This is a genomic window from Pseudomonas sp. NPDC090752 (assembly GCF_055584805.1).
Genome location: NZ_JBVJLI010000023.1, coordinates 1 through 56,632 on the forward strand (window position 1 = coordinate 1; position 56,632 = coordinate 56,632).

Annotated in this window: 48 protein-coding genes, 4 tRNA genes and 1 pseudogene (1 of these 53 cut by a window edge); 22 read left to right on the forward strand and 31 right to left on the reverse strand. The window is 62.8% G+C overall.

Annotated elements, in window-relative coordinates; all coding sequences use genetic code 11:
• Positions 1–108: 108 nt before the first annotated feature.
• On the reverse strand, positions 109–1,287 hold the full coding sequence (locus ACZ6YA_RS23340) for an MFS transporter (RefSeq protein ID WP_465899834.1): 1,179 nt from the start codon (positions 1,285–1,287) through the stop codon (positions 109–111).
• 148 nt (positions 1,288–1,435) lie between these two features.
• Between ACZ6YA_RS23340 and ACZ6YA_RS23345 the strand changes: the two genes are divergently transcribed.
• The 3 genes from ACZ6YA_RS23345 to ACZ6YA_RS23355 all read left to right on the forward strand — a co-directional run bounded on the left by ACZ6YA_RS23345 (position 1,436) and on the right by ACZ6YA_RS23355 (position 4,435).
• Positions 1,436–2,167, forward strand: coding sequence for a GntR family transcriptional regulator (locus tag ACZ6YA_RS23345; protein WP_465899836.1), 732 nt, complete (start codon positions 1,436–1,438; stop codon positions 2,165–2,167).
• A gap of 133 nt (positions 2,168–2,300) precedes the next feature.
• Positions 2,301–3,575 carry an MFS transporter gene (locus ACZ6YA_RS23350; RefSeq protein WP_465899838.1) on the forward strand — a complete coding sequence of 425 codons (1,275 nt, stop codon included), beginning with the start codon at positions 2,301–2,303 and terminating at the stop codon, positions 3,573–3,575.
• A gap of 26 nt (positions 3,576–3,601) precedes the next feature.
• Positions 3,602–4,435, forward strand: a complete 834-nt coding sequence (locus ACZ6YA_RS23355; protein WP_465899840.1) for an amidohydrolase family protein — start codon at positions 3,602–3,604, stop codon at positions 4,433–4,435.
• A 130-nt stretch (positions 4,436–4,565) separates the two neighbouring features.
• Here the strand turns inward: ACZ6YA_RS23355 and ACZ6YA_RS23360 are convergent, their stop codons facing one another.
• Positions 4,566–5,429 carry a methyl-accepting chemotaxis protein gene (locus tag ACZ6YA_RS23360; RefSeq protein ID WP_465899933.1) on the reverse strand — a complete coding sequence of 288 codons (864 nt, stop codon included), beginning with the start codon at positions 5,427–5,429 and terminating at the stop codon, positions 4,566–4,568.
• Positions 5,430–5,468: 39 nt separating this feature from the next.
• Positions 5,469–6,485, reverse strand: a pseudogene (locus ACZ6YA_RS23365) (methyl-accepting chemotaxis protein); the annotation flags it as partial.
• Between the two features lie 194 nt (positions 6,486–6,679).
• On the opposite strand from ACZ6YA_RS23365, the gene ACZ6YA_RS23370 reads away from it, so the two are divergent.
• Positions 6,680–8,557, forward strand: a complete 1,878-nt coding sequence (locus tag ACZ6YA_RS23370) for a 1-acyl-sn-glycerol-3-phosphate acyltransferase (protein ID WP_465899842.1) — start codon at positions 6,680–6,682, stop codon at positions 8,555–8,557.
• A 10-nt stretch (positions 8,558–8,567) separates the two neighbouring features.
• Here ACZ6YA_RS23370 and sugE read toward each other — a convergent pair whose 3' ends face one another.
• The 3 genes from sugE to rdgC all read right to left on the reverse strand — a co-directional run bounded on the left by sugE (position 8,568) and on the right by rdgC (position 11,162).
• Entirely contained in the window at positions 8,568–8,885 is a 318-nt protein-coding gene (sugE, locus tag ACZ6YA_RS23375) for a quaternary ammonium compound efflux SMR transporter SugE (RefSeq protein WP_465899844.1), read from the reverse strand.
• Between the two features lie 211 nt (positions 8,886–9,096).
• Positions 9,097–10,062 (reverse strand): bile acid:sodium symporter family protein, encoded by a 966-nt coding sequence (locus ACZ6YA_RS23380; protein WP_465899846.1) that lies wholly within the window; start codon positions 10,060–10,062, stop codon positions 9,097–9,099.
• Between the two features lie 179 nt (positions 10,063–10,241).
• Entirely contained in the window at positions 10,242–11,162 is a 921-nt protein-coding gene (rdgC, locus tag ACZ6YA_RS23385) for a recombination-associated protein RdgC (protein ID WP_465899848.1), read from the reverse strand.
• Positions 11,163–11,367: 205 nt separating this feature from the next.
• Here rdgC and ACZ6YA_RS23390 point away from each other — a divergent pair.
• From ACZ6YA_RS23390 to ACZ6YA_RS23405, 4 genes are all read left to right on the forward strand, one after another.
• Positions 11,368–11,443: transfer RNA gene (locus ACZ6YA_RS23390), tRNA-Val, on the forward strand.
• Positions 11,444–11,456: 13 nt separating this feature from the next.
• Positions 11,457–11,533: transfer RNA gene (locus ACZ6YA_RS23395), tRNA-Asp, on the forward strand.
• Between the two features lie 169 nt (positions 11,534–11,702).
• Positions 11,703–11,778: transfer RNA gene (locus ACZ6YA_RS23400), tRNA-Val, on the forward strand.
• A 14-nt stretch (positions 11,779–11,792) separates the two neighbouring features.
• A tRNA-Asp gene (locus ACZ6YA_RS23405) sits at positions 11,793–11,869 on the forward strand.
• Positions 11,870–11,949: 80 nt separating this feature from the next.
• On the opposite strand, the gene map is transcribed toward ACZ6YA_RS23405, so the two are convergent.
• Positions 11,950–12,726: a type I methionyl aminopeptidase gene (gene map, locus ACZ6YA_RS23410; protein ID WP_465899850.1), complete on the reverse strand. Its 777-nt coding sequence runs from the start codon at positions 12,724–12,726 to the stop codon at positions 11,950–11,952.
• Between the two features lie 336 nt (positions 12,727–13,062).
• On the opposite strand from map, the gene ACZ6YA_RS23415 reads away from it, so the two are divergent.
• From ACZ6YA_RS23415 to nirD, 3 genes are all read left to right on the forward strand, one after another.
• Positions 13,063–16,803 (forward strand): molybdopterin-dependent oxidoreductase, encoded by a 3,741-nt coding sequence (locus tag ACZ6YA_RS23415; RefSeq protein WP_465899852.1) that lies wholly within the window; start codon positions 13,063–13,065, stop codon positions 16,801–16,803.
• A gap of 302 nt (positions 16,804–17,105) precedes the next feature.
• Positions 17,106–19,658, forward strand: a complete 2,553-nt coding sequence (nirB, locus tag ACZ6YA_RS23420) for a nitrite reductase large subunit NirB (protein ID WP_465899853.1) — start codon at positions 17,106–17,108, stop codon at positions 19,656–19,658.
• On the forward strand, positions 19,658–20,020 hold the full coding sequence (nirD, locus tag ACZ6YA_RS23425) for a nitrite reductase small subunit NirD (RefSeq protein WP_465899855.1): 363 nt from the start codon (positions 19,658–19,660) through the stop codon (positions 20,018–20,020). Before nirB ends, nirD begins: the two co-directional genes overlap by 1 nt.
• A gap of 111 nt (positions 20,021–20,131) precedes the next feature.
• On the opposite strand, the gene ACZ6YA_RS23430 is transcribed toward nirD, so the two are convergent.
• The 6 genes from ACZ6YA_RS23430 to ACZ6YA_RS23455 form a co-directional block, all read right to left on the reverse strand.
• A complete protein-coding gene (locus ACZ6YA_RS23430) occupies positions 20,132–20,962 on the reverse strand; it encodes a DUF6708 domain-containing protein (RefSeq protein WP_465899857.1) in 831 nt (276 codons plus the stop codon).
• The gene (locus ACZ6YA_RS23435) at positions 20,959–24,234 is read right to left on the reverse strand and encodes a T6SS effector BTH_I2691 family protein (RefSeq protein WP_465899859.1); all 3,276 of its coding nucleotides are present in this window, start codon (positions 24,232–24,234) and stop codon (positions 20,959–20,961) included. The genes ACZ6YA_RS23430 and ACZ6YA_RS23435 overlap by 4 nt, the downstream gene beginning before the upstream one ends.
• Before the next feature lie 287 nt (positions 24,235–24,521).
• A complete protein-coding gene (locus tag ACZ6YA_RS23440; protein ID WP_465899861.1) occupies positions 24,522–25,472 on the reverse strand; it encodes a 2-hydroxyacid dehydrogenase in 951 nt (316 codons plus the stop codon).
• A 24-nt stretch (positions 25,473–25,496) separates the two neighbouring features.
• The gene (locus ACZ6YA_RS23445) at positions 25,497–26,255 is read right to left on the reverse strand and encodes an SDR family oxidoreductase (protein WP_465899863.1); all 759 of its coding nucleotides are present in this window, start codon (positions 26,253–26,255) and stop codon (positions 25,497–25,499) included.
• Between the two features lie 17 nt (positions 26,256–26,272).
• On the reverse strand, positions 26,273–26,983 hold the full coding sequence (locus ACZ6YA_RS23450) for a fumarylacetoacetate hydrolase family protein (protein WP_465899865.1): 711 nt from the start codon (positions 26,981–26,983) through the stop codon (positions 26,273–26,275).
• A 91-nt stretch (positions 26,984–27,074) separates the two neighbouring features.
• Positions 27,075–28,415 carry an MFS transporter gene (locus ACZ6YA_RS23455; protein WP_465899866.1) on the reverse strand — a complete coding sequence of 447 codons (1,341 nt, stop codon included), beginning with the start codon at positions 28,413–28,415 and terminating at the stop codon, positions 27,075–27,077.
• A gap of 293 nt (positions 28,416–28,708) precedes the next feature.
• On the opposite strand from ACZ6YA_RS23455, the gene ACZ6YA_RS23460 reads away from it, so the two are divergent.
• From ACZ6YA_RS23460 to ACZ6YA_RS23485, 6 genes are all read left to right on the forward strand, one after another.
• Complete coding sequence (locus ACZ6YA_RS23460) at positions 28,709–29,638, forward strand: helix-turn-helix transcriptional regulator (RefSeq protein ID WP_465899868.1); 930 nt, start codon at positions 28,709–28,711, stop codon at positions 29,636–29,638.
• Positions 29,639–29,648: 10 nt separating this feature from the next.
• Positions 29,649–30,581 (forward strand): pca operon transcription factor PcaQ, encoded by a 933-nt coding sequence (gene pcaQ, locus ACZ6YA_RS23465; RefSeq protein ID WP_465899870.1) that lies wholly within the window; start codon positions 29,649–29,651, stop codon positions 30,579–30,581.
• Positions 30,582–30,806: 225 nt separating this feature from the next.
• On the forward strand, positions 30,807–31,559 hold the full coding sequence (locus ACZ6YA_RS23470) for an FKBP-type peptidyl-prolyl cis-trans isomerase (RefSeq protein WP_465899872.1): 753 nt from the start codon (positions 30,807–30,809) through the stop codon (positions 31,557–31,559).
• 257 nt (positions 31,560–31,816) lie between these two features.
• Entirely contained in the window at positions 31,817–32,257 is a 441-nt protein-coding gene (locus ACZ6YA_RS23475) for a YkvA family protein (protein ID WP_465899874.1), read from the forward strand.
• Between the two features lie 100 nt (positions 32,258–32,357).
• Complete coding sequence (locus tag ACZ6YA_RS23480) at positions 32,358–32,696, forward strand: helix-turn-helix domain-containing protein (RefSeq protein WP_465899876.1); 339 nt, start codon at positions 32,358–32,360, stop codon at positions 32,694–32,696.
• On the forward strand, positions 32,693–33,061 hold the full coding sequence (locus ACZ6YA_RS23485) for a hypothetical protein (protein WP_400802476.1): 369 nt from the start codon (positions 32,693–32,695) through the stop codon (positions 33,059–33,061). The genes ACZ6YA_RS23480 and ACZ6YA_RS23485 overlap by 4 nt, the downstream gene beginning before the upstream one ends.
• Before the next feature lie 301 nt (positions 33,062–33,362).
• Here ACZ6YA_RS23485 and ACZ6YA_RS23490 read toward each other — a convergent pair whose 3' ends face one another.
• Both ACZ6YA_RS23490 and ACZ6YA_RS23495 read right to left on the reverse strand, forming a co-directional pair.
• A complete protein-coding gene (locus ACZ6YA_RS23490) occupies positions 33,363–34,148 on the reverse strand; it encodes a DUF6861 domain-containing protein (protein ID WP_465899878.1) in 786 nt (261 codons plus the stop codon).
• A 326-nt stretch (positions 34,149–34,474) separates the two neighbouring features.
• Positions 34,475–36,556: a carboxy terminal-processing peptidase gene (locus tag ACZ6YA_RS23495; RefSeq protein WP_465899880.1), complete on the reverse strand. Its 2,082-nt coding sequence runs from the start codon at positions 36,554–36,556 to the stop codon at positions 34,475–34,477.
• A gap of 142 nt (positions 36,557–36,698) precedes the next feature.
• Between ACZ6YA_RS23495 and ACZ6YA_RS23500 the strand changes: the two genes are divergently transcribed.
• On the forward strand, positions 36,699–37,661 hold the full coding sequence (locus ACZ6YA_RS23500) for an NAD(P)H-quinone oxidoreductase (protein WP_465899881.1): 963 nt from the start codon (positions 36,699–36,701) through the stop codon (positions 37,659–37,661).
• Between the two features lie 121 nt (positions 37,662–37,782).
• Here ACZ6YA_RS23500 and ACZ6YA_RS23505 read toward each other — a convergent pair whose 3' ends face one another.
• The 6 genes from ACZ6YA_RS23505 to ACZ6YA_RS23530 form a co-directional block, all read right to left on the reverse strand.
• On the reverse strand, positions 37,783–38,436 hold the full coding sequence (locus ACZ6YA_RS23505) for an HAD family hydrolase (protein ID WP_465899883.1): 654 nt from the start codon (positions 38,434–38,436) through the stop codon (positions 37,783–37,785).
• Between the two features lie 13 nt (positions 38,437–38,449).
• The gene (locus ACZ6YA_RS23510; protein ID WP_465899885.1) at positions 38,450–39,439 is read right to left on the reverse strand and encodes an ABC transporter ATP-binding protein; all 990 of its coding nucleotides are present in this window, start codon (positions 39,437–39,439) and stop codon (positions 38,450–38,452) included.
• Between the two features lies 1 nt (position 39,440).
• Positions 39,441–40,235, reverse strand: a complete 795-nt coding sequence (locus ACZ6YA_RS23515; RefSeq protein ID WP_465899887.1) for an ABC transporter permease — start codon at positions 40,233–40,235, stop codon at positions 39,441–39,443.
• Positions 40,225–41,031 carry an ABC transporter permease gene (locus ACZ6YA_RS23520; RefSeq protein WP_465899935.1) on the reverse strand — a complete coding sequence of 269 codons (807 nt, stop codon included), beginning with the start codon at positions 41,029–41,031 and terminating at the stop codon, positions 40,225–40,227. The genes ACZ6YA_RS23515 and ACZ6YA_RS23520 overlap by 11 nt, the downstream gene beginning before the upstream one ends.
• Before the next feature lie 23 nt (positions 41,032–41,054).
• A complete protein-coding gene (locus tag ACZ6YA_RS23525; RefSeq protein ID WP_465899889.1) occupies positions 41,055–41,861 on the reverse strand; it encodes an alkaline phosphatase family protein in 807 nt (268 codons plus the stop codon).
• 147 nt (positions 41,862–42,008) lie between these two features.
• The gene (locus ACZ6YA_RS23530) at positions 42,009–43,073 is read right to left on the reverse strand and encodes an ABC transporter substrate-binding protein (protein WP_465899890.1); all 1,065 of its coding nucleotides are present in this window, start codon (positions 43,071–43,073) and stop codon (positions 42,009–42,011) included.
• Between the two features lie 276 nt (positions 43,074–43,349).
• Between ACZ6YA_RS23530 and ACZ6YA_RS23535 the strand changes: the two genes are divergently transcribed.
• The gene (locus tag ACZ6YA_RS23535; RefSeq protein WP_465899893.1) at positions 43,350–44,063 is read left to right on the forward strand and encodes a UTRA domain-containing protein; all 714 of its coding nucleotides are present in this window, start codon (positions 43,350–43,352) and stop codon (positions 44,061–44,063) included.
• Positions 44,064–44,066: 3 nt separating this feature from the next.
• On the opposite strand, the gene ACZ6YA_RS23540 is transcribed toward ACZ6YA_RS23535, so the two are convergent.
• The 7 genes from ACZ6YA_RS23540 to minC form a co-directional block, all read right to left on the reverse strand.
• Complete coding sequence (locus ACZ6YA_RS23540; RefSeq protein WP_465899895.1) at positions 44,067–46,223, reverse strand: mechanosensitive ion channel family protein; 2,157 nt, start codon at positions 46,221–46,223, stop codon at positions 44,067–44,069.
• A gap of 44 nt (positions 46,224–46,267) precedes the next feature.
• On the reverse strand, positions 46,268–46,435 hold the full coding sequence (locus ACZ6YA_RS23545) for a hypothetical protein (RefSeq protein WP_011532728.1): 168 nt from the start codon (positions 46,433–46,435) through the stop codon (positions 46,268–46,270).
• A gap of 189 nt (positions 46,436–46,624) precedes the next feature.
• Positions 46,625–47,914 carry a M18 family aminopeptidase gene (locus tag ACZ6YA_RS23550; RefSeq protein ID WP_465899897.1) on the reverse strand — a complete coding sequence of 430 codons (1,290 nt, stop codon included), beginning with the start codon at positions 47,912–47,914 and terminating at the stop codon, positions 46,625–46,627.
• 106 nt (positions 47,915–48,020) lie between these two features.
• Positions 48,021–48,656, reverse strand: coding sequence for an RluA family pseudouridine synthase (locus ACZ6YA_RS23555; RefSeq protein WP_465899898.1), 636 nt, complete (start codon positions 48,654–48,656; stop codon positions 48,021–48,023).
• Positions 48,657–48,775: 119 nt separating this feature from the next.
• A complete protein-coding gene (gene minE / locus ACZ6YA_RS23560) occupies positions 48,776–49,030 on the reverse strand; it encodes a cell division topological specificity factor MinE (RefSeq protein ID WP_003252572.1) in 255 nt (84 codons plus the stop codon).
• A 3-nt stretch (positions 49,031–49,033) separates the two neighbouring features.
• A complete protein-coding gene (minD, locus tag ACZ6YA_RS23565; protein WP_465899900.1) occupies positions 49,034–49,846 on the reverse strand; it encodes a septum site-determining protein MinD in 813 nt (270 codons plus the stop codon).
• A 99-nt stretch (positions 49,847–49,945) separates the two neighbouring features.
• Entirely contained in the window at positions 49,946–50,701 is a 756-nt protein-coding gene (gene minC / locus ACZ6YA_RS23570; protein ID WP_465899902.1) for a septum site-determining protein MinC, read from the reverse strand.
• A gap of 111 nt (positions 50,702–50,812) precedes the next feature.
• On the opposite strand from minC, the gene ACZ6YA_RS23575 reads away from it, so the two are divergent.
• Together ACZ6YA_RS23575 and ACZ6YA_RS23580 are read left to right on the forward strand one after the other, a co-directional pair.
• The gene (locus tag ACZ6YA_RS23575; RefSeq protein WP_465899904.1) at positions 50,813–51,748 is read left to right on the forward strand and encodes a lipid A biosynthesis lauroyl acyltransferase; all 936 of its coding nucleotides are present in this window, start codon (positions 50,813–50,815) and stop codon (positions 51,746–51,748) included.
• A 147-nt stretch (positions 51,749–51,895) separates the two neighbouring features.
• The gene (locus ACZ6YA_RS23580; RefSeq protein ID WP_465899906.1) at positions 51,896–53,038 is read left to right on the forward strand and encodes a patatin-like phospholipase family protein; all 1,143 of its coding nucleotides are present in this window, start codon (positions 51,896–51,898) and stop codon (positions 53,036–53,038) included.
• Between the two features lie 7 nt (positions 53,039–53,045).
• On the opposite strand, the gene ACZ6YA_RS23585 is transcribed toward ACZ6YA_RS23580, so the two are convergent.
• Complete coding sequence (locus ACZ6YA_RS23585) at positions 53,046–53,873, reverse strand: MlaA family lipoprotein (protein ID WP_465899908.1); 828 nt, start codon at positions 53,871–53,873, stop codon at positions 53,046–53,048.
• The gene (locus ACZ6YA_RS23590) at positions 53,866–55,164 is read right to left on the reverse strand and encodes a serine/threonine protein kinase (RefSeq protein ID WP_465899909.1); all 1,299 of its coding nucleotides are present in this window, start codon (positions 55,162–55,164) and stop codon (positions 53,866–53,868) included. Before ACZ6YA_RS23590 ends, ACZ6YA_RS23585 begins: the two co-directional genes overlap by 8 nt.
• Positions 55,165–55,359: 195 nt before the next feature.
• On the opposite strand from ACZ6YA_RS23590, the gene ACZ6YA_RS23595 reads away from it, so the two are divergent.
• The gene (locus ACZ6YA_RS23595) at positions 55,360–55,740 is read left to right on the forward strand and encodes a hypothetical protein (RefSeq protein WP_465899911.1); all 381 of its coding nucleotides are present in this window, start codon (positions 55,360–55,362) and stop codon (positions 55,738–55,740) included.
• A gap of 87 nt (positions 55,741–55,827) precedes the next feature.
• On the opposite strand, the gene ACZ6YA_RS23600 is transcribed toward ACZ6YA_RS23595, so the two are convergent.
• Positions 55,828–56,632, reverse strand: partial view of a glycoside hydrolase family 17 protein gene (locus ACZ6YA_RS23600; protein ID WP_465899913.1) — the 3' portion only. The gene runs 761 nt beyond the window's last position; the window shows 805 of its 1,566 coding nt (coding positions 762–1,566); its start codon lies off the right edge, out of view; its stop codon occupies positions 55,828–55,830.

The following is a 56,632-nucleotide window of genomic DNA, read 5'->3' on the forward strand; positions in this document are numbered from 1 at the left end:
CGAGGCGAAAACCGCGTCCAAGCCTCAAATGTGTAAACCATGTCCCCGGTTTACTATGTAAACGATGTCTCCGGTCGTACACCCGCGAAGAGGCCATCACAACCACCATCAACCCTTACGGGTGCCCAACCCATAGAAAACCCCTGCCAGTATCACCGACAACACCAGCAGATAGAAGATTGCCCCCGGCCACCAATGCCCCAGGGCAAACCCCACCATCACCGGCCCCAGCGCCGCACCCAGGTTGGACAGGTTCTGCGCGCCGTAGTACACCCCGCGCAGATGCTCCGGCGCGATCAGGTCGATGAACATGTACTCGGCCGGGATCACGATGATCTCGCCCAGGGTGAACACCAACATGGCCAGACACCAGGCCAGCACCGTCCCGGCGAGCGAGAAGCCCAATAGCCCGGCGATGAACAGCGCCATGCCGGCCAGCAGCCAGGGCATCAACTGCTGACGGCTGATGCGTTTGCCGATCAGGTATTGCAGGGCGATCACCGTCACGGCGTTGGTGGTCACCAGGTAACCGACCAGGCGCGCGGCTTCGCTGGCGCTGGTGGTCACCACCAAGTACTGCGACAGGTAGGCGGTGAACTGGCCGAACACTACCGCGCTGAGTACGCCGCCGAGGGTGAAGCACACCAGCCGGCGGTCTCGTGCCAACCCCAGCGCCACCTGGGCGAAGCCTGCAGCCGATTGCACCGGTGCGCTGGCCTGCAGCCCACGGTCTCCCAGGCGCCAGTAGGCCAGGCACATACTCAGGCCGATCAGCGCGGAGCCGATGAAGGGCAGGCGCTCGTTCAGTTCCAGCAGGGCCACACCCAGCAGTGGTCCGGCAGCATAACCCACGTTGCTCAAGGTGTACTTGATAGCGAACACCTCTGCCCGTTGTTCCACCGGCAGCAGCGCGCAGAAACCGGCCTTGGCAGCAATATCGACCACGGCCAGGGCCAGGTTGATCAGCACCAGGCACAGGAAGAACAGCAGTGCCGAACGGCTGGCGATGGCGGCGACGAAGGCGAGGGCAAAGACCAGGGTGCTGGCGCTGACCAAGGTGTGGTTGCGCAGGGTATCGACCAGGTGGCCGCCGTACAGGCTCAGCAAGGAAGCGACGATCAGCGCGCCGCCGATCAGCAGGCCGATGTGGCTGATCGACAGCTGGAAGTTGTCGGCCAGGTAGACAACCAGGTAGGGCAGGGTCAGGGCACGGGCCACGGTCAGGGTGAAGGTGGTGGCCAGCAGCAGGCGTACCGCTGCGGGGTAGTGCTTGAGGGCGGCGAGCATTGCCACGTCCTTGTTGTGGGGAATTGCCGGGGCTTGAGCATAAGGCAGCCCGATACAAGCGACCAGCGGAGGATTGACACCCTGTCGCGCTCGGGGAATACTCTCGCCAAATTCATATATATGTTTACATAACAAGACGAGAGCGAACATGCCCCCACTGTCCGGTGATGCTCGACTGCCCCGCTACCAACAACTGCGCGATCACCTGATCGAGCAGATTGCCAACAACCGCTGGCGCCCCGGTGAAGCGATCCCCACCGAGGCGGCGCTGGCGACCGAGTTCGACATGTCGGTCGGCACCGTGCGCAAGGCCGTCGACGTACTGGTAGCCGAAGGCGTGCTGGAGCGCCAGCAAGGCCGCGGCACCTTCATCCGCCGCCCGCAGTTCCAATCTTCGCTGTTCCGCTTCTTCCGTTTCGAAACCGCCAACGGTGAACGGGTGATGCCGCAAAGCCGGATCCTCTCCATCGAGCCTGTGCCGGCCCCGTCAGCAGTGGCCCAGGCACTGGGCCTGTCAGCCGAGGCCGAGGTCATCCGCATCGTCCGTACTCGTCTTTTGGGCGCCCAGCCGGTGCTGGCCGAAGAGATCTGGCTGCCGCGCCAGACCTTCCAGCCCCTGCTGGACGTCGAGTTGCAGAGCAAAGGCCCACTGCTTTATCCAATCTACGAAGAACTGTGTGGCCAGGTGGTCGCCTACGCCGAAGAAACCCTGACCGCCGAAGCGGTCGATGCGGTACAGGGTCGCTTGTTGCAACTGCCGGCCGACAGCCCGGTGGTGGTGATCGAGCGTCTGGCCCGTGATTACGCCGGCAAACCCTTGGAATGGCGCCGCTCGCGCGGCCATGCGCAGCACTTCCGCTACCGCATCGACATTCGCTGACCCGGCTATTTCGCCCCGTTACCCGTCTGCGCCGTTCTGCCACGGCGCAGTGGCTTCGCCTGCCCGGTCGCCAGCGTGCCATGAGCTTCGGCACGCCCGGCCGTAATACACACGACTAAGAAGGATAACAATCATGTTCAGCTGGTACCGCCAGATCACCTCACGGGAACGCAAGACGTTCTGGGCCTGCTTCGGCGGCTGGTCGCTCGATGCGCTGGAAGTGCAGATGTTCGGTCTGGCCATCCCGGCGCTGATCGCCGCGTTCTCTCTGACCAAGGGCGACGCCGGCCTGATCAGCGGCCTGACCCTGGTCACCTCGGCCATCGGCGGCTGGCTCGGCGGTACTCTGTCGGACCGCTACGGCCGCGTGCGCACGCTGCAGTGGATGATCCTCTGGTTCTCCTTCTTCACCTTCCTGTCGGCATTCGTCACCGGCTTCTATCCGCTGCTGTTCGTCAAGGCCATGCAGGGCTTCGGCATCGGCGGCGAATGGGCGGCCGGCGCGGTACTGATGGCCGAGACCATCAACCCGAAATACCGCGGCAAGGTCATGGGCACGGTGCAGAGCGCCTGGGCGGTGGGCTGGGGCCTGGCAGTCGGGCTGTTCATGCTGATTTACTCGCTGGTACCGGCAGACTACGCCTGGCGCGTAATGTTCTTCGTCGGCCTGCTGCCATCGCTGCTGATCATCTGGGTGCGCCGCAATGTGCAAGAGCCCGACAGCTTCCAGCGCCTGCAGAAAGAAAAGGCCATCCCCGTCAGCTTCTTCAAGTCCATGGCCGGCATCTTCCGCCCCGAGCTGCTGCGCGTCACCCTGCTTGGCGGCTTGCTGGGCCTGGGCGCCCATGGCGGCTACCACGCGGTGATGACCTGGCTGCCGACCTTCCTCAAGACCGAGCGCAACCTCTCGGTGCTGAACTCCGGCGGCTACCTGGCGGTGATCATCTTCGCCTTCTGGTGCGGTTGCGTGATCAGCGGCCTGTTGATCGACCGCATCGGCCGGCGCAAGAACATCCTGCTGTTCGCCCTGTGCTGCGTGCTGACCGTGCAGGCCTATGTGTTCTTCCCGCTGACCAATACGCAGATGCTGTTCCTCGGCTTCCCCCTGGGCTTCTTCGCCGCCGGCATTCCGGCCAGCCTGGGCTCATTCTTCAATGAGCTGTACCCGGCCGATGTGCGCGGCGCTGGGGTCGGCTTCTGCTACAACTTCGGCCGTGTGCTGTCGGCGGTGTTCCCATTCCTGGTCGGCCACATGAGCGAGTCCATGTCGCTGGGCAGTGCAATCGGCATCGACGCCGGCATCGCCTATGGCGTGGCCATGATCGCCGCGTTGTGCCTGCCGGAAACCCGTGGCCGCAACCTTGAGGCCACGCCAGCGCCAGAAATGGCTGGCGCTGCAGCCAAGTAACCTGACACTGATCCCGATTGAAAATCATGCCCGACGTTCCTGCTTCATTGATCACCGCCATCGACAGCCATGCCCACGTCTTCAGCCGCGGGCTGAGCCTGGCCAGCGAGCGCCGCTACGCGCCAAGTTACGATGCGCCGCTGGGCGACTACCTGGCCCAGTTGCAGGGCCATGGCTTCAGCCATGGTGTACTGGTGCAGCCCAGCTTCCTGGGCACCGACAACCGCTACCTGCTCAGCGCCCTGCAGACCGTGCCGGGGCAGCTGCGCGGGGTGGTCATGCTGGAGCGGGACGTCGAGCGCGAGACCCTGGATGAAATGGCTCGCCTCGGGGTCAGGGGCGTGCGCCTGAATCTCATGGGGCGGGCGTTGCCTGATCTGCGCGAGGCTGAGTGGCGGCCGTTTCTGGAGCGCATTGCCGAGCAGGGCTGGCACTTGGAATTGCATCGCCATGTGGCGGATATTCCGTCGCTGGTGCGGGCATTGGAGCCCTACGGGCTGGATATTGTCGTCGATCACTTCGGCCGGCCCGATGCGCGCCTTGGGTTGGGGCAACCGGGGTTCGCCGAGCTGCTGACGCTGGGGGGCAAGGGTAGGGTCTGGGTGAAGGTGTCCGGGATCTATCGCCTGGAAGGTACGCCGGAGCAGAACGTCGCATTCGCACGCCAGGCCCTCGGGGCGCTGGAAGCGCACTATGGTGCCGAGCGGCTGATGTGGGGGAGTGACTGGCCGCATACTCAGCATGAGTCAACGGTGAGCTTTGCCACGGTGGTCGAGCAGTTCGAGGCGCTGGGGTGCTCGACTGAATTGCGGCGGGCGCTGTTGGTGGAGACTGCGCGGGATTTGTTCGGGTTCGAGTGAAGGGTGTCAGTCCCGGCCTCTTCGCGGGGCAAGCCCGCTCCCACAGGTTCTCCACTGCCCTTGGATTCACCGGGATACCTGTGGGAGCGGGCTTGCCCCGCGAAGAGGCCAGGACTGACTGCCTAGAAAATCAGATTCGGAACCGGCTGATCATTGCCTGCAACTGTCCACCCAACCGCGCCAGCTCAACACTGGAAGCGGACGTCTGCTGGCTGGCCTCCGCCGTCTGCTCGGAGATATCCCTCACCGTCACCACGCTACGGCTGATCTCCTCGGCCACCGCACTCTGCTGCTCCGAAGCCGCTGCAATCTGCTGGTTCATCAGCTGGATACCCGACACCCGCTGGGTTATCCCCTCCAACGCCACACCCGCCTCACGCACCAGTGCCACACTGCTTGCGGTGAGGCTCTGGCTTTCTTCCATCAGCTCGCTCACCGAGCGGGTGCCTTGTTCCAGGCTGCCGATCGCCGACTCGATCTCCAGGGTCGAGGCCTGGGTGCGCTGGGCCAGGCTGCGCACTTCATCCGCCACCACGGCAAAGCCACGGCCGGCCTCGCCAGCACGGGCCGCTTCGATCGCGGCGTTAAGCGCGAGCAGGTTGGTCTGCTCGGCGACCGCCTTGATCACGTCCATGACCTTGCCAATGCGCTGGCTCTCATTGCGCAGCGCGCCCATGGCCTCGCCAGTGGCGTCCACCTGGCTGGCCAGGCGGCCGATCTGCGCGACGGCGCGGTTGACCACGCTGTCCCCTTCGCGTGCGTCTTCGTCGGTGGCACTGGCAGCCAGGGATGCTTCGCCGGCATTGCGCGCCACCTCGTGCACGGTGGCGGCCATTTCCTGCATTGCGGTGGCGACCTGGTCGGTTTCGATTTTCTGATTGTTGGCACCCGCGCTGGTCTGCTCGGTAATCGCCGACAGCTCCTCGGTGGCGCTGGCGATCTGCGAAATACCGTCGCGCACTTGGGCAATCAGTTCGCGCAGGTTGCGGGTCATGCCCTGCAGGGCATTCTGCAACTGGCCAACTTCATCACGGCGATGGCTGGCCGGTTGCTCGCTGAGGTCGCCAGTCGCCACCTGCTGCATGGCGCGCAGGGCCTGCTGCAAGGGAGCGCTGATCTGGCGGGCAATGACCACGGCGGCGAGGATACCGATCAGCAGCGCCAACAGCGTGGTTACCACCTGCAGGTTCTTGGCAAACTGGCTGTCGCTGACAACAGACACCGCCTGGGCGTCCAGCAACTGGCCGATCAGGCCATTGAGGCTGTCGATGTCGGCAGCCATGGCGCTGCGGTACTGGACTAGCTTGCTGACCTCACCCCGGAACGCCTCGACTGCCTCGGCATAGGTGCGAATTTGTTGCTGCAGCGTGGTGAACTGCTCGGCAAAGCTGCCATTGAAGCGCGCCACCAAGCCTGGCAGGTCATCGACTGTGGTAGCGATCTGCGCGTTCATCAGTTGTTCGGTATCGGCGTTGGTGTTCCCGGTGTAGCCGCGTACGTGGTAGCGCAGCAGGATGAGATTCTCGCGGATCTGGTTGGCCGCCTCGCTGCGCACGAAGCGCTGCTCGGCGTCGGGCAGGGCGCGGACCTGCTTGCGAATCGCTTCGATGCTGGCGAATGCGTTCGTGGCGAGGGCGCCCATTTCCTTCTGTGCCGCGCGCATTTTCTGATAGGACTGGAAGCTCTGCGCCTGGTTGGCGGCATAGCCGTTCAAGGTTTTCTCGGCGTTGTCGACCAGGGCCAGGCTCTGGGGTTTGACCAGGCTTCCGCGCAGCTTCGTCAGCGGTGCCTGAAAGGCCTGCAGCGCCGCTTGCAACGCATTGCCTTCGTTTTCCCCGCCATTGGCCATGGCATGGCGCAGGCGCGCTTCGCGCAAATCGCCGAGGGCATCGTTGAGGCGTGACACGTCGCTGACCACCTCGCTGCGCCGTACCAGGCTGCCAAGGCCGTCCCAGCTGATCAGCGACTGGACCAGGGTCAGGCACAGCACCAGGCCGAAACCGACGAAAAGCTTGTGGGCGATTTTCAGATCGCCGAACCAGGTAAACATAAACTGCTGAGCTCCTTTTCTTATGCGTTGGAGGAGACCGGGGGTCTATCCCTTCTGTCAGATATAGTCATCTATATGAATTATCGGCGGCTGCAACAAAATCTGAACGACGATTTCCATTAAATTCGGCAGACTTGTGGCTTCGCGCGCCCAGTGCGCCTCCAATGACTAAAGCCCCTCAGGGAACAAGGACGATGAGTCATTCCTCGCAATTCACTTTGCTCGGCAAGCGGCGGTTCCTGCCGTTTTTCATCACCCAGTCGCTGGGTGCCTTCAACGACAACCTGTTCAAGCAGTCGCTGATCCTGGCGATTCTGTTCAAGCTCAGCCTTGGCGATGGCGACCGCTCGATCTGGGTCAACCTCTGCGCGCTGTTGTTCATCCTGCCGTTTTTCCTGTTTTCGGCGCTGGGCGGGCAGTTCGGCGAAAAATTTGCCAAGGATGCGTTGATCCGCGCGATCAAGCTGGCGGAAATCGCCATCATGGCCATCGGCGGGCTCGGTTTCGTCACCGATCACCTGACGCTGATGTTGGTGGCACTGTTCGGCATGGGCACCCATTCGGCGCTGTTCGGCCCGGTGAAATACTCGATCCTGCCCCAGGCTCTGCGTGAAGAAGAGCTGGTCGGCGGCAACGGCCTGGTGGAAATGGGCACCTTCCTGGCCATCCTCGCCGGCACCATCGGCGCCGGGGTGATGATGACCAGCGACAGCTACGCCATGGTGGTCGCCGGTGGGGTGGTGGGGACCGCGGTGCTGGGCTACCTGGCCAGCCGCTGGATCCCGCGCGCTGCGGCCGTCTCGCCGCAGATGAAGCTGGACTGGAACATCTTCAAGCAGTCGTGGCTGATCCTGCGCATGGGCCTGGGGCAACCGCCAGCGGTGTCGCGCTCGATCGTCGGCAACTCGTGGTTCTGGTTTGTCGGGGCCATCTACCTGACGCAGATCCCGGCCTACGCCAAGGACTGGCTGCACGGCGACGGCACGGTCGTTACCCTGGTGCTGACCTTGTTCTCGGTGGGCATCGCCCTGGGCTCGCTGCTGTGTGAGCGGCTCAGCGGGCGCAAGGTCGAGATCGGCCTTGTGCCGTTCGGCTCGTTCGGCCTGACCCTGTTCGGCCTGCTCTGGTGGTGGCACTCCGGCGATGTGCCGGCCGCTGCGGCGCCGCATGATTGGCTGACCCTGCTGGGCATGAGCCAGGCCTGGTGGATATTGCTGTCGATCGTCGGCCTGGGCATATTCGGTGGCTTCTACATCGTGCCGCTGTATGCGCTGATCCAGGCGCGCACCGCCGAGGACCAGCGCGCCCGGGTGATCGCCGCCAACAACATTCTCAATGCCCTGTTCATGGTGGTGTCAGCAATCCTCACCATCGTCTTGCTGGGCGTAGCCGAGCTGAGCATCCCGCAGCTGTTTCTGGTGGTGTCGCTGCTCAATGTGTTGGTCAATGCCTACATCTTCAGGATCGTGCCCGAGTTCACCATGCGTTTCCTGATCTGGCTGCTCAGCCATTCGATGTACCGCGTAGAGCACCGCGATCTCGAACGCATTCCGGATGAAGGCGCGGCGTTGCTGGTGTGCAACCATGTGTCGTTCGTCGACGCGCTGCTGCTCGGCGGGGCGATTCGCCGGCCGATCCGTTTCGTCATGTACTACAAGATCTACAACCTGCCGGTACTCAACTTCGTGTTCCGCACCGCCGGCGCCATCCCGATTGCCGGGCGCAACGAGGATGCGGCCATCTACGAGCGCGCGTTCGCCCGCATCGCCCAGTACCTGGCGGCGGGGGAGGTGGTGTGCATCTTCCCGGAGGGCAAGTTGACCGGTGATGGCGAGATCGATGTATTCAGGGGCGGCGTCAGCCGTATCTTGGAGGAAACCCCGGTGCCGGTGATTCCGCTGGCGTTGCAGGGGCTGTGGGGCAGCTTCTTCAGCCGTGATCCGGGCAAGGGCTTCTTCAAGCGCCTGTGGTCGCGGGTGACCATCGTGGCTGGCGCTGCAGTCCCGGTGGACGCAGCGCAGCCGGAGCTGTTGCGCGAGCAGGTTAGCCGCCTGCGCGGCGACCTGCGTTAAACGGCGATGGTCAGCTGGCGCTGACCTTCAGGCCAACCAGGCCGCAGATGATCAGCGCCACACTGACCAGCCGCACCAGGGCCATGGACTCGCCGAACAGGATGATCCCGGCGATCACCGTGCCCACGGCACCCACGCCGGTCCAGATGGCATAGGCGGTGCCCAACGGCAGCTCTTTCATGGCCAGGCCCAGCAGGCCGAGGCTGATGACCATGGCGCCGACGGTGAGCACGGTGGGAATGGGGCGGGTGAAGCCGTCGGTGTACTTGAGGCCGACAGCCCAGCCGACCTCGAACAGGCCGGCGAAGAACAGGATGATCCAGGACATGAGAGTGTCTCCATCGTTTGAATGATGGGGCCGTCCCCGGAGTGATAACGCAACGCGTTGTGAGGCCGTCCTCACGCTGGGCACTATGGTGCACATCTTCTGATTTTCGGGCAAGTCAGTGCGGGCCTCTTCGCGGCTAAAGCCCCTCCCACAGGGATAGCGGCTCACCGGTGGGAGCGGCTTTAGCCGCGAAGAGGCCGGTATTGCACCCTCAATTGCGCGCCGGTTCCGCGCTTTCAAGCTTAGATGAAGGTTCCTCCATGCGCCGGAACCAAGTGGAAAGCAGTGCCCCGGAAATATTGTGCCAAACGCTGAACAGTGCACTCGGCACCGCCGCCAGCGGCGAGAAGTGCGCGGCTGCCAACGCCGCCCCCAACCCCGAGTTCTGCATGCCTACCTCCAGCGCCAGCGATTTGCGCTGGGCCAGCGGTAGTTTGCAGAACTTGCCGGTGAGGTAGCCCAGCAGGTAACCGAAACTGTTGTGCAGCATCACCACCGCCATGATCAGCAGGCCCGATTCGGCGATTTTCGCCTGGCTGGCCGCCACCACCGCACAGACGATCATGACGATGCTCACCACCGACACCAGTGGCAGCACCTGCACCGCCAGTTGCACCCGCGCGCCGAGCAGGCGCTGGGCCAACACGCCGAGCACGATCGGCAGCATCACCAGTTGCAGGATCGACCAGAACATGTCCATGAAGGACACCGGCAACCAGGCCGAGGCGAGGAACCAGATCAACGTCGGGGTCAGCAGCGGCGCCAACAAGGTGGTCACCGCAGCGATCGCCACCGCCAGCGCCAGGTCGCCCTTGGACAGCCAGACCATCACGTTCGAGGCCGTGCCGCTCGGGCAGCAGCCGACCAGAATCACGCCGACAGCGATTTCCGCCGGCAGCTGGAACAGCTGACAGAGCAGCCAGGCCATGCCCGGCATAATCACGAAGTGCGCGACTACGCCGAGCGCCACGCGCCAGGGCTGACGGGCGAGGGCGGCGAAGTCGTCGAGCTTGAGGGTCAGGCCCATGCCGAACATCACTAACCCCAGCAGCGGCACGATGGCGACCTTGAGCGCGATGAACCATTGCGGTTGCAGAAAGGCCAGGCAGGCGAACACCAGCACCCAGAGGGCGAAGGTGTTGCCGACGAAGCGGCTGAAGGCGGCGAGGGCGCGCATGGTTGATCCTTCTTTTGAGTTTTTATTGATTTCACTGGCCTCTTCGCGGGCAAGCCCGCTCCCACAGGAACCCCACAGAATTTGAATGCTGTGGGGTTCCTGTGGGAGCGGGCTTGCCCGCGAAGAGGCCGGTGCTGACCCAGGATATCTTCCAGCTCAGCGTCGGCCAATCATGCAAATCAGACCCCTTGCGGAATCTCTTCCCCACCCAGTGCCTCGAACAGCACCGGCAGGAATTCACTGAAGGTCATCATCATCAGCAGGAAGCTGGCATCGAACTGCTGCGCGGCTTCATCACCGCCGTCCTGCTCGGCCTGCTCCTGCAGCAACTCTTCGAATTTCAGGCGCTTTATGACCATCTTGTCATCGAGTACGAATGACAGTTTGTCCTGCCAGGCTAGGGCCAGTTGAGTAACCACCTTGCCAGTGCTCAGGTGCAGCTGGATTTCCTCGCCGGTCAGGTCCTGGCGCTTGCAGCGCACGATGCCGCCATCTTCGGCGGTGTCGCGCAGTTCGCATTCGTCCAGGACATAGAAGCCTTCGGCGGCCTGTTGCGACTTGACCCAGTCGGTCATGGTCGCGGTCGGGGCGATCTTCACGGTGGCAGGACGCACCGGCAGCGAGCCCATCACTTCGCGCAGGGTCGACAGCAGGTCTTCGGCACGCTTGGCGCTGGCCGAGTTGACCAGGATCATGCCCAGGCGTGGGGCGATGGCGGCGAAGATCATCGAGCGGCGAATGAACGCGCGCGGCAGGAACGCCTGGATGATCTCGTCCTTGATCTGGTCGCGTTCCTTCTTATAGACCTTGCGCATCTGCTCGGTCTCGATCTCTTCGACTTTCTCCTTGACGGCATCGTTGACGACGCTGCTCGGCAGGATACGTTCTTCCTTGCGCGCGGCAATCAGCAGGAATTCGCCGCTGACGTGCACCAGGGGAGCGTCTTCGCCTTTGCCGAAGGGCGCGACGAAACCGTAGGTGGTCAGCTCCTGGCTGGCGCAGGGGCGGGCCGGCTTGCTGGCCAGGGCGGCTTCCAGCGCTTCAGCCTCGAACGGTACTTCCTGGGTCAGGCGGTAGGACAGCAGGTTCTTGAACCACATGTGGGGGAATCTCTCCTTAATGCATAAGGGGGGCATTATTCTCCGCGCAGCCGTTCCAGGCCAGCCCTGTCATAGGGCCAGCAGCTATATAACGGCAGACTGCGCTAGGTCGTTGAAAGGGCTGAGAATTTTTTTTTGAAAAGTTGAAAATTGTGCTTGCCAGGGTGGCAGCCCGTCCGTAGAATGCGCGCCACACCGAGACGAAGGGTGATTAGCTCAGCCGGGAGAGCATCTGCCTTACAAGCAGAGGGTCGGCGGTTCGATCCCGTCATCACCCACCACTCGATGTATAGCGCAGCGGTAGTTCAGTCGGTTAGAATACCGGCCTGTCACGCCGGGGGTCGCGGGTTCGAGTCCCGTCCGCTGCGCCATATTCAACTTCCAGGGCCCACTGAACACCCGGAAGTAACAAAGAAAGCGACCTTAGGGTCGCTTTTTTTGTGCCTGCAATTTGCGGTTGGGAGTCTTTGCAAAAAAGTTGCATCAATGGCTTGCCATGACGCCGCTTCCTCCGTAGAATGCGCGCCTCACCGAGACGAAGGGTGATTAGCTCAGCCGGGAGAGCATCTGCCTTACAAGCAGAGGGTCGGCGGTTCGATCCCGTCATCACCCACCACTCGATGAAATAGCGCAGCGGTAGTTCAGTCGGTTAGAATACCGGCCTGTCACGCCGGGGGTCGCGGGTTCGAGTCCCGTCCGCTGCGCCATATTCAACTTCCAGGGCCCACTGAACACCCGGAAGTTACAAAAAAAGCGACCTTAGGGTCGCTTTTTTCATTTCGGAGCCTTATTGGCTGCGCTCTTCTTCGCGCAAGGTCAGCACCTCGACCCCATCCTCGGTCACCGCCACGGTATGTTCCCACTGCGCGGACAGCGTGTGGTCGCGGCTAATCACCGTCCAGCCGTCTTTCAACGTCCGCGTACCGCGCCCGCCCTGGTTGATCATCGGCTCGATGGTAAAGACCATCCCCGGCTTGAGCTTCATGCCCATGCCGCGTTGACCGAAATGCAGCACTTCAGGCCCTTCATGCATCTGCTGGCCGATGCCATGCCCGCAATACTCGCGCACCACGCTGTAGCCGGCGGCTTCGGCATGGACCTGGATGGCATGGCCGATGTCGCCCAGCGTTGCGCCGGGGCGCACCTGGGCAATGCCTTTCCACAGCGCCTCGTACGTGGTGTCGACCAACCGCTGGGCATCCTCGGTGATGGCGCCAAGGCTGTACATCTTCGATGAGTCGGCAATGTAACCGCCTTGTTCCAGGGTGATGTCGACGTTGATGATCGAACCTTCCTTGAGCACCTCATCGGCTTTTGGCATCCCATGGCAGACCACATGGTCCACGGAAGTGTTGAGCGCGTAGGGAAAGCCGTACTGGCCCTTGCTCGCTGGACGTGCCTTGAGGGTGTCGACGATGAAGGCTTCGGCGTGGTCGTTGATCTGCATCGTGGTCACGCCGGGGCGGATGAAGCTATCGAGGTCGGCGAACACTCGGGCCAGCAGCTGGCCGGCGTTGCGCATCAGGTCGAGTTGGGCGGGGGTCTTGAGGATCACCTGGGACATGGGGGGAGGACAGTAACTCAGCTGGAATTTGCTCCAGCATAGCGCCAGGGACATTGGTGATGCCACCGCTTGGTGCGTTGGCTGTACCGGCCTTTTCGCGGGCAAGCCCGCACCCACAGGTACTGCACGGCCGTCGAACCCGTGGTGATCCTGTGGGAGCGGGCTTGCCCGCGAAGAGGCCAGCACAGCTGGCCCAGTATTTGCTGACGTGATCTCATCCCAGGCTGTCAACGACGACAGCCCCATCAGACTCACGACAAAGGCGCCGTGTTGCCCCGCTTGCCAAGCAAGCCGGAGCAACCGGCGCCTTTTGCGTTTCCACCAGGAGACCCGCCCATGGCCAGCACTCAAGTTCGCAGCGTTTGCCCCTATTGCGGGGTCGGTTGCGGCATCGTCATGAGCGTCGTCGACGGCAAGGTGACCAAGGTCAGCGGTGACAAACAGCACCCAAGCAATTTCGGCCGCCTGTGCACCAAAGGCCTCACCGCGCATATCCCACTAACCGCCGCCGGGCGCATGGAAAGCGCCTTCGTCCGACGTCAGCGCGACCATGAGCCCGCACGCAGCAGCCTGGACCAGGCCATCATCCAGGCCGCCGAGCGCCTGCGCAGCATCATCGACCAGCACGGTCCTGACGCCGTGGCGCTGTATGTCTCCGGGCAGATGTCGCTGGAAGCCCAGTACCTGGCCAACAAACTGGCCAAAGGCTTCATCCGCACGCGCCATATAGAGTCCAACTCTCGCCTGTGCATGGCCAGTGCTGGCAGTGGCTACAAACTCTCGCTCGGCGCCGATGGCCCGCCTGGCAGTTACCAGGATTTCGAGCGTGCCGAGGTCTTCCTGGTGATTGGCGCGAACATGGCCGACTGCCACCCAATTCTTTTTCTGCGCCTGCTCGACCGGGTAAAAGCCGGGGCCAAGCTGATCGTCGTCGACCCGCGACGCACAGCTACCGCCGAAAAAGCCGACCTGTTCCTGCAGGTGCGTCCGGGTACCGACATGGCGCTGTTGAACGGCCTGCTGCACCTGTTGCATCGCGATGGCCACACCGACCCTGACTTCATCGCCCGCCACACCGAAGGCTGGGACGAGCTGCCTGCCTTCCTCGACGACTACACCCCTGAGCGCGTAGCCGCCATCACCGGCCTGGCGGAAGATGACATCCGCCAGGCCGCCGCGTTGATTGGTACGGCCAAGGCGTGGATGAGCTGCTGGACCATGGGCCTGAACCAGAGCATTCACGGCACCTGGCACAGCAACGCGATCTGCAACCTGCACCTGGCCACTGGCGCCATCTGCCGCCCCGGCAGCGGGCCGTTCTCGCTGACCGGCCAGCCCAATGCCATGGGCGGTCGCGAGATGGGCTACATGGGGCCGGGCCTGCCGGGCCAGCGCTCGGCACTGGTCGAAGGCGACCGCAGCTTCATCGAGGCGCAATGGGGCTTGGCGTCTGGCAGCCTGCGCGCTGAAGGTGGCGAAGGCACGGTGGCGCTGTTCGAGCAGATGAAAGTGGGGGACGTGAAGGCCTGCTGGATCATCTGCAGCAACCCTGTGGCCAGCGTCGCCAACCGCCAGCAGGTAATCGACGGCCTGCGTCAGGCGGAGCTGGTGATCACCCAGGATGCCTTCCTCGACACCGAAACCAACCGCTACGCCGATATCCTCCTGCCTGCCGCGCTGTGGGCCGAGGGCGAGGGCGTGATGATCAACAGCGAGCGCAACCTGACGCTGATGCCGTGCGCGGTCGAGGCGCCGGGCGAGAGCCTGGCGGACTGGCAGATCATCGCCCGGGTTGCCTGTGCCATGGGCTATGCCGAGGCCTTCGACTACGCCAACGCTGAGGCGGTGTACGATGAGATCCGTCGCTTTTACAACCCGGTCACCGGCTACGATCTGCGTGGCATCGACTACCAGGCGCTGCGCGAAAAACCCCGCCAATGGCCCTGCGCCCCAGGCCAAACGGACGACCGCAGCCCACTGCGCTATGTCGAAAACGGCGATCCCAGCACCCTGCTTTTCCCAACGACAAGCGGCAAGGCCCGCTTTTTCGCCCGGCCCTGGTTACCCGCACCGGAGCTGCCAGACGCCGACTACCCACTGGTGCTCAATACGGGCCGGGTGCAGCACCAATGGCACACCCTGACCAAGACCGGCAAGGTGCCGACGCTGAACAAGCTGGAACCCGGCCCCTTCGTAGAAATCCATCCCGAAGATGCGGCGCGGCTGGGCATCCGCGACAAGGACCAGGTGGCGATCCGCTCGCGGCGTGGCCAGGCCGTACTGCCGGCGCGGGTCAGTGACCGGGTGATGCCTGGCAACTGTTTCGCACCGTTCCACTGGAACGATGTGATCGGCGAGCAGTTGGCGATCAATGCCGTCACCTGCGATGCGGTCGACCCGCTGTCGCTGCAGCCGGCCTTCAAGCACTGCGCCGTCGCCTTGCAGCGAGTTGCCGGTGAGCGCATCGAAGCCCGTGAGCTGAGTATCGAGCCGGCTGAGAGCGCGTCTGTTACGCCACCTCATCAGGTGCTGTGGGCTTCGCAAACGGGTAACGGCGAAGCGCTGGCCGAGCGTTGCGCCGAGCGTTTACGCAGTGGCGGGCTGCAGGTGCAGCTCAGCTGCCTGGAGGCGGTCAGCCCCCGCCAGTTGCAGGGTGCGGCTAGCGTCGTGGTCATCGCCAGCACCTTCGGCGATGGCGATGCACCCGACAGCGCGACGGCGTTCTGGCAGGCGCTGCAGGGCGAGGAGGGCGCGCACTGCGCCCAATTGCCCTACGCCGTGCTGGCACTGGGAGACTCCAGCTACGACCAGTTCTGCGGGTTCGGCCGCAAGCTCGACCAGCGCCTGGCTGAGCTGGGTGGGCGGCGCCTGCTGCCGCGCGTCGACTGCGAGCCGGATTTCGATGAGGCCTTCGCAACTTGGCTCGATGCGCTGTTGCCCGAACTGGGCAGCGCCACCCTGCCGCTGCCTGTGAGTGAACCCGTGACCGGCTACAGCAAGCATCAGCCATGGAATGCCACCTTGCTGGAAAACCGCCTGCTCAATGCCCCGGGTGCCAGCAAGGAAACCCGCCAGCTGGTGTTCGACCTGGCCGGCAGCGATTTCACTTATGCCGCAGGCGATGCCCTGGGCGTATGGCCACGCAACTGCCCGGCGCTGGTGGAAGACATGCTGGCCGCCATGCGGCTTGATGGCCAGGCCCAGGTCCAGTTGAAAGGGCAAGCGGTCATGCCCCTGGCCAAGGCGCTGGCGTCGCACCTGGAGATCGCCAAGGTCACTGCGCAACAACTGCAGGTATTCAGCCTGCAAGCCGCCGAACTGCGGCGCCTGCTGCAGCCTGACTGCAAACGCGAATTGCAGGACTGGCTCTGGGGCCGACAGTTGGTCGATGTACTGCGTGCGTTTCCGCAAGACTTGCCATTGGCTACGTGGCTCGACCTGCTCAAGCCTTTGCAGCCGAGGCTCTATTCGATCAGTTCCAGCCCGCTGGCGCACCCTGGTCAGGTTCACCTGACCGTATCCACGGTACGTTATGGCGAGCGCAAAGGGGTGTGCTCAAGCTTTCTCGCCGACCGTGGGCAGGTGCAGAAGATCGCGATCTTCCCGCAGGTATCCAAGCATTTTCGCTTGCCCGATGACGACACTGTGCCGGTGATCATGGTCGGTCCCGGCACCGGGATTGCGCCGTTTCGCGCCTTCCTCGAAGAGCGCGAAGCCCGGGGGGGCAAGGGGAGTAACTGGTTGTTCTTTGGCGAGCAGTACGCCGCGACCGACTTCTATTACCGGGAGCAGCTGCAGGCGTGGCAGGCGAGCGGCCACCTGCGGCTGGACACGGCGTTTTCCCGGGATCAGGCCGAGAAGATTTATGTGCAGCAGCGCCTGCGTGAGAATGGCGCGCAGGTGTGGCAGTGGCTGGAGGCGGGGGCGTATTTCTATGTGTGCGGAGATGCTCAGCGTATGGCCAAGGATGTGGATGCGGCGTTGCGCGAGGTCATTGCCGAGCATGGGGGCGTGGACGCGGATGCTTACATGGAGGCCTTGAGCAAGGCCAAGCGGTATCGGCGGGATGTGTATTGACGTGCTCCATGTTGGTGAGTGCTGCACTTGGAATGTGCAGTGGCAGTGCTGGCCTCTTCGCGGGCAAGCTCGCTCCCACAGGATTGATATTGTCGCCAATTCTGTGAAAGACCTGTGGGAGCGGGCTTGCCCGCGAAGAGGCCAGCACAGGCAACCCAACTGGCACAGTCCATGCACTATCTCCCACACAACAAGCCTCACTGATCAACGGCGATCAACCCAGGGGCACACCGTGATGAATACAGGCAAAGGCGCCTGGAGCTTCGGCTCCAGGCGCTTTTTTTTTGATCGAGGATCGGCGTATGAAGGCAACAGCGAGCAGCGGGCAACGAGAGCGAGTGGTCATCGTCGGCAACGGCATGGTCGGCCACCATTGCGTCGAGCAACTGGTCGAACGCGGCGCCCTGGCGCGCTTCGAGCTGCATGTGTTCGGCGAAGAGCGCCAACGTGCCTACGACCGCGTGCACCTGTCGGAGTACTTCGGCGGCAGCTGCGCCGAAACCCTGGCCCTGTGCGAGCAAGGCTTCTATGGCGACAACGGCGTGAACCTGCACCTGGGTGAAGCGGTGCTGGAGATCGACCGGGAACGCTGCGAAGTGGTCACCGCCGAGGGCCGCTACGGCTACGACCAGTTGATCCTGGCCACCGGTTCCTATCCGTTCGTGCCGCCGATCGAAGGCTCCAGCGGCAATGCCCGTCTGGTCTATCGCACCCTCGACGATCTCGATGCGATCCGCGCCGCTGCTGCCAATGCTACTCGCGGCGTGGTCGTCGGTGGCGGCCTGCTTGGCCTGGAAGCCGCCAATGCCCTCAAGTCGTTAGGCCTGGAAGCGCACGTGGTGGAGTTCGCCCCTCGTTTGATGCCAGTGCAACTGGACGGCGAAGGCGGCGCGGCGCTCAAGGCGCAGATCGAAGCCCTTGGCGTTGGCGTGCACCTGTCGCGGGCCACCCAGTCGATCAGCGCTGGCGAGGCCTACCGCTACCGCATGAACTTCGATGGCGGCGAGTTCCTCGAGACCGACCTGATCGTGTTCTCCGCTGGCATCCGCCCGCAGGATGCGCTGGGCCGTGCCAGCGGGCTGGAGGTCGCCGCGCGCGGTGGCGTGGTGATCGACAACCATTGCCGCAGCAGCGACCCACGCATCTTCGCCATTGGCGAGTGCGCCTCCTGGAACGGCAGCGTGTTCGGCCTGGTCGCGCCAGGTTACAGCATGGCGCGCAACCTGGCGGCCTTGCTGCTGGGCGAGGCGGCCGGTGAGTTTACCGGCGCCGACATGTCGACCAAGCTCAAATTGCTGGGCGTGGATGTCGGCTCCATCGGCGACGCCCATGGCGCCACGCCAGGCTCGCGCAGCTACCGCTTCATCGACGAGGCCAATGCCGCCTACCGTCGGCTGGTAGTGGATGCCAGTGGCAAGTACGTGCTCGGCGCCGTGCTGGTCGGTGACAACAGCTACTACGACACCCTGTTGCAGTACGCCCAGAACGGCATCGCCCTGCCAGCCGACCCGGCCGCGCTCATCCTGCCGCAAAGCGGTGGGGCGCCAGCCCTGGGCGCCGACGCATTGCCCGACAGCGCGACCATATGCTCCTGCCACAACGTCAGCAAGGGCGCGGTGTGCGCCGCCATAGACAGCGGCTGCGGCGACCTTGCCGCAGTCAAGGGCTGCACCAAAGCAGCGACCGGCTGCGGCGGTTGCGCGGCGTTGCTCAAGCAGGTCTTCGAGCATGAACTGACCGCCCGTGGCGTGACCGTGGACAAGAGCCTGTGCGAACACTTCGCCTACACCCGCCAGGAGCTTTACGGGCTGGTGCGGGTCGGCGGCATCCGCACCTTCAACGACCTGCTCGAACGGCACGGCAAAGGCCACGTCGGTTGCGACATCTGCAAACCGGCGGTGGGCAACATCCTCGCTTCATGCTGGAACCAGCCGATCATGGACCCGGCGCTGGTGCCGCTGCAGGACACCAACGACACCTTCATGGCCAACATGCAGAAAAACGGCACCTACTCGGTGGTGCCGCGCATCCCGGGTGGCGAGATTACTCCCGACAAACTGATCGTGATCGGCCAGGTCGCCAAGAAGTACGACCTCTACACCAAGATCACCGGTGGCCAGCGCATCGACCTGTTCGGCGCCCAGTTGCACGAGCTGCCACTGATCTGGGGCGAGCTGATCGAAGCCGGCTTCGAGACCGGCCACGCCTACGGCAAGTCGACCCGCACGGTGAAGTCGTGCGTGGGCAGCACCTGGTGCCGCTATGGCGTGCAGGACAGCGTCGCCATGGCGCTACGCCTGGAAGACCGCTACAAGGGCCTGCGCAGCCCGCACAAGCTCAAGTTCGCGGTGTCCGGCTGCACCCGCGAATGCGCCGAGGCGCAGAGCAAGGATATCGGCGTGATCGCCACCGACAAGGGCTGGAACCTGTACGTCTGCGGCAACGGCGGCATGCGCCCGCGGCACGCCGAACTGTTCGCCACCGACCTGGACGACGAAACCCTGGTGCGCCTGATCGACCGGGTGCTGATGTTCTACATCCGCACCGCCGACAAACTGCAACGTACCTCGGTCTGGCGTGAAAGCCTGGAGGGCGGTTTGGACTACCTCAAGCAGGTCGTCCTCGACGACAGCCTGGGCCTGGCTGCCGAGCTGGAAGCGCAGATGCAGCATGTGGTCGATCAGTATGAATGCGAGTGGGCCAACGCCCTCAACGACCCGGAAAAACTCAAGCGCTTCCGCACTTTCGTCAACGACCGGCGCGCCGATCCGGACGTTCACTTCGTCCGCGAGCGCGAACAGCGCCGGCCGGCTGCACCGCTGCACCTGATCCCAACTGTCGAGGAGGCTGTGTGATGAACTTGTCCAATGCTGCTGTGAAAACCCAAGAGAACTGGCAGGCGGTGTGCCAGGCTGATGACCTGGTGGCCGATTCAGGAGTGGTGGTGTGGCTTGAGGGAGAGCAGGTGGCGCTGTTCTACGTGCCTGGGCAGGCGCAGCCGCTGTACGCAGTCGATAACCGCGACCCGCGTTCTGGGGCCAATATCATCGGCCGAGGGCTGGTGGGGAGCTTGCAAGGGGAGCTGGTCGTGGCAGCGCCGCTGTACAAGCAGCACTTCAGCCTGGAGAGCGGCGAGTGCCTGGAAGATGCCGGGCAGCGGCTGCGGGTGTGGCCGGTGCGGATGAACGGGGGGGCGGTGGAAGTGGCGGTGGCCTGATCCATCGATTCTGGCCCCATCGCCAGCAACTTGGCGATAGGGCCGCGTAGCGGGGTCAGGCAGCTTCTTTAATTAAACAGATGTGGACGCAACTAACGAAGGCTGCAGGTTTCATGGATGTTCTCCCTGGGAGGGGGCAGTACGTGATTCGAGGTCCATTTCGGCGGGCCGTTGAACTCTCGGTGCGAGTCGGTCAAATGGGTTGCGATGAAGCGCATTTTCCCAAGGGGCGGGATTAGGGAATTCATCCCAATCTCTCGGAGGATGGATGAAGTCCGGGAGTGCTTCGGGGCCTTGTTGCATGAACAGTCTGGCAATGGCCCAGTATTGTTCACCTTTTTGAATGTCATCTGTAAAGAAAACGCGATCAATGACGTCGTCTGTGCCGGCCTTCCGGACTGATAGCATTACCTCCTCCTTCAGCCCACCATAACCCAGGGGTCTGTAGATACGGTAAGCCTCGGCGGTAATGTCATCCCAGTCATGAGCCACTGCTTTAGCCCCCCAGTTTTTTCGACCCAATGGGTGGCGTCGGTCAAATCTGTATTGATAGAAGTAAACTTTCCTGCGTCGCCGATTAAAACGTATTGGCTCATGGCGAGGAAGTCCGATATCTATTCGGATGAAAGGAGTAAGGATCCAGAATGCGAGAGCGGAAAATAGTACCGCAGACACCATGAGCTCAAGACTTCCATGGCTTGGTTCGATGATACTGATATAAATCGTTGTGGCGGTTATGGTTGAAACGCCAAGCATGAGTAGAGGCCCTAAAGTCAACCAGTAGCCTCGAATTTTTAAAGATGCTCTGGGTATCTCTAAGAAACAGTCATCTATATGGTTAGGGCTAGGCTCGACACTTTTGTGCGCATCCTCTACTGTGGCCTGTGCGTTCGGTGAAGGCAGATCATATTTCCAGCCGACCGGCCGAGGTGATTGGCTCATCTCACGATCTCATGGATTACAATTTCCGCATAAGCGTCTGAAAGGGTGCGGTCTGGCCAATAAGTGATCACTAGCGAGACTGTCATGACGTTGTGCGATCCGCTGGTGGCTGCTAGCTTTATCTTTCCGTCTATTAGGTGAGGGCGGTTATTGTTTGACGTGCTTCTCTTCTGTTCCGGATTAACTATCTCGCGGGTTTCTGGGTGGTAATCAGCCATTTTTGGAGGGGCTATTGGTTTCATTGCGGCATACTTGCTAGTCCTCGTTCCAATTGAAGGTGTGTAGTATCTCTCATCGAAAATCACTTCCCCTCCTTTGAAGTTTGGCGCGCTGCCATCTCCCAGGCGATGGAATAGAATCGCCCAATGATAGCTGGAAGTTGTAGGGGTGAATCGCGGTAGCGCGATTCGAAACCTTAACAATTTCTGAGTTAGCGGGTTAATAGGAGTGCCAATTTTAGAATTGATGGGTTGGTTGTGGAATATGGATTCAGTGTTCAAATTTCCCTCAAGTCCCAGTACCGCGGCATTCAATTCCGCTAATGCAATATCGCTATGTTGTGGAGCGTCCCAGTGAACGTGCGGGGTTGCATTGGGTTTTCCGAAGTAGCAGCGTCCAGTCCATCGCTCTAGCTGCGTCGATTCGCGTTTTGTAGCGTGTTTGGTGAATAGGTATGTAATTAAGCTGAAAAGGATGGTTGCGCCTAGGGCGCCCAATAGCAAGGGGCTAAACACCGCTCTGATTGCGGAGGCTGTGCCAATGGCGGCTGATGACGCTGAAAGGGTATACCATAATGCTGTAATGTTGTCGCCAGAGTCGTAACTTCGCTTTGCGGCAAGTATGAGCTGTAAAGATTCGAAAAGCCCGGCTGCTGCATTAAGTATGGCGCCCGCCCTAGCGATTTTTCGCCCCGTGCTAAGGTGATGAGGTGTCATAAATTTCCGTGGTATCAAAAATCCAAAAAGCTCCAGGCTGCTGCCAATAATGCCTAGGCTGGATCCGTATAAAGCCATTATCGCTTCGCTGGACTTCGGCCCTAATTCTTCTTCCGCCTTTTCCAGATTCTTCCCAAGGCTGTCATTCAACAAATGCAGCCCGCCGATGGAAAGCAACAACTCCCACCCTTTGCCGGTCCCCCTCAACCCAGTAAAACCACCACTCACCAAACGCGAAGCCTGCCCCGCACTGATCCGCATGCCATCGAGCAATTTCCGCGCACTCGGCTCCAGTGTCCCCGCCGCCACTTTGAGATCCACCAGCGTCATCTGTGCCGCAGGCCCCAGTTGACTGACGTTCAACTTGACCTCACTGGCCAGGCGCTCATGCAGTTCATGGGCCGTACCTTCGACCCAGACGCTGACGTTGACCACCGTGTGCGCCACCTTCGGGTCGAGCACCGCCAGGCTCAGCAAGCCGGTCTGGATGATGGGCTTGACCTTGTTTGCCTTGTTCTCCACGCCCGCCATGACTTCATGAAGCGGCGGCATCATCTTCGTCCGCGCCTTGGCCAGTTTCTCGCTGGCGTTGTTCTGCAGTTCGCGCAGGTGCGCGCTCTGCAAGGCGTAGTACTCGCCCAGCTTCATCTGTACCTGCAGCTCGACCAGGTGCACGCCGTTGTAGACTCGTTGGCTGGCGCTGTTCAGGTGGCGGACCACCTGTTGCACACCGGGGTCGAGCCACACCGCCAAGCGCTGGCTGGCCGCGTTGACTGCCCCTTGCAGTTCGGTGACCGACTGCTTGAGCGCATCGCGCAGCTTGAGGCCGGCGTCTTCACTGGCGATGAATTTGCTCAAGGCGGTGTAGAGCTTTTCGCTGTCGTTCCAGTTGTTCGGTTCGGTCTGCGAGAAGGTCGGCAACAGCGCGGCCAGCAGGGCGCCATCGCGCAGCAGCAAGGCGCGGTAAGCGGGGCTGCTCGGGTCCTGTAGCCACTTGAGCCAGAGGGCTGCGCTGGTACCTGCGGCGGGCGTGGCGGGCTCGGCGCTTGTGGAGGGCGCTTCGGTGATACCGCCCGCCAGGCAGCCGGCCATGGTCTTGGTGTAGGCGATGCCCGACTCGCGGTTCCTGCCGTCATAGTCATGCCGCTCGATCAAGGCGAAGGCTGCGCTTTCGCAGTGGGCTATGTAAGCGGCGGCGTGTTGATCGATGTGGCGCTGGAACTTTAGTTCCTGCTGCTCGTACTCGGCCTGGAAAGCAGCGCGCCGGGGTTCGTCATAACGCTCTTCGAGCTTTTCATCGCTCTCCCGCTGGCGTACGTCAACGAGTCGCTGGCGCTCGACGGCGGGGTCGGCGAACACCGGTGGCCCGTCGCCGGTCTGCGGCTCGAAGGAGGGTACCTTTTGCGCGGCCCATTCACGCTGGGTTTGCCGGATGATCTGGAGAATCTGCGAGGTCTGCAGCTGGTAGGCGCGCAGCGGATCCTCGTGCCAGGCCTGGCGTTTGACCACCCAGTTCAGGCGCTGGTGGTTGTACTCCTGAACGAGGCCGACTGTGTCGTCGAGCACCACCGCCAGCACGCCGTTTTCCAGCGCGTGCTGTTGCATGGCGTTGACCACGTATCCGCGCAGGGCGAACTTGCGCAGGAAGCGGCTGTGGAAGCCGTGGGCACTGTCGAACGGGCCGTTCAGTTGCTGGGCGTACTCGAACACCTGCCGGTCGACCTGGAGATTGTCCGGGGTCATGGCCAGGCCGACCAGCTCGGGGTTGTTGCGCGCCTGGGCCAGGTCCAGCCCTTCGAAGCGATGCGCGGGGGCCTGACCATTGCGGTAAGCCTGCAACACGCTGACCGGCCAGGCATCGCTGGAGAAGGCCAGCCAGGCCGAGCCGTAGTTGTCGGTGTCGATGTTGAGAAAGGAAGACGGCAGGTCATGGTCCGCCTGCGCGCACCGCTCGGGCAGCGGTGGCGGTGGCCCGAGCGGCGGTTCGTAGGGGTTGAAGCGGCGCAGGTGGCCGTGGTCGGTCACTTCGTAGGCCTGCCAGATGCGCTGGTCGAGCAGCACGTAGAGGTAGCCGCTGCGCAAGGTGCGCAGGCCCATGCGGGTTTGCGTGGCCGAGTCGCGGCCTGGGCGGGTATCGGGGACCAGGGCTTGGCGCAGGGGCGGGATTGGCAGGCCTTGGCGCTGGCAGGCTTTGCAGGGGTGAGGAGGAAATCGGTTTCGGCGACTAAAGTGGCGATGCGCTGGCTGATGCTCATGGATGATCCTCCCCCGGTTCAAGCTGAGAGGATTTCTTGATGTTCTTATCAAACTGGTTAAGCATGGAGGTCCCTCTTTCACCCGTCATCGCTCGGCTATGCCGGCCAACGGTTGGTTAGCGAACAGTTGCGTCGAAGTTGCACCTGAACACTAACGAGGAACGAATTCTCAGAGGAGTTTGGCTCTTCCTAAAACCCTGTAGGAATATTCGCCGATTAATTTTCCAAACGTATGGCCTGACATTACTGCACTGCTGCTACCGGCCTCTTCGCGGGGCAAGCCCGCTCCCACAGGACCATCACATTCTCTGAAACTGTGATGATCCTGTGGGAGCGGGCTTGCCCCGCGAAGAGGCCGGCACAGGCTACTTAGATCACCAACCCCTGTGGCTCACGCCCAGCAAACACATCCACCAGGCTAGCCACCACCATTTCCCCCATGCGCGTGCGGGTCTGCACCGTGGCACTGGCCCGATGCGGCTGCAACAGCACATCCTCACGCTCGAACAGCGCCTCTGGCACACGCGGCTCATCGGCGAACACATCCAGCGCCGCCCCTGCGATTTCACCGGCTTCGAGTGCCGCGATCAACGCCGGTTCATCCACCAGCTTGCCGCGCGCGATATTGATCAGGTAGCCCTCAGCGCCCAGCGCCTGGAGAACCTCGCGGTTGATCAGGGCCTCACCTTTGTCCGCTGCCGCCGCCAGGATCAGCGCATCGCTGTCCTTGGCCAACTGCAGCAGATCCGCCTCGAACCCGTAAGGCACATCCAGCGCCTGCAGGTCGGTATAGCGAATCGGACAGCCAAACGCCGCGGCCCGCTGGGCCACCGCACGGCCCACCCGGCCCATACCGACGATCCCCACGCGCATGCCCGACACCTGACGTGCCAGCGGCAGCGGCGCCAGTGGCGTGGCGCTGGTCGCCCACTGGCCTGAACGCACGAATCGATCGCCCGTGCTGATGCCACGGCATACGCCGATCAGCAAGCCGATGGCCAGGTCGGCGACGTCTTCGGTCAGGGCGCCGATAGTGGCGGTGACCTGGATGCCGCGGTCGCGGGCATAGGCCAGGTCCACCGCGTCGGTGCCCACGCCATTGACCGCCACCACTTCAAGTTTCGGCAGGCGTGCCATCAGCGACTGGCTGATGCCGGTGTGGCCGCCAGTGATCACGCCACGGATGTTCGGGCCGTGCTGGCTGACATAGGCATCCTTGTCGGCCTGCTCGTAGTAGCGGTGCACGGTGAACAGCGCTTCCAGGCGTTCGCGGATGGCCGGGATGAGGATCGGGCTCAGTTGCAGGACTTCAGGTTTCATCGAGTACTCCATTCGAGGCAGGGGTCAGCCACGGCCGACAAAGGGCATGTTGCTGGCCATCACGGTCATGTTCAGCACGTTGGCGTCCAGCGGCAGCGCGGCGATGTAGCGCACCGCGTCGGCCACATGGCGCACATCGAGCATCGGTTCGGCAGCGATCTCGCCATTGGCCTGGCGCACGCCCCGGGTCATGCGTTCGGACAGCTCGGTCAGGGCGTTGCCGATGTCTACCTGGCTGCACACGATGTTGTAGGGGCGGCCGTCCAGGGCCAAGGCCTTGGTCAGGCCCAGCACCGCGTGTTTGCTGGCGGTGTAGGGCGCGGTGAACGGGCGCGGGGTGTGCGCCGAGATCGAGCCGTTGTTGATGATCCGCCCACCCTGTGGCTGCTGACGGCGCATCAGGCCGAAGGCGGCGCGGGCGCAGAGGAATACACCGTCGACGTTGGTGGCGATGACGTTGCGCCAGTTTTCCAGAGGCAGCTCGTCGATCGGCACGGCCGGGGCATTGACGCCGGCATTGTTGAAGATCACGTCGAGGCGGCCATGCACCTCTTCGATGGTGGCGAACAGCTGCGCGACGCTCTGCTCATCGCGTACGTCGGTGGGCACCGCCAGGGCTTCGCCGCCGGCGGCCTGGGCCTGCTCGACCAGCGCTTGCAACGGCTCAGCGCGGCGCCCGGCGAGCACCAGGCTGAAGCCATCCTGCAGCAGGGCGAGGGCGACTGCGCGGCCAATGCCACTGCCCGCGCCGGTGACCAGGGCGATTTTCTTGTGTTGGCTCATCTCAGGACTCCAGGGGGTCAGGCTGCATTGGCGGGTTGGCCGGCGGGGCGTGGGCCGACGCGCAGGTGCAGCTCGCCGATGCCGTCGATGCCGGCATGGATCAGGTCACCCGGGTTCAGCGGCGCCACGCCGGGCGGGCTGCCGGTCATGATCAGGTCACCCGGGCGCAGCGGCAGTTGCCGGGACAGCCGGCTGATCACCTCGGCCAGTGGCCAGGTCTGCTGGCTCAGGTGCGCACGCTGGCGCTCCTGGCCGTTGACCTGCAGCCACAGCGAGGCGTCCAGTGGCCACGGCAACTGGCTGGCGGGGGCGATGGCGGTCATCGGCGCCGAGGCCTCGAACACTTTGGCGCCCTCCCATGGCAGGCCCTCGCTTTTGGCCTGGCGCTGGCGGTCGCGGCGGGTCAGGTCGAGGCCGGCGGCGAAGCCGAAGACGTGCTCTAGCGCGTGCTCAGGAGCGATGTCGGCGCCGCCTTTGGCAATCGCCACCACCAGCTCGATTTCATGGCAAAACTCGTCGGTCTGCGGCGGGAAGGGCAGTTCGCCCAACGCCTCGACCACATTGCTCGCGGGCTTCATGAAGAACACCGGCTCGCGCGGCGCCGGGCCTGCGGACTCGGGCCAGGGGTAGTTGCGGCCCAGGCAGAACACCCGGCCGACCGGGAAGCGCGCAGTGTCGCCAAGGATCGGCAGACTGACGACGGCGGGCGGGTTGAACAGGTAGGTCATGGGTGGATCCTCCGTACGGGAGTGCCCAGCGTAGCCAGCAGCGGGTGGGCAAAGTTGGACGAAAACGGGCTTGGCTTGGAGATATCGAGGCTCATGCCGACGTCTTCAGTTCGATGCGGAACAGCTTGCCGAGCAGCAGCGAGTACGACAGGGTGCCCATCAAGGCCACTGCGCCGATGAACCAGAACGCCAGGGCGAACGAGCCACTGGCCTGCACGATCGCGCCAATCACGATCGGCGTGACAATGCCGCCGATGTTGGCCGCCAGGCTGGTGACGCCACCGGTCAAACCGATCAGCTCCTTGGGCGCGACTTCCGACACGGCCGCCCACGACGACGAGGCGATGCCTTGGGCGAAGAACGCCAGGGTGAGAATGGCAATGCACAGCACATTGGAATCGGTGAAGTTCACCAGCACGATCGACATGCCCAGCATCGAACCCACCACCAGCGGCAGCTTGCGGGCGAACGACAGCGAATAGCCCTTGCGGATCAGCAGGTCGGAAACGATCCCGGCGAGGAGGATGCCGACCGTGGCGCCAATGAACGGCATCACGGCGAAGATGCCGACCTTGATCAGGGTCAGCTGGCGTTCTTCGATCAGATAGGTCGGGAACCAGGTGAGGAAGAAGTACAACGCCGAGGTGCTGGCGAATTTGCCCAGGCAGATTGCCCACACCTGACGGTAGCGGAACAGTTCGGCCACTTGGCGCCAGTCGAAGCGGGTGCGTTGCTGGCTGCTTTTCACCAGCCCGCCGCCGTTTTCGATGTAGGCCAGCTCTTCCTTGCTGACCTTCTTGCAGTTCAGCGGGTCGCGGTACAGGAACAGCCACACCACGCCAAACACGATGCCGACCACGCCAGTGCTGTAGAACACATGGCGCCAGTCGTAGGTGGTGGCCAGCCACAGCAGGGCACCGGTGAACAACGCAGTGCCCAGGTACTGGCCGCACACGTAGATGCTGCTGGCCATGCCACGCTCTCGCGCCGGGAACCACACCGTGACCGCGCGGCTGTTGGCGGGAAAGGCCGGTGCTTCCATGGCACCGACCGCCAGGCGCAGGCCAAACAGCGAGGCGAAGCCGCTGGCCAGGCCCTGGGCGACGGTGACCGCCGACCAGCTGATCAGCGACACGCCGTAGGTCAGGCGCGAGCCGAAGCGGTCGGCGATGAAGCCGGCTGGCACCAGTGCCAGGGCGTAGGTCCAGGCGAAGGCGGAGAAGATCAGGCCCATCTCGACTTTGTCCAGGCCCAGGTCCTTGGCCATGAACGGCGCGGCGATGGAGATATTGACCCGGTCGACGTAGTTGATGATGGTCGCCACCAGCAGCAGCGACAGCATGAACCAGCGGCGGCGGGTGGGCAGGCGCTGGGCAGGGGCCGCGTCCAGCGCGTACGACGACGCGGCGCGGGGGGTAGGCGTGCTCGACATGAGTCGACCTCGTTTGTTGTTGTTGGTAGAGGTTGGGCTGCAGTCCCTTTTCTAAGGTGGTCGTACAACAGCGTGAAAGCAACGGGGGTTTTAGACCGTTTTTTTCACCCATGGCGGGGTAGAGTCGTGCTGTCCAAGAAAACCCAGGGGCGGGGGTTTGCCTCGATAATTTGCGGAGTGTCTTAATTCTAGAGGGCTGTAGCGATTTGCTGTTGCATCGGTTTTTGCAGACGGGGTTAAATTGCAGAGTTTGGACGTCGTACAACTTAAAGCCCCGATTCTGGAGATTGCCCATGCCCCCCAAGCGCGAGGTGCCGACCTATCTCATGCAGCAGCGCAGCGAGCTGATGGATTTCTATATCCGCGACCAGCGCGGCCGCCCCGCCGAGACCGCGCCACATCGCCATGAGTATTTCCAGATCCAGGTCAATTTCGGCGGCGACACGGTGCAGCACATCGGCAACGTGCAGCGACCGTTCCGCCGCAACACCCTGGCGTTCATCCTGCCGCATCGGGTGCATGTGATACCGCACCCGGCCGACAGCGATTTTGTGGTGATCAACTTTTCCCAGACCTTCCTGCTGCCGCACCTGGCCTGCGACCCGATGGACCTGGAGGAAGTCTCGATCCTGCAGGCGCCCGAGCTGTCACCTTTCCGCTTCCAGGAGCACCTCGACTTCTGCTTAGACGAAGCCGATTTCGCCGACATTCAGCGCTTGCTGACGCAGATGCGCGAGCTGGATGCCAACCGCCGCTTCGGTAGCCGCGAAATCCTCAAAGGCCTGCTGCTGCAGTTGATCGGTCAGGTCTGCGGCCTGTACGCCGAACCCTTGCGCGAACTGGCCGACAACAACGCCGCACAGCTCAGCCGCCGCGCCGCGCTCGGGCGCATGAGCGAGTATCTGCGCGGGCATATTGATGACCCCGATCTCAACCTGCATAAAGTCGCGGCCGCGACCTACCTGTCGCCCACTTACTTGACCCACTGGCTGCGCAAGGAAATCGGCAAGACTTTCAGCGAGCTGGTGCTGGAGCGGCGCATGCACGCGGCGCGCAATTACCTGCTTAATGGCAGCCGACCGGTGGGGGAGGTGGCGCGCCTGTGCGGCTTCGCCGACGAAGCCTATTTTTCCCGGCGCTTCCGGCAGATTCACGGCTTGCCACCGGGGCAATTCCGCCGCCAGCAACGCGACCCGGATACGCCGCAGGTGGCGATGCGGTAAGCTTGCCGGCATGAACCTCGACACCCGCATCAAGTACCGCCACCTGCTGTGTTTCCTGGAGATTGCCCGGCAGGGCAGCCTGGCCAGGGCGGCCGATATTCTGGCGATCAGCCAGCCAGCGATTTCCAAGACCCTCAAGGAACTCGAGGATTTGCTCGAGGCGCGCCTGTTCGAGCGCAGCCGCCAGGGCGTCGAGCTGACCCCGGCCGGCACCCGTTTCATGCGCTATGCCGGGCCCAGCGTGCAGGCCCTGCGCGATGGCGTGAACAGCCTGCGTGGTGAGGCGCGGGCGCCATCGCAGGTACGCATCGGCGTGCTGTCGACGGTTGAAGGCCTGCTGATGCCCGAAGTCCTGTGCCGCCTGCACCAACGCCATGAAGCGTTGCTGATCAGCGTGGTGACCGGGGCCAGTGCGCAGCTGCTTGGGCAACTGCGCCTGGGCGAGCTGGAACTGGTGGTCGGGCGCATGACCGACAGCCCGCAGATTCAGGGGTTGTCGTTCGAGCACCTGTACAGCGAGTCGATGGCCCTGGTGGTGCGCCCCGGGCATCCGTTGCTGGCCAGCACGCCCGTAGAGCGAGCGCGTGTAGGGCGCTATCCACTGGTACTGCCGCCGCCCGGCACGACCATTCGCCAGCACGCCGACAGCCTGTTCGTGCAGTGCGGCATCCCGCTCCCAGCGCAGCGCCTGGAAACCCTTTCACTGGCGCTGAGCCGTCGCTACCTGCTAGGCAGCGATGCACTGTGGGTGGCGCCACGTGATGCGGTGCTGCTCGATCTGCGTCGTGGCGAGTTGGCCGAGTTGGACTTGGGTGTCCGCGAGCCGGGGGGCTCGGTGGGCATCTGTCGCAACGCCGCGTTACCACAGAGTGTGCCAGGGCAGTGGGTGTGCGATGTGTTGCGCGAGGTAGCGGGGCAATACCGCGAGGGAGATTACCCCTGAGCGGCGGCTCAGAACCTGCAGACATAAATCGCCACAAATTCCGGGCAAAAGCGCGATGAAGGGTCAATACTGGCCAATGGCTGTAAAGCGTGGATGAATTCGCTTTTAAGTACTGAACTTCCTTATCAGAACCCGCTCTTATGCCGGTAGCCATTGGTAATGGCCGCCTGATAAGCTCGCGGCTTTACCCTGATTGCCCACATGGCGCATGAACAAGGAAATAGCATGAAACAGCATCGTCTGGCGGCTGCGGTTGCCCTGGTAGGCCTGGTATTGGCTGGCTGCGACCAACAAGCCAGCAGCCCCGAGCTGAAGACTCCGGCACAGAAAGCCTCCTACGGTATCGGCCTGAACATGGGCAAGAGCCTGGCTCAGGAAGGCATGGAAGACCTTGATTCCAAAGCCGTCGCCCTCGGCATCGAAGACGCCGTCACCAAGAAAGAACAGCGCATCAAGGATGAAGAGCTGGTAGAAGCCTTCACCGCGCTTCAGAAACGCGCCGAGGAGCGCCTGGCCAAGGCCAGCGAAGAAGCTGCCACCGCCGGCAAGAAATTCCTTGAAGAAAACGCCAAGAAGCCAGGCGTGGTCACCACTGCTTCGGGCCTGCAGTACGAAGTGGTCAAGAAGGCCGACGGCCCGCAGCCCAAGCCGACCGACGTGGTCACTGTCCACTACGAAGGCAAGCTGACCGATGGAAAGGTGTTCGACAGCTCGGTAGAGCGCGGCAGCCCGATCGATCTGCCTGTTAGTGGCGTGATCCCAGGCTGGGTTGAAGGCCTGCAACTGATGCACGTTGGCGAGAAGTACAAGCTGTTCATCCCGGCTGAACTGGCTTACGGCGCGCAGAGCCCAAGCCCGCTGATCCCGGCCAACTCGGTGCTGGTGTTCGATCTGGAACTGATCGCCATCAAGGACCCGGCCCAGCTGCAAGGCGACGCGCCAGAGGCTGAAGCCCCAGCTGAAGCACCTGCCAAGTAATACTGGCCGGTACCTGCACAACGCCCCGTCTCTACGGGGCGTTGTCATTTCTGCGCCAGGTACTGGGCCGAACCTCATGACCCTGATAGTGTCCGAGGTAAGGCAGCGCAAATCGTTTGCGCATTTGAAACGGTTGTGTAAAAAACGCCCGATCTGACCGGGGCCCTTGCCTTGTGGGCGCCTGCCGTCAGAAACTCCGCCCTGTTCACAAGGTTATCCACAATAAATGTGGATAACCTTCCCTTGCTGGAGGCTCCATGAGCGCACCCTGGAATTTCGCCCGCTTCCTGCCCCTGGCCGAACGCCTGCTCAGCCGTGGCCGGCTGCCGGCCCTGCTGTTCGCTGTCGCCCGCAAGGGCCCGCGGCTGGGCCAGCTGCGCGAAGACATCAAGCTGCTGCAGTCGTTGTGCCTGGCCTGGTGGCGCGGTGAGTACCGCGCCATCAGCCCCAAGGCCCTGGTGACCATTGTCGCTGGTCTGCTGTACTTCGTCAGCCCCATCGATGCGATCCCCGACTGGTTGCTGGGCGTAGGTTTTCTCGATGACATCGCCGTGCTCGGCTGGGTGCTGAAGACCGTGTCCGACGAACTGGCGCGCTTCAAGGCCTGGCGTGACAGCCAGGCGCCAGAGCACCTGCGCGTGGTCGAACGCCTGCCGGATACGCCGGAAGCCTTGCGTCTGGAACGTAAAACGCACTGAAAGCGAGCAGATCCCCACAGACTCCCGCGCTTGGTAATATAATTGGCATAAGGATTATGCCTACGGATTACATGCCGTAATCCTACGTTAGGGGGTTGTTATGGGTATTCAGGTCATTAGCCGGGACGGTCAGCCCGAGTACGCCGTCGTTCCCTGGGAACAGTACCAAGCGTTGCTCAAGGCGGCCGGGCAGGCGCCAGTTGAGGCGATTGGTGCAACAGACGATCAAAAAGCTGCAGACGTGAGCTTGCCTGCGTTCAGCGAAGTGGCGCAGTTGCGTAAGGCCAAAGGCATCGATGCCGAGCAGCTGGCGCGCAATGTCGGTGTCAGCCCGGCTTATCTGGTTATGATCGAATCGGGCGAGCGGGAGCCGGGCGACGCGATTCGCCGTGCCCTGGCCTGGCACTTGGGTGTGGCGGGCTGGAGCGAGCCGTCATGAGCCAGGTCAGGATCAGCCGACAGCATTGGCAGAGCCTGCTGGATGAGCTTGACCTGGCCCGCCGTCAACGCCACTTGCTGACTTACCGTGCGCTGATCGAGCGCCTGCAATTGCCCACGCCGGCCATGCAGACCCTGACGGCCGCGCTGGAGTATCTGGCGGTGCTCGATGCCCGCGCCGAGCAACCGCTGCGCAGCTCGCTGGTGATCAGCCAGGGTGCCAGCCGCTTGCCGCGTACCGGCTTCTTCGAATGCGTGGAGCGCCTGGGGCGCTTTTCTGGGCCGGTAGACGGCATGGAGGCGGCTTCATGGCATGCTTCGGAGGTGGTGCGGGTGTTTGAGTACGCGTATCCCGAGGTTGCTTGAACGGGGAGGGCGTGTCTCCGATGGTTTTTCGGTGTTCTTTAGATTGAGCTCCGCACGCGCGGTGCTCGATCTAATCAGTCTGTATCCTGCGCACTCAATGTCTTAGCCGCCTCATTAAGAAGGGCCCTGAATTCATCGAGCTCGAAATTCCAGCAGGAATCTGCAGCAGGTGGAAAAATTTCAATTTCACAAGGGTACCCGGGCTCCCGAGACACCTCGGCGACTTGGTGATCACCCGACCAAATTTCCACTACGATGTTTTCCCGATCTGACGGGCTCGAGATCATTGAACTCAATTTATTCATGGTTTTACTGGTTCCAAAAGACCGATGAATTTTCCAGTGTCGGAATAACGTACTCGCCGACCGTCCGGCGCGACTATATCAGTTACGTTCCCAAATCTACCAGTAACTTTATTTGTCGCAGTTGAAGCAGGATTGTTAAGTATTTGATTGATTACGGCTAGTCCGTGAGCGTTGAGGGTTTCCTGATTCCCTTTGATTTGGGGGAATGCGCTACCTTCGCGACTGGCATGTTTTTGTAACGCTCTGCCAGCAAAAGTTAGCCTTCCCTGTTTGTCAGCTGGGTCAAGGTTATTTGCAGCCGTTGAGAGTGCTTCGACCTTTTGTCCGCCTAATGTTTTATGTGCTGAACTAAGTGTTTCATTAGCAGAGTGCGATTTGGTTGGTATGTCCGTGGTGGCGGGGTTGTTGTGGGGAGCGGAGTTGTTGAGTTGTGGATGTTTTTTTAGCTCATCTTCGTGTTTGATTATCCATTGGCCCAGCCGATTGCCTTTAGCACTGATTCGCATTTCTTCGGCAAGAGCTTTGACATCTCCGCGGCCTCTAGTCAGGTAAGCTACGATGCTCGACAACAGCAGACCGATTACTTCAACATGGCCTAGTGCTATGTAGTGCGCCGCTCGAGTCTGGGCCAATGGGTCATCTTGGCTAAGTGGCTGCAGACCTTCATCGCCACGTGGCCCTTCCCAGGCAATATTGATACCTGTCAGGTAGTGATCAGCAATACGCGGCAAACCCTCGCTGAAAAAATCCGCGATTGATCCTAGTCCGAGCACGCCCAGCACCCAGCTGCACGATGGACGGCATGGAGGCGGCCTCGTGGCATGCCTCGGAGGTGGTGCGGGTGTTTGAGTACGCTTATCCCGAGGTTGCCTGATTAAGCGAGACTCTGTGGGAGCACTGTCTTGCTCACACTTAGAAAACTGCGCGATCCCTGTGGGAGCGGGCTTGTCCCGCGAACACGGGCGAAGCTCGTGCCCACAGGGATCGCGCAGCTTTTTAAGTTTTGTGGAAGACAGTTGCTCCCACCGGGTAGGTGGTGGACTCAATAAAGAAAGGGCCGGGCATTCACATGCCCGGCCCTTCATTTTCACCCTGACGCAATGGCCGATTACTGCTTGGCCACCTTGGTGCTCGCACTCAGGTAGTCAATCAGAATACGCCCAGTCTCGGACAAGTACGCATCGTCTTCCGGCTTGGTATTTTCATCCTCGGTCGGCAGGGCGTCTTCGTCCTCTTTCTTCAACTCTTTCAACGGCTCCTCACCCTTGGCCTTGCGGCGGATGTTTTCCAGCGCCAGTTGCTTGCCTTCGATCTCATCATGACGGGCGCGGCGGTCTTGCTCGTTGAGGCTGACGGTCTTTTCGTCCATCAATTTCTTGGTCAGCGCCAGGCGATCACGGATGTAGGTGAACTCCGCGTCCTTGTCGCTGCGCGCTTCATGCTGCGCCTTGAGCTGGGCCAGGAACGGCTTGAACGGGTCGGCCGCCGGCTTGACCACTGGGCGAATGGTGTCCCATGGCATGGCTTCGGGCAGGGCGCTTTCGCCGATTTCCTTGGTGTCGATGATCGACGGGTAGTCGATGTCCGGCAGTACACCCTGGTGCTGGGTGCTCTGCCCGGAAACCCGGTAGAACTTGGCCAGGGTCAGCTTCAGCTCGCCATGGTTGAGCGGCTGGATGGTCTGCACGGTACCTTTGCCGAAGGTCTGGCCGCCGATGATCAGGGCGCGGTGGTAGTCCTGCATGGCACCGGCGAAGATCTCCGAAGCCGAGGCCGAGAGGCGGTTGACCAGCAGCGCCAGCGGGCCTTTGTAGAAGGCGCCGGGGTTTTCGTCTTCGAGCACGTCGACGCGGCCGTCGCTGTTACGCACCAGCACGGTCGGGCCTTTCTCGATGAACAGGCTGGTCAGCTCGGTGGCTTCCTGCAGGGAGCCGCCGCCGTTGTTGCGCAGGTCGATGACCACGCCGTCGACTTTTTCCTTCTGCAGCTCGGTGAGCAGCTTTTTCACATCACGGGTGGTGCTCTTGTACTCAGGATCGCCGGCACGGTAGGCCTTGAAGTCCAGGTAGAAGGCCGGGATCTCGATGATGCCCAGCTTGTAGTCACGGCCGGCCTGCTTGAGCTTGAGTACTGACTTCTTCGCCGCCTGCTCTTCGAGCTTGACCGCCTCGCGGGTGATCGCGACGATCTTGCTGGTCTGGTCGCTCGGGGCATTGCTGGCCGGGATGATTTCCAGGCGCACTACCGAGCCTTTCGGGCCACGGATCAGCTTGACCACTTCGTCCAGGCGCCAGCCGACCACGTCGACCATTTCCTTGTTGCCCTGGGCCACGCCGATGATCTTGTCGGCCGGGGCCACCTGCTTGGTCTTCGCCGCAGGGCCTGCCGGCACCAGGCGAACGATCTTGACCTGGTCGTTGTCGCTTTGCAGCACCGCGCCGATGCCTTCGAGCGACAGGCTCATGTTGATGTCGAAGTTCTCGGCGTTGTCCGGCGACAGGTAGTTGGTGTGCGGGTCGTAGGACTGGGCGAAGGTATTGATGTAAGCCTGGAAGATATCCTCGGCACGGGTCTGATCCAGGCGCGACAGCTGGTTCTTGTAGCGCTTGGTCAGGGTTTCCTGGATCTGCTTGGGCTCTTTGCCGGCGATCTTCTGGCGCAACACTTCGTCCTTGACGCGTTTGCGCCACAGGTCATCGAGCTCGGCCTGGTTTTTCAGCCACGGTGCGTCCTTGCGGTCGATCAGCAAGGTTTCCTTGGTGGTGAAATCCATCTTGTCGACGCCCTTGTTCAGCTCGGCGAGGGCAAAGTCCAGGCGTTGCTTGACGCGGTCGAGGTAGCGTTTGTAGATGGTGAAGCCAGGGTCGAGGTTGCCGCTTTTGAGGAAGTCGTCGAACTGCGTCTTCCACTTGTCGAACTCGGCGATGTCGGCTGCGGTGAAGTAGCTGCGCGCCGGGTCCAGCAGCTTGATGTAGCTGTCGTAGATGATCACCGAGCGGGCGTCATCGAGCGGCGGCTTGCTGTAATGGTGACGCTTGAGCAGCTCCACCACATTAAGGCTGGCGACGATTTCGTCACGGTCCGGCTGCAGGCTGTCCCACTTGTTGGCGGCCGCCGCATTGCCGCCGAGCGTGAGGCTACCCAGGCCAATCATCAGGGCCAGGGCGGTGCTAGGGAGGAAATGCTTCATGCTGATTCGACGTGGAGGCAATTGATCACGCATAGTAGGCCGTCTTTTCCGTTGCCGGTTCCATGGAGCCGGACAAATACTGCAAAAAGCCCGGGGCGAGGGTTCCCCAGGCTCAGTCATGTGATTCAACTATGGAGGCACTGTGAAGGCATTGCAAGGCGAACACGGACATGTGGAGTGGGTCGAGGCCGAGCGCCCGGCCCTTGACGCCGGCCAGGTACGCATTCGAGTGGCCGCTGCGGGACTCAATCGCGCCGACCTATTGCAGATGAAGGGCCTGTACCCGCCGCCGCCTGGCGCCAGCCCCTATATGGGCCTGGAGTGCGCGGGCATTATCGAAGAAGTGGGCGCCGGCGCCGACTGGCGTGTGGGTGACAGGGTCTGTGCACTGCTGGCCAGTGGGGCGATGGCCGAGGAAGTGGTGGTGGATGCACGCCATGTACTGCCTGTGCCTGAAGGCTTGAGCCTGCATGAAGCGGCGGCGCTGCCCGAGGTCTATGCCACGGCATGGTTGAACATTTTCCAGCTGGGCAAGGTTAAGGCTGGGGAGAAGGTGCTGGTGCACGCAGGCGCCAGTGGTGTCGGCTCGGCGGCGATCCAGCTGTGCAAGGCATTTGCCAACCCGGTCTATGTCAGCGTCGGTTCGCAGGATCGTCTGGCGTACTGCGAGGCGCTGGGCGCTGCGGGTGGTGTGGTGCGCAACGAGAACCTCGAAGCGCTGGAAGGTTTCGGGCCGTTCGACGTGATCCTCGACCCGGTGGGCGCCAGTTACGGGCCGCTCAACCTCAAGCTGCTGGCGCGTGACGGGCGCTGGGTGATCATTGGCCTGATGGGCGGGCGCACGTTTGAGCTGGACCTGGCGCAGGTGCTGGGCAAGCGGCTGGAAATCACCGGTTCAACGCTGCGCAACCGGGATGACGGGTTCAAGGCCGAGTTGTTGCGCGAGTTGCTGCAGCAGGTGTGGCCGCTGTTTGCCGAAGGGCGCTTGTCGCCGCAGTTGGTGGACACCTACCCGGTGGCGTTCGCCCAGGCAGCGTATGCCGCGCTTGAGAGCAATCAGGTGTCGGGCAAGCTGGTGATGGTGATCGACCCGAGCCTGGCGTAAGCAGGCCTGGCCCTTTCGCAGGCAAGCCCGCTCCCACAGGTGCACTACAGGCTTCAAATCCTGAGGGGTGACTGTGGGAGCGGGCTTGCCCGCGAAAGGGCCGGTCCATGCGTCGCTTATTTCAGCTCCAGCTCAGAATGGGCCACCCATTGTTCTCGGCATGTTCCCTCAACACCGCATCCGGGTTCACCACATGCGGATGATCCACCTTCAGCAGCAACGGCAAATCATTCCGGGAGTCGGAATAGAAACTCGCCCCTTCCAGATTCTCCTGTTGCTGATCCAGCCACTCCAGTAACCGGGTGATCTTGCCTTCACGGTAAGTCAGCACCCCGTGGGTCCTGCCGGTATACACCCCGTTCACCGCCTCCAGCTCGATCGCCAGGTATTCATCCACGCCCAGCCGCGCTGCAATCGGCCCGACCAGGTGCGTGCCGCTCGCCGAGATGATCAGGATACGGTCCCCACGCTTGCGATGTTCGGCGATGCAGCGGCAGGCGTCGCCGAAGATGATCGGCTCGATCACATCCTCGACCCAGGGCTCAACCAGATGCTCGACCTCTTCCAGTGTGCGCCCGGCAATCGGCTCCAGGCTGAAGGCCATGTAGTCCTCCATCGCCAGATGGCCTTTGCCATACGCCTCCATCAATTCATGATCGCGGCGTAAGAATTCTTTGCCGTCGACCCAGCCCAGGCGCGCCATCTGTTCGCTCCACAGAGACGCACAGTCGCCGTGGATGAGGGTTTCGTCGAGGTCGAAAATTGCCAGTGCCATGCGTTGAATCTCCTTAGGCCACTTCCCGTAGCGCCGTGGGGTCGATCGACAAGGATACCCGCTGGCCATCCGCGTGCAGGTCGGCCGATGAGCGGTTGAGCACGTCGACCACCAGCTCCACGTCGCGCACCCGCACCCGGTAGCGGATCACGTTGCCAAGCAGGCTGTGGCTGCGCACTTCACCGTCCAGTTCACCCTCGCGGCCCAAGGTGATCGACTCTGGCCGAATCGCCAGGCGGCTGGTCACCGGGCGCTGCAGCAGGCGGCTGGCGCTGTCTGGGTCGAGCAGGTTGTAGTTGCCGATAAAGCCGGCGGCGAACAGGTCCACCGGCGCGGTGTAGAGGGTTTCGGCGTCGCCGCTCTGGACGATGCGCCCCTGGTTCATCAGAAAGATGCGATCGGACATCGTCAGTGCTTCTTCCTGATCATGGGTGACGAATATGGTGGTCAGCCCCAGCTCGCGTTGAATCGCGCGAATCTGCTCGCGCAAGTGCTTGCGGATGCGCGCGTCCAGCGCCGACAGCGGCTCGTCGAGCAACAGCAGGCGTGGGCGGGTGACCAGCGAACGGGCCAGGGCCACGCGCTGGCATTGACCACCCGACAGCTGGTGCGGGTAGCGCCCGGCAAAGCTGCCCAGCTCAACCAGCTCCAGGGCCTCTCGCACGCGTGCCCGACTCTCGTCAGCCTTGACCTTCTGCATGCGCAGGCCGAAGGCGACATTCTGCTCCACGGTCATGTTGGGGAACAGTGCGTAACTCTGGAACACCATGCCGATGCCGCGCTTCTGCGGGCTGACCGGCACGATATCCTGGCCGTCGAGGAGAATCTGCCCGCCATCCACTGGTGTCAGCCCGGCGATGCAACGCAGCAGGGTGGATTTGCCGCAGCCAGACGGGCCGAGCAGGGTGACGAATTCGCCGCGTTCGATCTGGCAGTCGATGTTCTCGAACACTGGCGTGCCGGCATAGCGCTTGTGCAGTTTTTGTACGCTGACGAAGCTCATGTCAGGTCTTGTCCTTGTTCAAACGGTTGGCGACCCAGGTCAGCACCAGCACGAAGGCGAAGTACGAGATCACCAGCGCACTGTTGAAGTGGCCGCTGCTGTTGCGCATGTTGTTCAGGTACACCTGCAGGGTCTCGTAGCGGGTGCCGACCAGCAGGTTGGCGAACACGAACTCGCCAAACAGGAACGAGAACGACAGCAGCAGCGCCACCATCAGGCCCTTGCGCAGGTTCGGCAGCACCACCAGGAACGCCGCCTGCCAGGTGCTGGCGCCAAGCAGTTGGGCGGCGTCCATCAGGTCGCGCAGGTTGATCGCCTGCAGGTTGTTGGTAATCGCCCGGTACATGAACGGCAAGGCGATGGTGAAGTAGCAGCCGATCAGGATCCACGGCGTGCCGACCATGGCCATCGGTCCGCTGCCGTAAAGCTGCAGCAGGCCCACCGACGACACCACCGGCGGCACCGCGAACGGCAGCAAGATGAGGATGTTCATCAGCGCATCGAGCTTAGGGAAGTGGTAGTGCACCACGAACAACAGCGGCAGGATCAGCACCACCGACAGCAGCAGCGCACCCATGCACACCAGCAGCGACTGGCCGAAGGCGACGAGAAAGCGCGGCTCGCTCCACAGCGCCACGTACCACTTCAGGGTCAGGCCGCTGGGCAGCAGGCTGGCGGACCAGCTGGTGGCCAGCGAGTAGAGCAGGGTGCCGGCCAGCGGCAGTAGCAGGATCAGAAACAGCAAGTACACCACCACGCGGTGGTACAGACTGCCGGCGTTGGCTTCAGCGCGCATGGTAGCTCCTCTTCAGCAGCCACTGATGGACCACCGTGACCAGCGTCATCAGCCCCACCAGGACCATCGCCAGGGCGCTGGCCAGGTTGGGATCGAGGCTGATGTCACCCGCCACCAGCCCGGCAATGCGGATCGGCAGCACGTTGAAGTTGCCGGTAGTCAGCGCATATACAGTGGCGTAGGCCCCCAGGGCGTTGGCCAGAAGGATGACGAAAGTGCCGAGCAGTGCCGGGGTCAGCACCGGCAGGCCGATGTGCCGCCAGTATTGCCAGTGGCTGGCGCCGAGCAGCGCGGCCGACTCGCGCCAGTCTTCGCGCAGGGCGTCGAAGGCGGGGTAGAGCAGCAGCACGCCGAGCGGGATCTGGAAGTAGGTGTACACCAGGATCAGGCCGCTTTTCGAATAGATGCTGAAGTCTTCCAGCAGGCCGATCTGCTTGAGCAGCAGGGTCAGCGCGCCGTTGAAGCCGAGCAGGATGATGAAGGCGAAGGCCAGCGGCACCCCGGAGAAGTTGCTGGTCATGTTGGCGAACGCACTGACGAAGTCGCGCAGGCGAGAATCCACCTGGCGCAGCGAGTAGGCTCCGAGGGTGGCGATGACGATGCCGAACAGGCTCGACCAGAAGCTGATCTCCAGGCTGCGTTGCAGCGCCTGCAGGTAGAACTTGGAGGCGAACACCTTGGTGAAGTTTTCCACGCCCCAGCCGGCCTCCGACTGCAGGCTGTTGATCGCCACCCAGGCCAGCGGGGCGATCTGGAAGATGACGAAGAACACGGCGAATGGGAGCAGGCAGAGCATGGCCAGGGCGCGGCTCCTGGCACTCACTTGAGCAGCTCCCGGCAGACGGTCTTGTCGTGGGGCACGCCGAGCAGCTCGCAAATGGTGCCGCACAGTTCGGTCTGCAGCGGCTTGGCGGCGGGGTCGAGGCTGAATGCATTGCCGAACACGAACAGCGGCACCTCGCGCTCCTCGGCCAGCAGGCCATTGTGCGAGCGGTCGTTGTTCATGCCGTGGTCGGCGGTGACCAGCACCTGGTAACCCTCTTCGAGCCAGCGCGGCAAGTAGTCGGCCAGCAGGATGTCGGCACTGCGCGCGGCGTTGCGGTACTGGCTGCTGTCCAGGCCGTGGCGGTGGCCGGTGTCGTCGATGCTCATCGGGTGCACCAGCAGGAAGTTCGGTGCGTGGCGGCGGCGCAGGTACTCGGCGTCGGCCAGCAGGTGTGAATCGGGGTAGCGGTCGTCCCAGTAGAACAGGCCGTGCTGTATTGGCAGCTTGGGCGCGTGGGTATGGCGGTCGCGCTGCGGGTCGAAGGGCGAGCGGTTGTACAGTTCGCTCATCCAGTGATAGGCCGCTGCGGCCGTGCCCAGATTGGCTTCGCGGGCGTAGTGGAACACGCTGCGCTGGTTGGACAGACGGTTGATGTTGTTGTGCACGATACCGCTGTCGATCGGCGCGACGCCGGTGAGGATACACTCGTACAGCGGCCGCGACAGCGATGGTAGCTCGCATTCCACGCGGTAGAGCGCGGCGCGGTCGGCCTCGACGTAGGCGTGCAGGTGGCCCATGGCGTGGTGCGCGACCTGGTGGTTGAGGCCGTCGAGCAGGACCAGGATGACGTTGTGTTGCATAGTGGCTCCAGTCTTGAACCGCGTTGGCCTCTTCGCGGGCAAGCCCGCTCCCACAGGTACCGCACAAGATTCAAGACTTGTGATGAACCTGTGGGAGCGGGCTTGCCCGCGAAAGGGCCGGATCAGGCGCTACAAAAATCTAGCCCCTCATTCCATCTCGATGATCACTTGCTCCTGCCACTTCTGCGGCAGCGCCTTGGAGGTCGCTTCCCAGGCCTCGGCATTCTTGATTGGCTGAGCGGCCCCGTATTGCTCGTTAGGCAGCAACTTGGCCTGTACATCCGCCGGCAGTTTCAGGTGCTCGGCACGGATCGGTCGGGCATGCCCCTTGGCCAGGTTGATCTGCCCGGCATCGCTGAAGATGTACTCGCGCGCCAGCTTCGCCGCGTTCGGATGCTTGGCGTACTTGTTGATGATGGTGGTGTAGCCCGAGGTGACCGAACCGTCCGATGGGATCAGCACTTCGAAGCGCTTGGGGTCGATCTGATCACGGTAGCTCAGGCCGTTGAAGTCCCACACCACGCCGACTTCCACCTCACCCTTCTCGATGGTCTGGATGGTCGGGTTGGCCAGCGACAGGCGCTTCTGCTGGGCCAGTTTGGTAAACAGCTGCAGGCCTGGCTCGATATTGCTCTCGTCGCCTTTGTAGGCAATCGCAGCGGCCAGCACGCCGTTGGCTGCCTGGGCCGCCGTACCGACGTCACCGATGGCGACCTTGTACTTGCCCTTTTCCAGGTCGTGCCAGGTTGTCGGGCGGTCCTCTTCCTTGACCAGGTCCTTGTTGATGATAAACGCGATGGTGCCGGTATAGGCCAGCGCCCAGTGCCCGTCCTGGTCCTTGGCCCATGCCGGCACTTGGTCCCAGGTGCTTGGCTTGTACGGCTGACTGACGCCCTTGGCCACGGCAATCGGGCCGAAGGCGGCACCGACGTCACCGATGTCAGCGCTGGCGTTGTCCTTTTCGGCTTCGAACTTGGCGATTTCCTGGGCCGAGCTCATGTCGGTGTCACTGTGCTTGAGGCCATATTGGCTGGCCAGGTCGTCCCAGGTGCCTTTCCAGTTGGCCCAGGCATCGGGCATGCCCACGCTGTTGAGGGTGCCTTCCTTGCGGGCGGCGTCTTCCAGGGCCTTGAGGTCGGGGCCGGCGGCCATGGCCGAAGTACACAGGGTGATGGCCGAGCCGAGCAGTGACGCCATGAACAACTTTTTCATCCGAAGCTCCTTGGTGGGTGCCTTGCGCGATCGTTGTTGGTCTAGTTCAGCAAACCTTGCGCCAAGGTAGACCGATTGCGTGACAGTTTGATGTAGGGAAAGCCCTGGAAATACAGCGTAGACCAGATCGAAAGGCCCGATTTATCGGGGTTGGCGCGAATCTAGCCGGGGTGCGCAGAAGGTTTGTCACAGGATGTTCATCAGCCCTGCCTAGGCTTGCACTATTCTCCAAGTGCCCTGTAGTGGGGCTGGACTAGTCCAGATAGGTAACCCTTGATGCAGTCGACGCCACCGCGTGCGGTAACAGCTATCTGCCATGCCCTGCAGGAGCAGATCGAGCACGGCTTGCTGGCGCCGGGCGGCAAGCTGCCTGCCGAACGCAAGCTCAGTGAAGTGTTCGATACCACGCGCATCACTCTGCGCGAGGCACTGGCGCAGCTGGAGGCGCAGGGATTGATCTACCGCGAAGAACGGCGCGGCTGGTTCGTCGCGCCCGAGCGGCTGACCTACGACCTGATCGAGCGTAGCCACTTTCATGCCATGGTGCGGGATCAGGGGCGGGTGGCAACCACCGAGTTGCTTTCGGCCAGGCTGCAGCCAGCGTCAGCTGCAGTCTGCGCGCGTTTGCACCTGCCCGCGTTGTCCAGTGTGGTGCGCATCTGCCGGCTACGTCGTATCGACGGGCGGGCGGTGCTGTATGCCGAGCATTACCTCAACCCGAGGTATTTCCCGGCGATTCTTGAACAAGATCTGGCGCAGTCGCTGACCGAGATTTATGGGCGGGTGTACGGCATCGGCTATGGCCAGGTGTGTTTCGAGATACTGCCGACGGCGCTGCCGATGGACGCGGCAGCGGCATTGAAGGTGTCCACGGGCAGCCCCGGGCTGCATATCACCCGGGTCAACAGTGACCAGCATGGGCATCTGATCGACTGTGACCTGGAGTATTGGCGGCATGATGCGATCCGCATCTGCGCCCAGGCGGGCTGAGCCCTAGCTGGCAGGTTTGCCAGCTTCGGCCAGGCCACCGCCGCCCGCCGTCACCACCTGCACCGACAGGCGCGGTGTCGCCAAGTCCAACCCTGCCTCATCCAGCTGCCGCTTCAAGGCCAGGTTGAAGGCCCGCGACACTTCCCACTGCTTGATCGGTGCGGTCTTGAAGCGCGCACGCAAGATGGCCGAGCCCGACTCGAAGCTCTCGACCCCTTGCAGTTCCAGCGGCGACCAGATGTTGCGGCGCATCAGCGGGTCATTGCGCAGCTTCTGCCCCACTTCGCGGATCAGCGTAATGGCCTGGTCGATGTTCATGCTGTGCGGGATGGCCACCCGGAAGATCGCATAGCCGAACTCACGCGAGTAGTTCTTGATGCTCTTGATTTCGCTGAACGGGATGGTGTGCACGATGCCGTCGATGTCGCGCAGGCGCACGGTGCGGATGGTCAGGCCCTCGACCGTGCCCAGGTGACCACCGACATCGACATAGTCGTCGATGGCCAGCGAGTCCTCGATGATGATGAACAAGCCGGTGATCAGGTCGGCGACCAGCGACTGCGCGCCAAAACCGATGGCCAGGCCGATCACGCCGGCACCGGCCAGCAGCGGCGTGACGTTCATGCCCATGTTGGCCAGGGCGACGATCACCGCGATGATGAAGATGAACACGAACAGGACGTTGCGGATCAGCGGCATCATGGTTTGCGCACGGGCGTTGGCCAGGCCCCGGCGCGACCGCACCAGCGCATGGTGCACGGCGGTGTCGGCGAGAATCCACACCAGCCAGGCGACGATCAGCGTGCCGGCCAGGCCCAGCAGGCGCAGGCTGACTTCATGGCCGTCACCTTCGGCGAAGCTGATCATCGACTGGCCCCACACGCGCAGGCCCAGTTCGATGAACACCAGCCAGATGAACAGGTGCACCAGCAGGTAGCCGAAGTTGCGCAGACGCTCGGCGTACACCGCCTGGCGCTTGTTGGCGCGCTTGGGGTGGGCGGCGTGGCGGCGTACCAGGCCGTTGAGCACCATGCACACCACCACCAATACCGTACACATCAGTGACTGGCGCAGGGCGGTGCTGGTGTCGCCAGCGGACACGAAGGTGGCGAACAGCGAGATCGCCACCAGGATCAGCGCCGGAATGAACCAGAAGCTGCCGAGGATCTCGATGGTGTCGCTGAGCGTGCGCCGGGTCAGGCGCCGCGCCAGGGGTTGGTTGCGGATCAGGTGGGCAATTGGCCGCCTGAAGCGCAGGATGAACAGCCCGGTGCACAGCGCGGCGATGACGTTGGCCAGGGTGGCCAGGGCGTGTGCCAGGTGGGTGCCCAGGGCGACCAGCATGCGTGGGTCGCTCATCGCTTCGCCAAAGGCGGCGAAGCTGCCGATCAGCCACAGCGGGCGGAAGGCCTGATGGCGCAGGATATGCAATGCGCGGTGGCGGTGCGGACCATCGAGCAGCGAGAAGGCAATCACGCAGATGGCCGAGAAGCAGGTGCCGACCACCAGCGCGTAGGCCAGCACCATGGCCATCGACTTGCCCAGCGAGGAGGGCAGGGCGAAGCTCAGGTACACCGTGAACACCAATGCCACCAGCCACGGCCCGAGCTTGCGCAGGGCGAAGCGCAGCAGGTCCCAGGTGCGCGGGTGTTGGGGCAGCTCTTCAGTCAGACCAAAACGCACACGCACGCGGTGGCCGATCCAGTTGAAGGCATAGGCCAGCAGGCTCCACACGGCGATGATCGCGGCGAAGCCGAACAGGATCGCTGGCCATTGATGCACCGGTACCACCAGGTCCAGCAGTTCGGCCTGGGCCTGGTCGATTTCCATCGACCAGCGGTGGAATGGGCTGGCATCACCGCTGAACTGCTTCTCGAAGTCATGCAATGCGCCGCCGATCAGGCCCAGCACGCCCTGTTCGACGGTCGGTTGCGATTGTTTGGTGGCGTCGCGCAGTTTCTTCAGGTCAGCGAGCAACTTGGCCCGTTGCTGGTCGTTTTCCAGGTTCTTGATCACCTCGTCCAGCGACTTGCCCAGCGGTTCGGTGGCTTCGGGCTGGGCGGGCGCGCTGGAGCCCAACAGGCTCGGCAGGCCGGCAGCGTGGGCCGGGAAGGTGAACAGAAACAGCAATAGGGCAAGGCAACGCAGGAAGGCTGGCACCGGGGAATCTACCTCAGGTCAAACGATTGGCCGAGTGTAGAGGTTTATGTGGGCAGTTTCTCCAGGATCTTCCAGCAGGTGAGGCCGAAGATGCCCAGGGTGCCGATCCACATCATCAGTACGCCGATGTTGCGCTCGCGCAGGCTGAAGCCGATGGTCAGCAGCATCAGGAACAGGAACACCGGTACGAACAGGGACAGGAAGGGGGACATGGACAGCAATCCTTTTGCGAGGGGCCATGTACTAAGCATAGCGGGTGGCAAGCGAAGCGGGATTGATCCTGGGCAGGTGGGGTGTCAGTGCCGGCCCTTTCGCGGGGCAAGCCCGCTCCCACATGGCCTGGCATATAACCTGTGGGAGCGGGCTCGCCCCGCGAAGAGGCCGGTACTGTCTAGATCAAATCAAGGCAACTCGCGCGACCGATAGAACGCCGTCAACACCTTCACCAGATGCGCCAGGTCATGGCTGCCACACAGCTCACGAATCGAATGCATGGCAAAGGTCGGCAAGCCGATGTCGACCGTGCGCACGCCCAGGTGGCTGGCGGTGATCGGGCCGATGGTCGAGCCGCAGCCCATATCGCTGCGCACCACGAAGCTCTGCACCGGCACTTCTTCGGCCATGCACAGGTGGCGGAAGAATCCGGCGGTTTCACTGTTGGTGGCGTAGCGCTGGTTGTTGTTGACCTTGATCACCGGCCCGGCGTTGAGTTTGGGCCCGTGGTTGCCGTCGTGCTTGTCGGCGTAGTTGGGGTGCACGCCGTGGGCGTTGTCGGCCGACACCATCAGCGAACGCTGAATGGTGCGCACGTAGGCGTCGCCGTCCGGCAGCAGGCGTTGCAAGGTCTGTTCGAGCATCGGGCCGTCGGCGCCGCAGGCCGAGCTGCTGCCGACTTCTTCGTGGTCGTTGCACACCAGCACGCAGGTCTCATCACTGTCGGCGGCCAGGATTGCCTGCAGGCCGGCGTAGCACGACAGCAGGTTGTCCAGGCGCGCGCCGGCGATGAAGTCGCCGTGCAAGCCGATCTGTGCAGCGTCCTGGGTGTCGTAGAAGCTCAGCTCGTAATCGAGCACAACGTCAGCATTGAGCTGGTGCTCGCGGGCCAGCTGCTCGGTGAGCAGGGCGCGGAAGTCGATGCGCTCGTCGCCAGCGACCTGGGCCAGGATGGGCGGCAGCTCGGTCTGCGGGTTGATCATCCAGCCTTCATTGGCGGTGCGGTTGAGGTGGATGGCCAGGTTGGGAATGATGGCAATCGGCAGCTTGAAGTCGATCAGCTGGCTTTCGACCTTGCCGTCGCGGCGGAAAGTGACCCGGCCAGCCAGCGATAGGTCGCGGTCGAACCACGGCGCCAGCAGCGCGCCGCCATACACTTCCACGCCCAGTTGCAGGAAGCCCTGGCGCTGCAGCTCGGGTTGCGGCTTGACCCGCAGGCACGGGCTGTCGGTGTGCGCACCGACCATGCGGATGCCACCCTGCAGCGGCGCTTGCTTACCCAGCTTGATGGCGATGATCGAAGAATCGTTGCGGGTGACGTAGTAGCGACCGCCAGGCACCGTGGCCCAGCTGTCACGCTCGTCCAGGCGCTGGTAACCGGCAGCCTCGAGGCGCTGGGCCAGGCTGGCGGTGGCGTGGAAGGGCGTGGGGGAGGCCTTGAGGAAATCGATCAGGCCGGTATTCAGTGCTTCGCGCATAACTCACTCCAAACAGCAGTGGCGCGAGTTTAGCGTATTAAGTCGACAAATTGTGTCGACCTCTGTGGGAGCGGGCTTGCCCGCGAAGAGGCCGGCACAGCCAGTTTCAAAACGGTGCCGGGCACTCGAACTTCAACCGCTCCCCGGAAACCGGGTGGGTAAAGCTCAGCATCGCCGCATGCAGGCACAACCGCTCATGCGCCGCCAGCGCCTCGGGATTGGCATACAAGCGGTCGCCCAGCAGCGGATGCCCGATCGACAGCATGTGCACACGCAACTGGTGCGAACGCCCGGTGATCGGCGTCAGCTCGACCCGGCAGTAATCGCCGTAGCGTTCGAGGATGCGCCAGAAAGTCAGGGCATGCTTGCCCTGCTCGTGGTCCACCACATGCCGAGGCTTGGTTGGCGGGTCGTAGCGCAGCGGCAGGTCGATGCTGCCGCTGTCCAGCGCCGGTTGGCCCCAGCACAGCGCGGTGTAGGCTTTCTCGGTCTCGCGGTCGTGGAACTGGCGTGACAGCTCGCGGTGGCTGTCGGCATCGCGGGCCAGCAGGATGATGCCGGAGGTTTCCCAGTCCAGGCGGTGCACGATCAGCGCATCGGGGTAGCCGTTTTCCTGCAGGCGGGTGATCAGGCAGTCCTTGTTGTCATCGGCACGGCCTGGCACCGACAGCAGCAGGGTCGGCTTGTTGACCACCAGGATGGCGGCATCTTCATGGAGGATGTGGACGTTCGACAGCGGCATTGCGAGATCTCTGAGAAAGCACTGTGGGAGCGGGCTTGCCCCGCGAAAATGCCTGTACCGGCCTCTTCGCGGGCAAGCCCGCTCCCACAGGGGATTGCGGTGTGCTTGATGTCGCTGAATCAGCGATCAGGCAGGGTGATGTTCAGCTCCAGGATCGAGCAGCTGCCCTGGTTTTCCAGCTCGATGTGCACGTCATCGTTGCCGATGTTCACATACTTGCGGATCACTTCGAGCAGTTCTTTCTGCAGCGCCGGCAGGTAGTCCGGTTCGCTGCGCTGGCCGCGCTCATGCGCCACGATGATCTGTAGACGCTCTTTCGCCACCGACGCGCTGGTCTGTTTCTGTCTGCCACGAAAGAAGTCAAAAAGGTTCATGGTTTACTTGCCTCCAAACAGGCGCGCGAAGAATCCTTGCTTCGGCACTTCAACGAAACGCAGGGGCTTGTCTTTCCCCAGCAGGCGGTCGACGGTGTCGCTGTACGCCTGGCCAGCATCGCTCTGGTCATCGAGGATGACCGGGATACCTTGGTTGGACGCTTTGAGTACGGCCTGGGACTCTGGGATCACACCCTTGAGTTTGATGGCCAGAATGTCGGTGACGTCGTCGATGCTGAGCATCTCGCCGTTGACCACGCGCTCTGGGTTGTAGCGGGTGATCAGCAGGTGTTCCTTGATCGGCTCTTCGTTGTTCTCGGAGCGACGCGATTTGCTCGACAGGATGCCCAGCATGCGGTCCGAGTCACGCACCGAAGACACTTCTGGGTTGGTCACGACGATGGCTTCGTCGGCGAAATACATCGCCAGGTGTGCGCCTTTCTCGATACCGGCTGGCGAGTCACAGATGACGTATTCGAACTGTTCTTTCAGTTCCATCAGGACCTTTTCGACGCCTTCCAGGGTCAGCGCATCTTTGTCGCGGGTCTGGCTGGCGGCCAGTACGTACAGGTTTTCGAGGCGCTTGTCCTTGATCAGGGCCTGCTGCAGGTTGGCTTCTTCGTTGACCACGTTGACGAAGTCATACACCACGCGGCGTTCGCAGCCCATGATCAGGTCGAGGTTACGCAGGCCGACGTCGAAGTCGACGATGACGGTCTTGTGGCCGCGCAGCGCGAGGCCGGTGCCGATGGCGGCGCTGGTGGTGGTCTTGCCCACACCCCCCTTGCCGGAAGTAACGACGAGAATCTTGGCCAAGGTGTTTCACCCCTAAATAAGTCGGGACAGGTGTCCCAGCAAAATGCAAAAAACGGCAACTGGGAAAAAAGTTGCTCTGAAAATGACGGCAAGTATCCGTTAAAGACGGGTGATGTTCAACACGTCACCGGACAGGCTGACTTGCACGCCCGCGCCCCACAGCGGGTCGCGGCGCAGGTCCTCGCAGACCCGGTACTGGCCAGCGATGGAGACCATTTCGGCGGTCATCTGCTGGCAGAAGATACGGGCCTTGGTATTGCCTTTGATGCCGGCCAGGGCGCGGCCGCGCATGGCGCCGTACACATGGATGTTGCCATCGGCGAGAAGTTCCGCACCCGGGCTGACCGAGGCGGTGACTACCAGGTCGCCACCCTGGGCGTAGATCTGCTGGCCGCCGCGTACCGGCGAGGTGATGATGCGGGTTGGACGCTGCTCTTGCACAAGGGCCGGTTCGGGCGCTGGCGCCGGCTCGGGTTTCACCTCCGGCTCAGGCTCCAGTGGCCGCTCACGCGCACCGGACGGCGGCAGCACCGGCAGGTCTATGGCAATCGCCGCAGCGATGTCCTCGATGCGGTTGGCACGTATCGCCAGGGTGCGCAGGCCATGGTGGCGGCAGATACGCATCAGCCCGGGCAGGTCGATCGCTCCTTCGCCGGCCGGCAGCTTGTCCAGCGCCAGCACCAGCGGTGTGTTGCTGAAGAAATTCGGGGCTTGAGCCACTTTCGCCGCCAATTGGCGGTCGAGGGCTTCAAGGTCGTTGCGCCCCAGTTCCAGCACAGTGATGGCAAGCATGCTGCCCTTGAGCTGGAACACGGAGGCTGTGTCGGGTGTGTGGTTTGGGCTCATGGTCTGCATAGACGACTTGCTAGGGAAAAAGTGCCCTGACTTATAGCGATAACACCGGTTGGCCGCAACCGGCACCGATCCGATGTAGAATGCTCGGCCTTTGACATTCCGGAAGCTTCAATGGAACGCCCGCGTTTTCGTCCCTATTTCCTTCACCCCAGGTTCTGGGGCCTGTGGCTTGGCCTGGGCCTGCTGTGGCTGGTGGTGCAGCTGCCCTATCGCGCCTTGCTGTGGCTCGGCGGCGCCCTGGGCGCACTGATGTACCGGCTGGCCGGTGAGCGTCGGCGCATTGCCGCGCGCAACCTGGAACTGTGCTTCCCGGAACTGTCTGTCGACGAACGGCGTCGGTTGTTGAAGGCGAACTTTGCGTCCACCGGCATTGCCTTCTTCGAAATGGCCATGAGCTGGTGGTGGCCGAAGGCCAGGCTGGCACGCCTGGCGCACATCGAGGGCATCGAGCACCTTCAGGCCGCGCAGCAGGCGGGGCAGGGCGCGATCCTCATGGCCGTGCACTTCACCACACTGGAAATCGGTGCGGCGTTGCTGGGCCAGGTCCACACCATCGATGGCATGTACCGCGAGCACGGCAACCCGTTGTTCGACTTCATCCAGCGCAACGGCCGCGAGCGGCACAACCTCGACTCGCTGGCGGTGGAGCGTGAAGACGTACGCGGCATGCTCAAGCTACTGCGCTCGGGCCGGGCGATCTGGTACGCCCCGGACCAGGACTATGGCGCCAAGCAAAGCCTGTTCGTGCCGTTGTTCGGCATCCCGGCCGCGACGGTCACCGCCACCACCAAGTTCGCCCGCCTGGGCAAGGCGCAGGTGATCCCGTTCACCCAGAAGCGCCTGGAGGATGGCAGCGGCTATCGTCTGGTGATCCACCCGCCGCTTGAGGACTTCCCCGGTGAGAGCGAAGAGGCCGATTGCCTGCGTATCAACCAGTGGATCGAAGGCGTGTTGCGCGAATGCCCTGAGCAGTACCTGTGGGCGCACCGGCGCTTCAAGTCGCGGCCCGAGGGTGAGCCGCGGCTATATGACAAGAAAAAGCGCTGAGCCTTGTGGTGTCAGTGCTGGTCCTTTCGCGGGGCAAGCCCGCTCCCACAGGATCTCCACTGTGCCTGAGGATGTTGGAATACCTGTGGGAGCGGGCTTGCCCCGCGAAAGGGCCAGTGCTGACAAAGTGAATCCAAGAAGGAATCGATGAATCCAACCACTGGCCTGATCCTCTCTGGCGGCGGTGCCCGCGCCGCCTATCAGGTCGGTGTTCTGGCCGGCATCGCCGAGCTGCTGCCGCCCGGCGCGGCCAACCCGTTCCCGGTGATCGTCGGCACTTCGGCCGGGGCCATCAACGCTGTAACCCTGGCCAGCGGCGCCACTCGCTTCGGCGAATCCGTGCAGCGCCTCACCGCCTTCTGGCAAAACCTTCGCAGCCACTTGGTGTTGCGCAGCGACTGGCCCGGGGTGATCCGCCAGGCCAGCCGCTTCGTCGGTCACAGCTTGCTCGGCCTGGGCGGCCAGGCGCCAGTTGCGCTGCTCGACAGCAGCCCGCTGCGGGCCTTGCTGCAGTCTCACCTGGACCTTGACGGCATCGCCCACGCGCTGGCCAGCGAGCAACTGCGCGCGGTGGCGGTGACCGCCTTCGGTTACGAATCCGGCCAGGCCGTTACCTTCTACCAAGGGCGCGGCGGCATCGACACCTGGCTGCGCCATCGGCGCATCGGCGTGCCCACCCCTTTGACCGTCGACCACCTGCTGGCCAGTGCGGCGATCCCGCTGCTGTTCGCCCCGGTCCGGTTGGGTGACGAGTACTACGGCGACGGTGCGTTACGCCAGTCGGCGCCGATCAGCCCGGCCCTGCACCTGGGGGCCAGCCGCGTGCTGGTGGTCGGGGTCAGCGGCAACCCGCAGCGGCCGGCGCCGCCACTGCCCACCCAGCGCGTATTCAGTGGCCAGCAGCCGAGCCTGGCGCAGATCGGCGGGCACATGCTCAACAGCACCTTCATCGACAGCCTGGAAGACGACATCGAGCTGCTGCAACGCCTCAACCACCTCAGCCACCTGCTGCCCGCCCACCTGGACGCACGACGCCTGGGCCTGGCGCCGATCGAGGTACTGGTGGTGGCGCCCAGCCAGCCGCTGGACGAGATTGCCGCGCGCCACCGGCGTGAGTTACCGGCGGCTTTGCGTGTGTTCCTGCGCGGCCCGGGGGCGACCCGGACCAGCGGGGCGGGGGTCTTGAGCTATCTGCTGTTCGAAGCCAGCTACTGCAGCGAGCTGATCGAGCTGGGCAGGCGTGATGCCTTGGCCAAGCGCCGGGAGCTGAAGCAGTTTCTGGGCATTTGAGCGACCTTTACTCGGCTATCTGCAGCTTGCGCGCCTGGGTGTACACATACCGCACCTTCTCGTACTCGAACGGCGAGTTGAGCTGGCCATAGCGGAATTTGGTGGTGTAGCGCTTGTCCACCGCGCGCAGCAGGAAGATTTCCGGATGGTCGGTACTGGCCTCGGCCACGTTGAGGTAGTTGATCGCCTGCTCGCCGGCATAGTCCACCACCACCCCGGTAGTGTCGCGCAGGTTCGACGGGCCCAGCACCGGCAGCATGATGTATGGCCCTTCAGGCACACCGTAGAAACCCAGGGTCTGGCCAAAGTCCTCGCTCTGGCGCGGCAGGCCCATCTTGGTCGCCGGGTCCCACAACCCGCCCACGCCGATGATGGTGTTGAACATCAGCCGCGCGGTGATTTCCGCCGAGCGCTTGGCCTTTAGCTGCAGCACGCTGTTGAACAGGTTCGGCACATCGCCCAGGTTGTTGAAGAAGTTGCTCACCCCGGTGCGCATGAAACGTGGCGTGACGTATTGGTAACCATCCACCAGCGGCAGCAGCACCCATTGGTCCAGGCGGTAGTTGAAGTGGTAGATGCGCCGGTTCAGCGACTCCAGCGGGTCGTAGATGTTCAAGGCGGCCAGGGTGGAGCGCTCGAACTCGCGCTGGTCCAGGCCTGGGTTGAATTTCAGTTCGCGCAGCGGGTCGATGAAGCCGTCGGCCTCGGGGGGCAGAGGCTGGGCGGTGACCTGCGGGTCGGCTTCGATGACGCTGGTCCGTGGTGCGGTTTCCGCAGCCAGAGCATTGCCGGCGACGACGAGCAGCGCGGTGGCGAGGAGCAATTGATTAGCCACGGAAGAACTCCAGCATGGCGTCGCTGTTGACGCGGTAATTGAGGTTGCCGCAATGGCCGCCATGGGGGTAAAGGGTCAGCCGATCGCCAAACACCTTGCGCAGGAAGCCGATGTCGCCTGGGCCGAGGATGACGTCGTCGGCGTTGTGCATCACGGCGATTTTCGGGCTGTCGCGCAGGTAGTCCTCCAGCGCGTACAGGCTGACCTGGTTGACCAGTTGCAGGATGCTGTTGCCGTCGGTGCGGGCGCGCCACATCGGGATCACCTGCTCGGTCATGTAGCAGTCGAAGTCACACTGCAGCGCACGTTTGAAGAACGGCGTCAGGCTGCTGCTTTCGGTGATCGGGAACTTCGGCGGAATGATCAGGCCGCGGCGGTTGATCAGGTCGGAGGTGAAGGCGATGTCGGCCGCCGAGAAGCGGAACGAGGTGCCGATCAACATGGCCATCTGCTCGTTGGACAGGTGCTGGCGGGACTGCTGGAAGTCGTACAGCAGGGCGTCGTTGAGGTCGATGTAGCCCTTGTCCTGGAAGTAACGGGTGAGCTTTTCCAGCATCAGTTCATAGAAGGTGGTGCTGCGGTCGATGCCCTTGACCTGGGTCTGCACCAGCTTGTCGAGGTTGTTGATCGAGGTGTACAGGTTGACCGGCGGGTTGAGCAGCAGCACGCGCTTGAAGTTGAAGCTGCGGCGGGTTTCGTCCAGGTGGCTGACGAATGCTGCATCCAATGCACCGAGGCTGTAGCCGGTGAGGTAGAACTCGCTGATCGGCAGGCGTGGGTGTTGGGCACGCACGGCCTGCATCACGCGGTACATGTCTTCGGCGTCTTCCTTGCTGACACCCGGCGTGGCGAACCGCGAGGCGGCACTCATGAAGTCATAGCTGGTGGGCGAGGACAGTTGCACCACATGGAAACCGGCCTGGTAGAACAGCTTTTTCAGGTATTCGTTGATGGTGCTTGAATACGGCGCGCCAGTGCCGGCGATGATGAAGATCAGGGGGGCCTCGTGATCTTGGCGGGCCAACCGGTACTTGAGCTTTTTTACCGCCCAGAAGTTGTCGGGTAGGGTGAACTCACGTTCCGGGCGCAGGTTGAGGCTGTAATCGCTCTGGTCGATTTCGTCGTCGCTGGGCAGCGTCGGGCGCTGGTCGGGCGGCGTGGTGGCGATGGTCGCCTCGAACGGATTGGTCAGGGGGAAGCCGTAGGTCGCGGGGTCGATGTCCCGCGCCGAAGCGGCCGCAGCCATGAGCAGGCCGCCAAGTAGGGCGGCTAGGCGCCAAGATCGATGCATGTAATCCCCCAGAAAGAACGCGAGCAAGGTACTGCGCTACGCAGGCTAGGACCACGAGTGCCTTGGCAAAGTTGCCAGGTGCTGTGGCCTTTGGTGTGCTTGTTATCTGCAACATAGCTGCAGGACTGTGATTTTGCCTTACAACGGGCGTTGGGTGATCATGGACGTTTTCGATTACCGCTATTGGAGAACTGGATGTCTCGTTCGTTGCCGGCCGCTTTGCTGCTGCTGTTTCTCGCGCTTTGGCTGGCTGCCAGTTATGGCGTGCGTTACGGGTTGATGGAGGATGCGCAGTGGGTCGGCCTGTGCACGGCGCCGGGTGAGTACTGGCAATGCCAGGTGCGCGCGCTATTTGGATTGGGCATTCACTTTCAGGTGATGGCTTGGGCCGGGTTTGGGTTTGCGCTGCTGGCGCAGTTCGTTGCGGGCCGTGCCGGCTGGTGGCTGGCGGTGCTGGCCTTGGTGTTCGGGGTGCCGGCATTGGTGCTATATACCGCGAGCATTGCGGTGTTCGCGGTGGTGCTGGCGGGGTTGCGGTTGGTCAGGCAACCGCATCTCCAGCCCATTCGCGGTTAAGCCGCTCCCACTGGAATTGCTGCAGCTCTCATGGGCAGTGGAGATCCAGTGGGAGCGGCTTCAGCCGCGAAAAGGGCGCGGCAAGCGTTAAGCCTTACGCATACGCAAACTCCGCCACAACGCCCCCGTCATCAGGACACTAACCGCCGCCCACCCCCAGGCCTGCTGATTCTCCAACCCCTCACGGTACAACTGCGGCAGCACCCCAGCCCCGACGATAAACGCCAGCAACGCCACCTCGGCCCGCCTGGCCGCCACCGGCCGCAGCAGGTAAATCATCGCCGGTAACGCCAACGCCGGCGTAGGAAAGCTGCGATAACGCGGATCGAACACCATCGCCAGCATGCTCACCGCCGACGCAAAGCCGGCCGCCAGCAACAGCCATCCCGCACGCGTCTCGAACCAGGCAAACAGCCGCTCACGCCAGCCAGCGCGGCGCGCCAGCGCCAGTACGGCATGGGCCAGCACCAGCAGGTTCAGCCCGGCCAGCAGCACTGCCCACAGCCATTCCCCGGCAAACCGCGCGTGGCTGCGCATCAATTCGCCCCACAGCCCCAGGCAACCTGCGCCAAACGCGGCCAGCAGCGGCAACAGCACGGCGCCCGCCAGAGTTGCAGGGTGCCCGGCGAACACCAGCATCACGGCCATCAGCACAGCGCTGGCCAGCAACCACTGCGGCCAGTAGTGCAGGTTGCTCACCGGCCCTTCGAGCACGCCTTTGTCCTGCCGGTCGGCATCGTACAGCCCCCAGTAACCGCCCACCGCGCCTTCGCTGGCACGCTTCCACGGCTGGTCGAAGGCTTCGATCAGGTTGTAGTGCCAGCCGTTGGTCTCGGCCATGGCAACGAATCCGCGGATGAAGCGCGCCTCGTTGGCTCTACTGGGCACCGCG

Coding starts and splice junctions, on each gene's coding strand:
- ACZ6YA_RS23340 (WP_465899834.1), bottom strand. CDS start 1,287: ATGCTCGCCGCCCTCAAGCACTACCCCGCAGCGGTACGCCTGCTGCTG.
- ACZ6YA_RS23345 (WP_465899836.1), top strand. CDS start 1,436: ATGCCCCCACTGTCCGGTGATGCTCGACTGCCCCGCTACCAACAACTG.
- ACZ6YA_RS23350 (WP_465899838.1), top strand. CDS start 2,301: ATGTTCAGCTGGTACCGCCAGATCACCTCACGGGAACGCAAGACGTTC.
- ACZ6YA_RS23355 (WP_465899840.1), top strand. CDS start 3,602: ATGCCCGACGTTCCTGCTTCATTGATCACCGCCATCGACAGCCATGCC.
- ACZ6YA_RS23360 (WP_465899933.1), bottom strand. CDS start 5,429: ATGACCCGCAACCTGCGCGAACTGATTGCCCAAGTGCGCGACGGTATT.
- ACZ6YA_RS23370 (WP_465899842.1), top strand. CDS start 6,680: ATGAGTCATTCCTCGCAATTCACTTTGCTCGGCAAGCGGCGGTTCCTG.
- sugE (WP_465899844.1), bottom strand. CDS start 8,885: ATGTCCTGGATCATCCTGTTCTTCGCCGGCCTGTTCGAGGTCGGCTGG.
- ACZ6YA_RS23380 (WP_465899846.1), bottom strand. CDS start 10,062: ATGCGCGCCCTCGCCGCCTTCAGCCGCTTCGTCGGCAACACCTTCGCC.
- rdgC (WP_465899848.1), bottom strand. CDS start 11,162: ATGTGGTTCAAGAACCTGCTGTCCTACCGCCTGACCCAGGAAGTACCG.
- map (WP_465899850.1), bottom strand. CDS start 12,726: ATGTCCCAGGTGATCCTCAAGACCCCCGCCCAACTCGACCTGATGCGC.
- ACZ6YA_RS23415 (WP_465899852.1), top strand. CDS start 13,063: ATGGCCAGCACTCAAGTTCGCAGCGTTTGCCCCTATTGCGGGGTCGGT.
- nirB (WP_465899853.1), top strand. CDS start 17,106: ATGAAGGCAACAGCGAGCAGCGGGCAACGAGAGCGAGTGGTCATCGTC.
- nirD (WP_465899855.1), top strand. CDS start 19,658: ATGAACTTGTCCAATGCTGCTGTGAAAACCCAAGAGAACTGGCAGGCG.
- ACZ6YA_RS23430 (WP_465899857.1), bottom strand. CDS start 20,962: ATGAGCCAATCACCTCGGCCGGTCGGCTGGAAATATGATCTGCCTTCA.
- ACZ6YA_RS23440 (WP_465899861.1), bottom strand. CDS start 25,472: ATGAAACCTGAAGTCCTGCAACTGAGCCCGATCCTCATCCCGGCCATC.
- ACZ6YA_RS23445 (WP_465899863.1), bottom strand. CDS start 26,255: ATGAGCCAACACAAGAAAATCGCCCTGGTCACCGGCGCGGGCAGTGGC.
- ACZ6YA_RS23450 (WP_465899865.1), bottom strand. CDS start 26,983: ATGACCTACCTGTTCAACCCGCCCGCCGTCGTCAGTCTGCCGATCCTT.
- ACZ6YA_RS23455 (WP_465899866.1), bottom strand. CDS start 28,415: ATGTCGAGCACGCCTACCCCCCGCGCCGCGTCGTCGTACGCGCTGGAC.
- ACZ6YA_RS23460 (WP_465899868.1), top strand. CDS start 28,709: ATGCCCCCCAAGCGCGAGGTGCCGACCTATCTCATGCAGCAGCGCAGC.
- pcaQ (WP_465899870.1), top strand. CDS start 29,649: ATGAACCTCGACACCCGCATCAAGTACCGCCACCTGCTGTGTTTCCTG.
- ACZ6YA_RS23470 (WP_465899872.1), top strand. CDS start 30,807: ATGAAACAGCATCGTCTGGCGGCTGCGGTTGCCCTGGTAGGCCTGGTA.
- ACZ6YA_RS23475 (WP_465899874.1), top strand. CDS start 31,817: ATGAGCGCACCCTGGAATTTCGCCCGCTTCCTGCCCCTGGCCGAACGC.
- ACZ6YA_RS23480 (WP_465899876.1), top strand. CDS start 32,358: ATGGGTATTCAGGTCATTAGCCGGGACGGTCAGCCCGAGTACGCCGTC.
- ACZ6YA_RS23485 (WP_400802476.1), top strand. CDS start 32,693: ATGAGCCAGGTCAGGATCAGCCGACAGCATTGGCAGAGCCTGCTGGAT.
- ACZ6YA_RS23495 (WP_465899880.1), bottom strand. CDS start 36,556: ATGAAGCATTTCCTCCCTAGCACCGCCCTGGCCCTGATGATTGGCCTG.
- ACZ6YA_RS23505 (WP_465899883.1), bottom strand. CDS start 38,436: ATGGCACTGGCAATTTTCGACCTCGACGAAACCCTCATCCACGGCGAC.
- ACZ6YA_RS23510 (WP_465899885.1), bottom strand. CDS start 39,439: ATGAGCTTCGTCAGCGTACAAAAACTGCACAAGCGCTATGCCGGCACG.
- ACZ6YA_RS23515 (WP_465899887.1), bottom strand. CDS start 40,235: ATGCGCGCTGAAGCCAACGCCGGCAGTCTGTACCACCGCGTGGTGGTG.
- ACZ6YA_RS23520 (WP_465899935.1), bottom strand. CDS start 41,031: ATGCTCTGCCTGCTCCCATTCGCCGTGTTCTTCGTCATCTTCCAGATC.
- ACZ6YA_RS23525 (WP_465899889.1), bottom strand. CDS start 41,861: ATGCAACACAACGTCATCCTGGTCCTGCTCGACGGCCTCAACCACCAG.
- ACZ6YA_RS23530 (WP_465899890.1), bottom strand. CDS start 43,073: ATGAAAAAGTTGTTCATGGCGTCACTGCTCGGCTCGGCCATCACCCTG.
- ACZ6YA_RS23535 (WP_465899893.1), top strand. CDS start 43,350: ATGCAGTCGACGCCACCGCGTGCGGTAACAGCTATCTGCCATGCCCTG.
- ACZ6YA_RS23545 (WP_011532728.1), bottom strand. CDS start 46,435: ATGTCCCCCTTCCTGTCCCTGTTCGTACCGGTGTTCCTGTTCCTGATG.
- ACZ6YA_RS23550 (WP_465899897.1), bottom strand. CDS start 47,914: ATGCGCGAAGCACTGAATACCGGCCTGATCGATTTCCTCAAGGCCTCC.
- ACZ6YA_RS23555 (WP_465899898.1), bottom strand. CDS start 48,656: ATGCCGCTGTCGAACGTCCACATCCTCCATGAAGATGCCGCCATCCTG.
- minE (WP_003252572.1), bottom strand. CDS start 49,030: ATGAACCTTTTTGACTTCTTTCGTGGCAGACAGAAACAGACCAGCGCG.
- minC (WP_465899902.1), bottom strand. CDS start 50,701: ATGCAGACCATGAGCCCAAACCACACACCCGACACAGCCTCCGTGTTC.
- ACZ6YA_RS23575 (WP_465899904.1), top strand. CDS start 50,813: ATGGAACGCCCGCGTTTTCGTCCCTATTTCCTTCACCCCAGGTTCTGG.
- ACZ6YA_RS23580 (WP_465899906.1), top strand. CDS start 51,896: ATGAATCCAACCACTGGCCTGATCCTCTCTGGCGGCGGTGCCCGCGCC.
- ACZ6YA_RS23590 (WP_465899909.1), bottom strand. CDS start 55,164: ATGCATCGATCTTGGCGCCTAGCCGCCCTACTTGGCGGCCTGCTCATG.
- ACZ6YA_RS23595 (WP_465899911.1), top strand. CDS start 55,360: ATGTCTCGTTCGTTGCCGGCCGCTTTGCTGCTGCTGTTTCTCGCGCTT.